Here is a 57671-nt window from a genome sequence, read left to right on the forward strand (position 1 = left end):
GGCAGGGATAGCTTTATAGTCATTTACTAAAATTAAGGCAGGGGCAAACCAATAAGAGGCAGTACTGATTAAGCTAAAAATGATAATAATGATAGAAGAAAACGTAATTGGTGTCAGGTTATCAGCCAATAAGCCTTGAATATAGTAGGTTGGTGCATCATTAAGAGCGGCTTGAGCAACTTCCATCAATAATGAGCCACTGATTAATAGTGCTAAAATAAAGCCTGCTAAGATAATAAGCACACTAATACCATAAGCACCCATGATGCTAAGGTAGCGTTTGTTCTGGAAACCAGAAAATAAATTATCCAGATTTAGCTGACCAGTCTCATATTGCTGATGGGCTATCATCATAAGCCCGGCAACTAATACAGCTGAAATAAACGGGGAGATAATCGGCCCAATAAGTGGGATAAATCCAAGGATAGATGAGATAATTAAGTTAACAAGAAAGTAAATAATTACAGCGCCTACCCACATAAAAAAGCGCTCTTTAACTAAATCCCAGCCAATACCTAACCACTCGGTTGCCCCTGAAGCACCTCTTTGTAGAGGAACTGGCGTAAACACCTCTTCTGGCTCCGTAAGCGATGAACTATTATCTTGTTCCATTTTTTTCTCTGCCTTAAAAATAATTAATTGTTTATAAATATAACTTTTTATAATTCATATCATATCTTTTTATTTTGTAATTAATCAATACTATTAAACTAAAGAATGCTTAAGGATAATCTTAGAAACTTCTAAATGACCATTAGAATGAGTAACAATTTTATATTGTCATAATTAACTGCAATAGTCGTTATTAAAAATATCTTTATTTGAGGTATGGAAAACAATATTTTTTAATTTAGTGGCTGGCGCTTTCTCAAAAGAACATGCCGCAGGGAGGGGAAAACTTGATGGCAGTTTTACATAAAAAAAGCAGTACATTGTGCACTGCTTTTTAAAATGGGGGTGTATAAAAGCTTAATACATCACTTTATGACCATAAGATGCAATAATTGCTTTAACATTTTCCATCGTCTCTTTTGACGGTGGATGAATACCATCGAGTTTATACTCTTCTCCTAAAGCAACCCATTTATGTTTACCTAATTCGTGGTAAGGGAGAAGCTCGACTTTTTCGATATTTTTCATATCTTTTATAAATTCGCCTAAACGATGAGCAGAATCATCATCATCAGACCAACCGGGCACAACTACGTAACGTATCCAGGTTTTTTGGCCTCGTTTAGCTAAATAGCGGGCGAATTCCAGTGTACGTTGGTTAGAAACACCAACCAGTTTTTGGTGAATGTCATCATTCACTTGTTTTAAATCCAGCATGACTAAATCAGTCACGTCCATTAATTCATCGATGACAGGATCATAACGGCGTACAAAACCGTTAGTATCTAAGCAGGTATGGATATTTTCTTTTTTACAAGCACGGAACCAATCACGTACAAATTCTGCTTGTAAGATAGCTTCACCACCAGAAGCTGTAACGCCACCACCAGAGGCATTCATAAAGTGACGATAAGTCACTGCCTCTTTCATTAATTCATCAACTGTGACGATTTGCCCACCATGAGTATCCCATGTGTCACGGTTGTGACAATAGAGGCATCTCATTAGGCATCCTTGGAAGAAAACAATAAAGCGTATTCCGGGACCGTCAACAGTACCGCAGGATTCAAATGAGTGGATACGACCAAGTACGGACATAACAGGGTTACTCCAAAACTGTCTAGATAAAAAGGCCCCAAAGTAGGGGCCTTTATTCTAAGCGATTTTATCTACTTTCTCAGTAAATAAATGCATGAGTTATCAAATTACATTGTTTGAGTGAATGTACGAGTGATAACGTCTTGTTGCTGCTCTTTAGTTAATGAGTTGAAACGGACTGCATAACCAGAAACACGGATAGTTAATTGAGGATATTTCTCAGGATCTTCCATTGCTTCTAACAGCATTTCACGATTCATTACGTTAACATTCAGATGTTGGCCACCTTCGATATCCGCTTCATGATGGAAGTAACCATCCATCAGACCTGCAAGGTTTGCTTTACGAACATCATCATCTTTACCTAACGCGTTAGGTACGATAGAGAAGGTATAAGAAATACCATCTTTCGCGTAAGCAAATGGCAGTTTAGCAACTGAAGTTAATGAAGCAACTGCACCTTTTTGGTCACGGCCATGCATTGGGTTAGCACCTGGTCCGAATGGTGCGCCAGCACGACGACCGTCTGGAGTGTTACCTGTTTTCTTACCATACACAACGTTTGAAGTGATGGTCAGAATTGACTGAGTTGGCACTGCGTTACGGTAAGTGTGCAGTTTCTGAATTTTCTTCATGAAACGTTCAACTAAGTCACAAGCGATATCATCAACACGAGAGTCGTTGTTACCAAATTGTGGGTATTCACCTTCAATGTTGAAGTCTACGGCTAAACCGTTTTCATCACGGATTGGTGATACTTTTGCATATTTGATAGCAGACAGTGAGTCAGCCGCAACAGATAGACCTGCGATACCACAAGCCATAGTACGGTATACATCACGGTCATGAAGTGCCATCAGTGCTGCTTCATAGCTGTATTTATCGTGCATGTAGTGGATAACATTCAGTGCAGTAACATACTGAGTTGCTAACCAATCCATAAATTGATCCATACGGTTCATCACAGTATCAAAGTCTAACACTTCGTCCATGATAGGTGCGTGTTTTGGACCTACTTGGATTTTCAGTTTCTCATCCACACCACCATTGATGGTATACAGTAAGGTTTTAGCTAAGTTTGCACGAGCACCGAAGAACTGCATTTGTTTACCCACAACCATTGGGCTAACACAACATGCAATTGCATAGTCATCACTGTTGAAGTCAGGACGCATTAAGTCATCATTTTCGTACTGGATTGAAGAAGTATCGATTGAGACTTTAGCCGCATATTTTTTGAAATTAATAGGCAGTTGTTCTGACCATAGGATAGTCATGTTTGGTTCTGGTGAAGGACCCATGGTGTACAGGGTATTTAAGAAACGGAAAGTATTCTTAGTTACCAAAGTACGACCATCTAAACCCATACCACCTAATGATTCTGTTGCCCAGATTGGGTCACCAGAGAATAATTCATCATACTCAGGAGTACGTAAGAAACGAACCATACGTAATTTCATGACTAAGTGGTCAATTAATTCCTGAGCTTGTTCTTCAGTCAACAGACCTGCATCGAGATCACGTTGGATATAGATATCTAAGAAAGTAGATACACGACCGAAGGACATTGCTGCGCCGTTTTGAGATTTAACAGCGGCTAAGTAACCGAAGTAAGTCCATTGTACTGCTTCTTTCGCGTTTTGAGCTGGGCGAGAAATATCACAACCATATTTCGCAGCCATTTCTTGGATTTGACCTAATGCAGCGTGCTGCTCTGCGATTTCTTCACGCAGTTGGATAGTCATTTCCAGATCTTCACCTTTTTCCAGTTTTTCTTGTAAAGAGGTGAATTGAGCGAATTTGTCTTTACGTAGGAACTCGATACCGTACAGTGCAACACGACGGTAGTCACCGATGATACGGCCACGACCATAAGCATCTGGCAGACCAGTTAAGATACCTGATTTACGGCATTTTAAGATGTCTGGAGTATAAACATCGAATACACCTTGGTTGTGTGTTTTACGATATTCAGTAAAGATTTTTTTCAGCTCTGGATCTAGCTCACGGTTATAAGCGTGGCAAGAACTTTCAACCATACGGATCCCACCGAATGGGATGATTGCACGTTTTAGAGGTGCATCAGTCTGTAAACCGACGATTTGTTCTAAATCTTTTTCGATATAACCCGCATCGTGTGAAGTGATAGTTGAAGCAACAGAAGTATCAAAATCAACCGGCGCATGAGTGCGGTTTTCAATTTTGATGCCTTCCATAACTTGTTCCCAAAGTGTATCAGTTGCTTTAGTGGAACCTGCTAGGAAAGATTCGTCGCCTTCATATGGAGTATAGTTTTTTTGAATAAAGTCACGAACATTAACATTGTTCTGCCATTCACCTTCAGAAAAACCTTTCCATGCTTCAGCAAATTTTTCATTTAAATCAGACATGATACTTCTACCTTTTTACAATGGAACTTAAGAAATCAGTCATAACTGCACGGATTAATGTTTATCGCCGCGCAGATGCATTAACCAGTATACCAGACCGACTAGGACTGCTCCGCCGATAATATTACCGATAGTGACTGGCAATAAATTATCAACGAGGAAATTTGATACTGTTAGATTTGAAAATTGTTCTGGTGATGCACCTACTGTAGTCCAGAATTCTGCCGGTGCAAAATTCTTAATTACAATACCTAAAGGAATAAGAAACATGTTAGCGATACTGTGCTCAAAGCCACTCGCCACAAACATACCGATAGGTAAAATAAGTGCAAAGAGTTTATCAATTAAAGTTCGACCTGCATAACTCATCCAAACTGCAAGACAAACCATTAAATTAGCTAAAATACCTAAACAAACTGCTTCAATAAAGGTGTGCTCAACTTTATGCTGTGCAGTTTGTAATACATTCAGACCCCATAACCCATTAGCTGCTGCATATTGACCTGCAAACCACATTAAGGCAACAAAGAACAGGGCGCCAATAAAGTTACCAATATAGACATTTATCCAATTAGCGAACATCTTAGCCCAAGAAATACGTCCTGTCGCTTTAGGAATAATGGTGAGTACAGTTGAAGTGAATAAGTCTGCACCACAAACAACCACGAGCATTAAGCCTAAAGAGAAACAAATTCCTCCAACGAGTTTAGCGAGACCAAATGGAACAGATGCGGTGCCTGTAGTCGCTGTAATATAAAAAACAAACGCAATTGAAATAAACATTCCCGCAGTAAAAGCAGATAAGTAAGTTGTTGGGATATGTTTGTTTGCTTTATAACAACATGCATCATCGGCAACTTTTGCCATATCAGCAGGTGATAATAAATTAAAAGGGCTGTCAGCTTTCATACTAACACTCTCTTATATGTTGGAATAATTATAGCACGCAATAATAGTAGCAAAGGGTCTTACTCCTAAAGTTGATATGGATCATAGTCGCTTATGAGAGACGCAATTTTAGTACGTAAAAACCGGCTAAATTAGCTATAATTATTTGATTAATAATAAGAAAAAATTTTTTAAATTTTATCAAAAAATTTTAGCCTGGCTGGATAAACAAAGTAAAAAGTAAATATAACGTATTATTTATTTTTATTAGCGTTAACAGATAAAAATAAAATTTAACGCTCCATTTACTTTTGCGCTAAATATAAACATTACTTTATTTGTGGGTAATCTAATTGATTACGCCAGCCTTAAAACCATTATAAAAATACGGTTTTTAAATTTTTGAGATCTAGGTAAACAATTAGCAATTTAAACTATATTTTTGTGGTTTTTTTAGATTAAAAAGTTAACCTTATCTTTTTACGTCGTATTTAAAACTTAAAATCGTCACTTTTGACATATTTGACACTTTTGTCATTTGACATAATTGTCATGGTGGCAAAATTGTCGTTATATTTTTTATATATAATAAAACACTCTACTTATTAGTAGAGTGTTTTGATTTTAAACAAAGCGATTATTAATCAGTTAAAAATAATTATTTAATAAATAACCTTAAATAAAATAATGTTATTTATTCGATTGACGTTTTGCTTGTTGTAATTTTTCATACGCGGCTAATAAAGATTGATGAACAGGCAAATTCGCTAATGATGGATCTATGGGTTGCAAGCCATAAAAAGGTTGTTTACCTTCAATTGCATTTAATGCAGCTTGCAGTGTTTCCTCGCCATACATACGAGAAAATGCCTCCATATATTGTGCAGGCTCACGCTCATGCTCTTCACGTAGGAGTAAAAGATTATGCAGGCAACGATAATAATTTTGACGCGCTGGTGTAAATAATGATGCGTTGAAATCTTGTGTCCACTCAACCCAAACTAATGCTTGTTCTAAATCGCCACCAGCGAGTGCTAACATTGATTTTAATTCACCTACACGTAAATGACTCCAACCATTATCTTTACCCGGTGCAATACCAATCATTTCTCTGATACGAGTAAAGTCATCTAAGCCATCTTCATCAAATTGGCCAATAAGTGAGAGGTACTCTTCTTTTGTGCCATGACTTGTTGGTAAAGAAAGAATGGTATCACGCCAATGGACACCCATAATGTTATTGGCTAGTTGCAGATCTTCAGCAGGATAAATATCGGATAAGCCAGGGACTAAAATACGGCAAGCATAAACCCCTAAATGGTCATAATCCATAATATACACTTCCGCATCACATTGCTGGCACAGTGACATTAATGTTTGGAATTCTTCTTCGGTTGAACCACTGAAATCCCAATCCACAAATGGATAGTCTGCATCTTTTTTAAACAGATCCCAACTAATTAAACCACTAGAGTCGATAAAGTGGGTTTCAAGATTAGTGTGATCACCGACTTCTTCATCATCAAAACTCGGTGGATTGAAAACATCGAGATCTTTAAGGCTACGGCCTTGCAATAACTCAGTAACAGTACGCTCTAATGCCACACCAAAATCGGGATGAGCACCAAAAGAAGCGAAACAAGTCCCATTTTGTGGGTTAAACAGCACGACGCAAATAACGGGGAATTGTCCCCCTAAAGATGCATCAAAACTAAAAATAGGGAAGCCTTCTTTTTCTAATGTCGTAATAGCTTCAATAACAGCAGGATAACGAGCTAAAACTTCATGGGGGATTTTAGGCAAGCTAATTCTTTCGCTGATAATTCTATTTTTGACATAGCGTTCAAACACTTCAGAAAGCCCTTGCACTCGAGCTTCATTTTGCGTATTTCCTGCTGACATACCATTAGATGCATAAAGATTTGCAATGATATTAACAGGTATATATACAGGTGTTTTATCTGATTGGCGAATAAACGGTAAGGCACAAATACCACGTTCTGAATTACTTGATTGTAAATCAACCAGTTCACTGCCACATAGCTCACCTTCAGGATCGTAAAATTGACGTAAACGTGCATCTAATAAGCCTTCAGGTACAGCATCATCATCTGTCAGTGGAAACCATTTTTCATTTGGGTAATGAACAAACTCACCTTCTGCAATATCAGCACCTAGCCAGAAATCAGAAAAGAAATAATTGGTTGAGAGACGTTCAAAATATTCGCCTAATGCTGAAGCCAATGCTGCTTTTTTAGTAGCACCTTTGCCGTTAGTAAAACATAACGGACAATCTTTATCACGAATATGAACAGACCAAACGTTAGGAACAGGATTTAACCATGAAGCTTCTTCAATGTTAAAACCTAACTGAGTTAATTTTTGCTGAAAGCTAGCGATAGAGTCTTCCAGTGCGGCATCTTTGCCGGGAATAAATGTTTGTGACATGGCAGGTTTCATCAATATTTTACGAGTGATAGTTAGGGGCACATGATACTGAAATCGTCGCTAATGCACTAATTATTTCTCGTGTCGGTTGATTTTAAATAACATTCCTTATCATTAATGCACTAATATATTAGTTCTTTTGATAAATTCGTTCTATTTATCACGGAATTACTGATAATAAATCATCATAATTGGACGCGATTTTATAGACTCATAAGGATTAAAAAATGATAAGAAAAACATTGCTAGCCAGCTTATTAACCGTAATTAGTGGTACCGTTTTTGCTTTACCTAATGTGACAATCCTCGCAACTGGGGGAACCATCGCAGGGGGTGGAGACTCTGCCACTTCTTCAAGCTACACAGCAGGAAAATTAGGCATTGATACATTGATTAATGCCGTACCTGAGGCAAAAAAAGTGGCTAACTTAACAGGCGAGCAAGTGGTTAATATTGGTTCGCAAGATATGAACGACCAAGTGTGGTTAAAACTGGCGAATAAAATTAATACGGATTGTGATAAAACAGACGGCTTTGTGATAACCCATGGTACAGATACGATGGAAGAGACCGCCTATTTTCTTGACTTAACCACAGCATGTAAAAAACCGGTGGTGATGGTAGGGGCAATGCGCCCAGCAACAGCATTAGGTGCTGATGGTCCATTAAACCTCTATAATGCCGTGGTGGTGGCAAGTGATAAAGCATCTGAAAATCGTGGTGTATTAGTTACCATGAATAATTCGGTGATTAGTGGTAAAGATGTTGTCAAAATGAATACGACAGAAGTGCAAGCATTCCAGCCGATTAATGCAGGTGCTCAAGGTTATGTTCATGATGGTAAAGTACACTATTACACTGCTGCAACACCACGCGCTGAGAAAGTTGCCTTTGATGTCAGCAAATTAACCGAATTACCAAAAGTAGGTATTGTTTATAACTATGCTAATGCATCTGATTTACCGGCTAAAGCGTTTATAGATAACCACTTTAAAGGTATTGTTAGTGCAGGTGTCGGCAATGGTAACTTATATTCTGACATCTTAAATACTTTAGCAGATGGTGTAAAAAAAGGTGTTGTTGTGGTTCGTTCAAGTCGTGTTCCGGTTGGATTTACCACACAAAATGGTGAAGTAGATGATGCAAAATATGGCTTTATTGCTTCAGAACGTCTAAATCCACAGAAAGCAAGAGTGTTATTACAGTTATCTTTGACAGAAACACAAGATCCCGCCACGATCCAAGAAAACTTTGAAAAATATTAATTAGATTTTTTGTTTTTTAGTTAAATCAGAAAACCATCCGCTGATAAATAGCAGATGGTTTTCTTTGTTAAATATTATTTAATTTTGCGTAATTTAGTATAAATTTTGATATCTTCTCTATTGTTTTGAATATTATTCATATTTTTATCGCGAGTGTATAATCGTTCAGTGTTGATAACACCATTATTTATCAGCTTGCTATCCTCACTAATATCTAAAGTTAAGTTTTTCATTTGGCTAATAGTATTTTTGGGTATTAACCCTATGTATGTCTCGCTATAGTTATTGTTATTTTTACCAGTATTAAGCCAATATTGCATGCCAATAGTTCCACTTTCCATATTGTGGAAGAAAGACTTATTTTGCAGATCTAAATATCCGCCTCTGGCGAGAATATATCCATGGTTATTAAATGTTGTTTTATTTAGATTAAGTTGTATGGCATTTTTACTACGGTTACTACTTTCTAAACTACCATAATTATAAATAGTAGTATCAGAAGCATTAATAATGATGTTTTTAGAAGAGATTAAACCTTGTTTTTTAGGATCACCATTTTTATCACCTAATATTATCTGATTGGGGAGATTATTTCTTTTTATATGTGAGCGCATGGCGTATTCTTGTTTTAAGATACTTTCACCTTCTTTAATTATTATATCTCTTTTACCTGAATAAATATTTATATCTCCTTTAGAGGATATAAATCCTTTTTCTAACTTAATGTTATTAGATATGATATTAAGTTTATTAAAAGAATGACTAGAACTACGGTCATTTTTGTTACTGAATACAATTTTTCCAATATGATCAATTGATTTTCCACCCCTATATCCTTTATTTATGGGAGCGATAGCTTTTTCTAAGCGGTAGCCGATTAATTCATCATTATTATTGATAACAGGTTTCCCTGTTGTTAACGTTTCTTGTAATGTATTCGAAAAACTACAATTATGGCATTCAATACCATTTGGGTTGGCTATAACAACATGAGCTGCATTGCCAGCTACCGCGATATTCCCCGCTAAGAATGACGTTGCTCCATTAACCACTTCATTAATAATAGTCTCAGCGGCAACCTCTTTATTATTTAAAATAATGCCAGCATCAGTTACATCAAATGTATCATATTTATTATGAGAAATGCCTTTGGGATTTTTTGGTGCTATTAATATTTCTGCTTGTTTAGGATTAATTTCATTAGGTTTAACTATTGTTGAAGAGTCTTGATTAATAGAAATATATTTATAGCTAGTTTGTTCTACGGCCTGGCATATTGATGGTGTGTATATTACGCCAATTATTATTGCATTTCTTAATTTCATATGTTTACCCTTGTATATTATTTAGGGCTAATTTAGCGATATTAAAAACATAAATAAAGATAGTCAGGTTTAAAAGGCGTTTATTTATAAAAAATAAAAAGGCTATTTTTTTAATAGCCTTTTGGGTTATATGTTATTAATTTTTTCTTATATTGGAAACAACGATTTTTGCAGTAATAAATGCAATCAGTGGGGTAATAGAAAATACAATAAATAACCAATGGGCTGCATTTTGTGCGCCAGCAATACCTCCGGGGTTGGTTAATCCTGCCATATTTACAACAGTACCTGAAATGGCAGCACCTACAGCGGTTGAAAATAGCTGAATAGTGGTGATTGACGTCGCCGCTTTTTGCGCTTCTTCCCCTTGAGAAACCTGTAATACACGAGTGAGATAATGAGGCCAAGCCATGCCAATTCCTGCACCTGTAAAAAAGAGGGCTAGACAAATAATAATCACTTGCCCATAAGGTAAAAGAAGATAATTTGAAATTAATAAGCCAAGAACAATTATGGCAGTAAAGTTAATGGCAGGGCCGATACGCATAAGACGCTGAGCAATACCGCTTGGTTGAGATGAAGAGATAATAGCCGAAAAAGACCAACCAGCACCGACTAAAGCAGCTAAATAACCGGAAAGTAACGGAGTAATACCATGGATCATTTGTAAAAAATAGGGCACAAACACTTCTGTCTGAACACTTATTCCTAGCAATGCCATAGTCAGATAAATAGGGGATAGTGGGGCTGAAAAAGAGAATGTTCCTTTAGGAAAAAGCCCATCATGAGATCTCTTATCGATATAAATTAATAATAAGATAAAAATAATTGCTAATAGAAAAGATAAAATATGATATAGCGTAACGTGATACAAGCTACCGATTGAGATAGATAACACTGCTAATATTAATAAGGTAAGTTGTAGGTAGGGAAGTGATGTTTTTTTGTTAGCAATATCAGCACTGTTTTCCTTAGGAAGGATAGTAAACAGTAGAATAGCATAAGGAATGCCTACACAAAGAATAGACCAAAAAGCACCCCGCCAAATATTATATTCTGCAAATATTCCTCCTAATGCGGGACCCAGCAACGTTGATATTCCCCACATACTGGACATTAACGCCATAGCTCGAGACCATAATGGTTGCGGAAACATCACCCTGACCAATGAATAAGCTAAAGCCAGTAACATTCCGCCTCCCGCACCTTGAATAAATCGGCCAACCAACAAGATTGGCATTGAAGGGGCGGTAGCACAGATAATAGAGCCTGCTAAAAAGCAGAGTGTGGCAAATAAGTAGCTATTACGTGGCGCGAGCAAAATTAATAAACGAGAAGTCAACGCTGAAGAGAGAATGGATGCCAAAATAAAAACGGTGGTATTCCATGCATATAAATTAAGCCCACCGATATCACGAACAATAGAAGGTAGGGTGGTAATGGTGATATAGACATTAATAGCATGTAATGCCACTCCCCCTGCTAAAGCGAGTGATTTTAGACTATTTCGTCCTTTAAGTAGCATTCCCCAGCTCGCATCTTCCTTTTTATACTGACTCCCCGACATAAAATACTCCTAACGATTATTTTTGTGTGCTACACATAATACGTAAGTTTACAAAAGTCATTGCGCCAATTAGAGGAGAATGATACAACCGATAGAGGTCGTTTTGTCAAAACATATTCAGATAGGGTGAATTTGAATGAGTCAGGTATATAACTTTAGTGCAGGTCCGGCCATGTTACCGGCAGAAGTTCTTCGTCGTGCAGAATTAGAATTATGCAACTGGCACGGATTAGGGCGTTCTGTTATGGAGATCAGCCACCGCAGTAAAGAATTTTTGGAGGTTGCCCATCAGGCAGAGCAAGATCTACGGGATCTACTCAATGTACCAGAAAATTATAAAATTCTGTTCTGTCATGGTGGCGCTCGTGGTCATTTTGCGGCATTACCGCTTAATTTATTAGGTGAGAAAACCACCGCTGATTATATCGATGGAGGATATTGGGCTAAAAGTGCTGCCGATGAAGCGGAAAAATATTGTTCACCTAATATCATTAAAATAAAAACAGAAATTGACGGTAAAATCGCGGTTAAGCCAATGAAAGAGTGGCAATTAAGTGATAATGCAGCCTATGTGCATTATTGCCCAAATGAGACTATCGATGGGATTGCTATCCACGAAGAGCCGGATTTTGATGATAAAAAAATTGTTATTGCCGACTACTCTTCCGCTATTTTATCTCAGCCACTTGATGTTAGCCGTTTTGGCATGATTTACGCTGGAGCACAAAAAAATATTGGTCCTGCGGGGTTAACACTGGTAATTATTCGCGAAGATTTACTGGGTAAAGCACGTAAAGAAACCCCTTCAGTATTTGATTACACAGTACTGGCTGAAAATGACTCCATGTTTAATACACCGCCGACTTTTGCTTGGTACTTATCAGGCATGGTGTTTAAATGGTTAAAAGAGCAAGGTGGCTTGCAAGAGATAGCAAAACGCAATTATGAGAAAGCGACACTGCTTTATAGTGCGATTGATAACAGTGATTTCTATATTAACCGTATTGCCACAGAAAACCGCTCTTTGATGAACGTACCTTTCCAAATGTCTTCTCCTGCTTTAGATGCGGTTTTCTTAAAAGAAGCTGAAGAGCAAGGATTAGTTGCGCTGAAAGGGCACCGTGTTTCAGGTGGTATGCGTGCATCTATTTATAACGCAATGCCTTTTGCTGGTGTACAAGCATTAGTTGATTTTATGGCTGATTTTGAGCGTCGCCACGCTTAATGGTTACCTTTTCACTGCTGCAAAACCTGCCTTATTGGCAGATTTTCTGATAATTAAAGCACAGAGAGCCAATAACTGTTATCTCTGTGCCAATATGGCAAATAGATAAATATTAATTACGATAATCATACTATTTGACATTATTACACAGCGTCTCTACCTATTTTGACTTATCTAGCGGAGCTTTTACCTGTTTATGGAATCGTTGACATTACAACCCATCGTACATATTGAAGGCACTATCAATTTACCCGGATCAAAAAGTGTCTCTAACCGTGCACTTTTATTGGCAGCTTTAGCCAAGGGAAAAACGCGTTTAACTAATTTATTAGATAGTGATGATATTCGTCATATGCTCAATGCGCTAACCGCCTTAGGGGTACAATATCAATTATCAAATAATAATACGGTATGTGATATTGAAGGGTTAGCAGGTTCTTTTCATCCCCAGCAGCCACTTGAACTCTTTTTAGGCAATGCAGGAACAGCGATGCGCCCATTGGCGGCAGCTTTAAGCCTCGGAGAGCACGATATTGTTCTTACGGGTGAGCCTCGCATGAAAGAGCGTCCTATTGGTCATTTAGTGGATGCGTTACGTCAAGGGGGGGCAAAGATTGATTATCTTGAACAAACGGACTATCCGCCGCTACGTGTTTGTGGGGGATTTTCGGGCGGGAGTGTTGATGTTGATGGCACCGTTTCCAGCCAATTTCTGACCGCATTACTAATGATGGCGCCTTTAGCTCAGCAAGACACCACTATTACCATTAAAGGTGAGTTAGTCTCTAAACCTTATATTGATATCACGTTAGCCTTGATCTCCACTTTTGGTGGAGAAATTGAAAATCAAAACTATCAGCGTTTTATGATTAAAGGTGGTCAACAATATCAATCTCCGGGTAAATATTTGGTTGAAGGCGATGCATCTTCTGCCTCTTATTTTTTGGCGGCAGCCGCCATTAAAGGAGGGGTTGTGCGAGTAACCGGCATTGGTAAAAATAGCTTGCAAGGTGATATCCATTTTGCGTCTGTGCTTGAAAAAATGGGGGCTACAATACGTTGGGGTGACGATTATATAGAGTGTGAACGTGGCAAGTTAAAAGGGATAGATATGGATATGAATACTATTCCTGATGCGGCAATGACAATTGCTACGACAGCGCTTTTTGCTGAGGGTGAAACGACTATCCGTAATATCTATAACTGGCGGGTAAAAGAGACTGACCGTCTATCTGCCATGGCGACAGAATTACGTAAAGTTGGTGCGATGGTTGATGAAGGTCGCGACTACTTAACTGTGATACCGCCTAAACAGTTAACGACGGCTGAAATAAAAACCTATAATGATCACCGGATAGCTATGTGTTTTTCACTTGTGGCATTGTCTAACACGCCGATTACCATTCTTGATCCTGGCTGCACGGCAAAAACATTCCCTGACTATTTTGAAAAACTAGCAAGTATTTCTCATGCAAAAGTTTAATTAAAATAGCATCAATTAAATCGATAGTATTGGCTTTTCTCTAGTACGATACTATCGATTTTCTTAATTTAAGCGTGTTTTTATTCTATAAATAAGTAGATTAATAAAAAATTATCTTTAAAAAGCACTGCTTGTTTTTAACTGCTTGTTTCCTCCTCTAGAGAGTATGCGTATAATGACGCGCAATATATTAATACTGTTTTTCTCTGTTTAGAGCTTATGTTGTAGAACGCCATAGGTTCACGGCAGTAAATATAGAAAAACAGTGCCCATGAAAAGGAGAAACTCATGGCGGTTATCGTCCCTGTAATTACTGTTGATGGGCCTAGCGGAGCAGGTAAAGGAACATTGTGTCAAGCATTAGCAAAAGCCTTTGGTTGGCATTTACTTGATTCCGGTGCTATTTACCGTGTATTAGCATTAGCAGCATTACATCATCATGTGGACATTACATCAGAAGATGCATTAGTGCCTTTAGCGGCGAATTTGGATGTGCGCTTTATTCCTAATGAAAATGGATTAAGTGTTATTCTGGAAGGTGAAGATGTTTCAACCGAAATTCGTACTGAAACCGTTGGCAACACAGCGTCACAAGCAGCAACGTTTCCTCGCGTAAGAGAAGCATTATTACGCCGTCAGCGTGCATTTCGTACTGCACCGGGATTAATTGCTGATGGCCGAGATATGGGCACAATCGTTTTTCCTGATGCGCAAGTAAAAATATTTCTTGATGCCAGTGCGCAAGAGCGTGCACGTCGTCGCATGTTACAGTTGCAGGAGAAAGGCTTTAATGTTAACTTTGAACGCCTTTTATCCGAGATAAAAGAGCGTGATTATCGTGATAGAAATCGCGCAGTAGCGCCTTTGGTTGCGGCAAAAGATGCATTAATTCTCGATTCAACAAGCTTATCTATTGATGAAGTTATTGAAAAATCGTTAGCTTATGCGAAAAAAATCTGCAATTAACAGCGTAATTCGTTTTTATTTCGTTTATACTAGGTAATTATTAAAATCGGGTTGACGTGTTAATGAATACACAATAATGCCCGATGACCTTGTCACAAAGGATGTAACGAGGTATGTGAAACAACCCCATTCGGCCGGATGCTAAATGGACGTTAATTAAATTTACTTGAAGATCATTAACATGACAGAATCTTTTGCTCAACTCTTTGAAGAATCCCTAAAAACAATCGAAACTCGTCCAGGTGCAATCGTTCGTGGCGTTGTTGTTGCTATCGATAAAGACGTTGTTCTGGTTGATGCAGGTCTGAAATCAGAATCTGCGATTCCTGTAGAACAATTCAAAAACGCGCAAGGCGAATTAGAAATCCAAGTGGGTGACGAAATTGACGTTGCTCTGGACGCGGTTGAAGATGGCTTCGGTGAAACCGTTCTGTCTCGTGAGAAAGCTAAACGTCACGAAGCGTGGCTGATGCTGGAAAAAGCTTACGAAGAAAACGAAACTGTTGTTGGTATCATCAACGGTAAAGTTAAAGGTGGTTTCACTGTTGAACTGAACGGCATTCGTGCGTTCTTACCGGGTTCACTGGTAGACGTTCGCCCAGTTCGCGATACAACTCATCTGGAAAACAAAGAGCTTGAGTTCAAAGTCATCAAATTAGACCAAAAACGTAACAACGTTGTTGTGTCTCGTCGTGCGGTTATCGAATCTGAGAACAGCGCAGAACGTGATCAACTGTTAGAAAACCTGCAAGAAGGCATGGAAGTTAAAGGTATCGTTAAGAACCTTACTGACTACGGTGCATTCGTTGATCTGGGCGGTGTTGACGGCTTACTGCACATCACTGATATGGCTTGGAAACGTGTTAAACACCCAAGCGAAATTGTCAATGTTGGCGACGAAATCACTGTTAAAGTCCTGAAATTCGACCGTGAGCGTACTCGCGTATCATTAGGTCTGAAACAACTGGGCGAAGATCCATGGGTAGCTATCGCTAAACGTTATCCAGAAGGTACTAAACTGACTGGTCGTGTAACTAACCTGACTGACTATGGTTGCTTCGTAGAAATCGAAGAAGGCGTTGAAGGTCTGGTACACGTTTCTGAAATGGATTGGACTAACAAAAACATTCACCCATCTAAAGTTGTTAACGTTGGTGATGTTGTTGAAGTTATGGTTCTTGACATCGATGAAGAACGTCGTCGTATTTCACTGGGTCTGAAACAGTGTAAAGCAAATCCATGGCAGCAATTCGCAGAAACTCACAACAAAAACGACCGTGTTGAAGGTAAAATCAAGTCTATCACTGACTTCGGTATCTTCATCGGCTTAGACGGTGGTATTGACGGTCTGGTTCACTTATCTGACATTTCTTGGAATGTTGCAGGTGAAGAAGCTGTTCGTGAGTACAAAAAAGGCGACGAAATCGCTGCAGTAGTACTGCAAGTTGACGCTGAGCGTGAGCGTATCTCTCTGGGCGTTAAACAATTATCAGAAGATCCATTCAATAATTACCTGTCTGCTCACAAAAAAGGTGCTATTGTTTCTGGTAAAGTAACTGCTGTTGATGCTAAAGGCGCAACTGTAGAATTAGCTGACGGCGTTGAAGGTTACCTACGTGCTTCAGAAGCTTCACGTGACCGCGTTGAAGATGCAACTCTGGTTCTGAATGTTGGCGATGCTGTAGAAGCTAAATACACTGGTGTTGACCGTAAAAACCGCGTTATCAACCTGTCTGTTCGTGCTAAAGACGAAGCAGATGAGAAAGACGCTATCGCTTCTGTAAACAACAAAGAAGAAGCTGGTTTTTCAAACAACGCTATGGCTGAAGCTTTCAAAGCAGCTAAAGGCGAATAATTTAAGTTATTAACGGAAGGCAACGAGAGTCGTTGCCTATTTATCGGTAGTCTAGGGAGGTAATATGACCAAGTCTGAGTTAATCGAGAGACTTGCAGGCCTACAATCTCATCTTTCGGCTAAGACGGTTGAAGAAGCTGTAAAAGAAATGCTTGATCATATGGCTGATACTTTGGCTGATGGTGAGCGTATCGAAGTCCGCGGATTCGGCAGTTTTTCTCTACACTACCGTGCGCCGCGTACGGGTCGTAACCCGAAAACTGGTGATAAGGTAGAGCTGGAAGGTAAATACGTTCCACACTTTAAGCCAGGTAAAGAGTTACGTGACCGTGTAAATATTTATACGGAATAATAGTTTCCTATCAAATAGGCATAAAGTTAGTAAACTTTTTCAAAAACGGTGCTTCGGTGCCGTTTTTTATTGGTTATCGGTTGGTATTAAGTTACGTTCTACTATTCTCTATTCACTATTCTCTATTCTCTATTCTCTATTCTCTATATTCTTTATCACTTCTCTATATTCTCTTTATTAGCGATTGTTGTAAGACATTGGGCTTACCTTACGTGATCTTTATCTATTTGGCTTGAGTTAATTTTGATATTTGCCGTTATTCCATCACTTTTTAGAACAACTTCGCAAAAAATAGTGTATGCGCTTAAAACGAAAGTTTTTATTAAAAGAGAGTTCGAAAAAAATACGATTTTAACTATCTTAGATAACAATTTAACAGCATGATATTACAAGGAAAAATTAATTACATGGATGTAAAATATGATTTTATTAGTCAAGATAAAATATATTTATAGAAATAAAATAGCGTTAATAAAATGGCATTATCTATATGCTAAATATATTGCAATGCTAGGGCTAAAACCTCTTAATATAGATTATCTTGCCGTTATCATTATATTAAGTTGCTTACCTTTACTTATTCAACGTGAAACACTGAGTTTATCCCTGAGTTATACACTGATTATCGTAGGGATATTGTTATATTTAATTCCTTTTTCATACTTACGTTTTTTGTTGCTATTACTCTGTTTTTGGTGCTATGCAAACAGTACTGCCTCCTCTTTAATGGTCAAAACCTCTCAACTTGCTGACACCATTGCCACAATAGAAAGCGCAATTCTAGAATATCGTCGCTTGCCGGATAGCAATATAATGATTAAAGTTGCTATTCCTAAACAGCATCTCTTTTCTGCTAAACTCTATGCCAATATATATTGGCGTCATCCGCCTAAAAATGTCGTAGTCGGGCAAACATGGCTGTTTAAAATTCACTTTCGTGCAGTACATGGTTATTTAAATGAGGGAGGATTTGACAGCCAAAAATATGCCGTTTCAGTAAGAGAAACATTGTCAGGAAAAATATTATCAGCCACATTAACGAATTCTCACCTTCCTATTTATACTCAATTTATTCACTATCTTTCATCTTATTGGCAAGCCACAAAAAATAGTGGTGAAATCACAGCATTAGTGTTAGGTGATAAACGAGGTATTTCTGCCGAAAATAAAATACTTTATATGAAAACAGGTATTTCGCACCTTATTGTGATTTCAGGGCTGCATATTGGCCTTGCTGCTCTGTTTGGTTGGCTGATGGCGAGAGGAGTACAATATCTTTTCCCAACGCAATGGATTAACCCACAATTTCCTTTGGTTATTAGTTTAGGTTGTGGTGTTTTTTATGCGGCTTTATCAGGATGGGGGATCCCCGCAACCAGAGCGATAATAGGCCTAACTATTTGGGTTTTACTCCATTGGCGTAGTGGACTTTTTTTACCTTGGCAGTGGGCGATTTGGAGTGCGGCAGTGATTTTATTGCTTGATCCGCTCGCCATATTATCCGCTAGTTTTTGGTTATCCTTTTCTGCGGTATTTGCCATCATTGTTTGGTATTGGCTCTATCCATTAAATAAAAGATTTAGCCAGCAAAAACGTTGGTTTGTTATTAGACTCATTCATTTGCAACTAGGGCTATTGATCATCTTATTACCTTTTCAATACTACTTATTTGGTGGTGGTAATCTTTTTAGTTTGCTTGTTAATTTATGGGCTGTGCCTATTATTTCGTTTATTACCGTACCACTTATTATGTGTGGGCTATTTACTGCCTTTTTACCTGTTCTACAACCTATTATTTGGTCATGGGTTGATCAGTCTATCAATTGGGCATTTTTCTGTGTGCCTTATTTTCTTGCGTATTGGCAACCCTGTGGCGCTGTCCCCTGGTTATTTGCATTAAGCGGTATTATGACTCTTTTAGTTATCAAAATGAGCTGGTGGCGTCATCATGTGATTATTTTGATCACTATTGCTACTTTTTTATATTGTGAACTGTCTTTCTCTAAACGTTATGATTGGCGAATAACCATGTTAGATATTGGACATGGTTTAGCTATTATTATTGAAAAAGAGGGAGAAGCGGTTATCTATGACACAGGGATACGCTGGAAAAGTGGTGGCACTATTGCTAAAAATGTCATTATTCCCTATCTAACGCATCATCGATTACAGCCTGTTGCCATGATAATTAGCCATGATCACCTTGATCATACCGGTGGTATTGACGACTTATTACGTGCTTATCCCAAGTTAACTATCCGTAGTAGCTTTGACAATCCCCAACATTTACCGTGCTTACAAGGGGGAGTATGGCAATGGAAAGACCTTACTTTCAACGCGCTCTGGCCGCTGACATTATCTCGCTCACCTAAAAATAATGATTCTTGTGTAATTTCATTAACGGATGGTAACAGTGTTATTTTATTAACCGGCGATCTGGAAAAAGAGGGGGAAGCGCAACTACTGAGAAGGAAAAAAGCCTATTTAAAAGCGGATATTTTACAAGTTCCTCATCATGGTAGCCAAACATCATCCACATTGGCGTTTATTCAAGCAATATCACCAAAATATGCACTAGTTTCTGCTGCACGTTATAGCCCTTGGCGTTTACCTTCTGATAAAGTACATAACCGTTATAAAAAAGAGGCCATTGATTGGCTAACAACATCGATAAATGGGCAAATTTCTATCGAGTTTAAACACGGAAAGATTGATGTAGTCACCTATAGACGAGATATTTTACCTCGTTGGTATCATCAGTGGTTTGGTGTTTTGACGTTTCCCGAGTAGAATAGCCCGCTATTTATTAAAAGTTTGGTAATATATATGAATGATATAGACCTATCAACGTGGCAAACATTCCGACGCTTATGGCCGATGATTCGGATCTTTAAAGCGGGGTTGTTTGCTGCAGCAGGCGCATTAATCATAAATGCGGGTGTTGATGCATTTATGATCTCTTTATTGAAACCTCTGCTTGATGAAGGCTTCGGTAAAGCAAGTAATGATGTATTAAAATGGATGCCTTTAGCCGTTATTGGCCTGATAGTTCTGCGTGGTATATCTAACTTTATTTCTAGTTACTGCCTTTCTTGGGTATCAGGAAAAGTCGTGATGAATATGCGCCGTCGGCTGTTTTCTCATATTATGGGAATGCCGGTGAGCTTTTTTGATCAGCAATCTACAGGTACGTTATTATCACGTATTACCTATGATTCAGAACAGGTCGCTTCATCTTCATCAGGGGCTTTGATCACTGTTGTCCGTGAAGGGGCTTATATCATCGGCTTATTTGGCTTGATGTTCTACTATAGCTGGCAGTTATCACTTATCTTGATTGTGATCGCACCTATTGTGGCGGTGGTGATCAGAATGGTATCAACACGCTTTAGAACCATCAGTAAGCGTATCCAAAATAGTATGGGGCAGGTGACAACAAGTGCTGAACAAATGCTTAAAGGCCATAAAGAAGTCTTAATTTTTAATGGTCAAGAAGTTGAGAATAAGCGCTTTAATCATGTTAGTAACCATATTCGTCGCCAAGGTATGCGTATGGTGGTGGCATCTTCTATATCAGATCCCATTATCCAGCTTATTGCTTCTTTTGCTTTAGCCTTTGTTTTATATGCAGCCAGTTTTCCTGAGATTATGGATACCCTGACTGCAGGGACAATTACGGTGGTCTTCTCTTCAATGGTCGCTTTAATGCGCCCATTAAAATCATTAACTAACGTTAATGCTCAATTCCAACGAGGCATGGCTGCTTGCCAAACATTATTTGCTATCCTTGATATGGAACAAGAGAAAGATACCGGCACCCTTGAGCTGAAAAAACCAACAGGTGATATTGAGTTCCGTAATGTCACTTTCCAATATATCACCAAAGATACACCTGCTTTGAAAAATCTGTCCTTCACTATTCCTGAAGGGAAAACAGTGGCACTAGTAGGGCGTTCAGGCTCAGGTAAATCTACTATTGCAAACCTCCTCACTCGTTTTTATGACGTTAACGAAGGGGAGATTTTGATCAATGGTCACGATATTCGTGATTACACATTAAGATCACTACGTAATCAGGTTGCGTTAGTTTCACAAAATGTGCATCTGTTTAATGAAACGGTAGCAAACAATATTGTTTATGCTTGTGAAGACCAATATACCCGTGAGGATATCGAGAAAGCGGCTAAAATGGCTCATGCTATGGACTTTATCCAAAAATTAGATAATGGTCTCGATACTGAAATTGGTGAAAATGGCGTGTTGTTATCAGGTGGTCAGCGTCAACGTATTGCCATTGCAAGGGCACTATTGCGTGATGCGCCTATTCTTATTTTAGATGAGGCAACTTCAGCATTAGATACTGAGTCAGAGCGGGCAATTCAAGCCGCACTTGATGAACTGCAAAAAAATAGAACATCATTAGTGATTGCTCACCGTCTATCAACCATTGAAAAAGCAGATGAAATTTTAGTGATTGAAGATGGGGAAATTGTTGAACGTGGTGCTCATCTTGATTTAATTGAGCGAAAAGGCGTTTATGCTCAGCTACACAGGATGCAATTTGGCAAATGATTGAGCGGATTTGGTCTGGTAAATCGTGGTGTTACCTTCTTTTATTGCCTTTTTCATGGCTCTATGGGGCGATCAGCCTTTTTAGGCGTTTTGCCTATAAACAAGGCTGGTTATCCTCATGGAAATCCCCCGTACCTGTTGTTGTGGTAGGTAACTTAACGGCGGGAGGTAATGGTAAAACACCAGTGGTGATTTGGCTTGTTGAGCAATTAAAAGCACAAGGCTTTAAACCTGCGGTTGTTTCTCGTGGTTATGGCGGGAAATCAGACCAATATCCTTTATTATTGTCGCCAGAAACACAGCCGGCCGTTGCAGGAGATGAACCGGTTTTAATTTATCATCGCACTGGCGTACCTGTTGCCGTTGCACCTTCTCGCAGTGATGCAGTCAAAGCGCTATTAGCGCAATATGATCTTGATATTATTATTACTGATGATGGATTACAGCATTATGCCCTACAGCGAGATTATGAAATCGTTGTTATTGATGGACAACGGCGTTTTGGTAATGGCTGGTGGTTGCCCGCAGGGCCGATGAGAGAGCGCGCTCATCGTCTTGATTCTGTTAATGCGGTTATTGTCAATGGTGGTGATTGTCAAGCGAATGAAATAGCGATGAGTTTAGAGGGAGAAATCGCGGTAAATCTAAAGACAGGTGAGAAAAAAGCCATTACTGAGTTGGGTAATGCAGTTGCTATGGCAGGGATTGGTCATCCTCCTCGTTTCTTTAATTCCTTGCAAGATAAAGGGGTTAAGTTAATTGCAACTAAAGCCTTTAATGATCATAGTGAATATACCCTACAAGAGTTACAAATACTGACGCCTCACCAAGAGCCTCTGATTATGACAGAAAAAGACGCAGTTAAATGCCAGCATTTTGCGCAAAACAACTGGTGGTATTTGCCTGTCAGTGCGGTATTGAAAGATCTATCTGTGCTAAATCAAGTCAGCCAATTAGTGACAACGCGAAAAAAACTTGTATATGATCTGAAACAATGATATTTATAATGGAAATCAGGATAGCGTTACATAAAGATTACCTACCCACTAATCGCATACCGCTTTTGTCGTAGTTCAATTTAACTCGCTAATACCCTATCTACTCAAAAGCCTTGTGTGGAGAGTTTTTAGATCTTTATTGTAGAGTTAATATTGTTATGCTGTGGATATTATTTATGCTTGATAGTTAAAATGCTTTCGAATAGAAATTACTTTATCATTTATATCAAGCAAGTTTATTGATAGGTACAGGCAACAATATAGAACATGTCATATATTTGTCATGAATATTTTGTAGTTTAGTGTCTGTTCAATAAATAGTTATCTAATTTAGCTATCACGATTTTGAACATTTATATTGAATAATAAAATGCACTACTTAAATTAATGTGTTCAGAATTTAATGGGGTTTTATATAAGAAGACTTAATAAAAAGTAGAATGCATGTGTATAGAAGATAAAAACTATACAAAGAACAAAAGGAGTTTATCTATCATGACATTACAATTAAGAATGGGTCGCGTAAAATGGTTTGACAATAATAAAGGATATGGTCTTATTGTTGCAAAAGATCTTGAACAAGATATTTACGTCAATAAAAAAGCGATTGCCAATACAAAAAATAAAGCACTAACCGAAGGCCAAGACGTTGAGTTTTCTGTTATCAAAACAGCAGCAGGTCTAGAAGCCGCTGATGTTATCGGGTTCTAAATAGTCGACACCTATAATAAATGGGTGAGACCATGTTTTAACCTATTGATTTAATTAAAATCTATCATTACGTTGATGCAAAAAGGATAAAATAAGACGTTATCACTGATTGCTCAAGGTAATATAAAATGGTTGCCACGTTAATTAGAATGCAATAAAGATAATAAAAAGGTTAAATTATTATCAATAAAAGCGGAATGTAATTCTTTATTAATGATGTTGCAGACAAAACGATAAAAGGCCACATTATTGTGGCTTTTTTGTTGCTTATAGTGAAAAAGAAAATAGTAAATTTATTAATAGAGAAAATATTTAGCGAATAATTACCAAACCCGCGGTGTAGAGTATTAACGCTGATCCTTCCTTATGATATCCTTTTATCCTATAACATGATTAACCCTTGTGAGGGACAAAATGGATCACCGCTTACTCGAAATTATTGCTTGCCCAGTTTGCCATGGCAAACTTATCTTTGATAAAGAAAATTCAGAGCTTATCTGCAAAATTGATCATCTCGCTTATCCTGTTCGTGACAATATTCCGGTTCTACTAGAGAATGAAGCCAGAGAGTTGTCATTAGAAGAGGAAAAATAACCTAATGTTTACGGTCATTATCCCAGGTCGATATGCGTCGACTCGGTTACCCGGTAAGCCACTTGCTGATATTCATGGCAAACCGATGATTGTTCGTGTTATGGAACAAGCAAAGCGTTCAGGTGCTAAACGTGTCATTGTTGCAACTGATAACTTAGATGTGGTTCGCGCTGTTGAACAAGCGGGTGGAGAAGCCTGTATGACCCGTGAAGACCACCATTCAGGTACAGAGCGTTTAGCTGAGGTTATCGAAAAATATCAATTCGCAGATGATGAGATAATCGTTAATGTACAAGGCGATGAACCACTCATTCCACCCGCAATTATTACGCAAGTGGCAGAAAATTTAGCTAATTGTGGTGCAGGTATGGCAACTCTTGCTGTGCCTATCGTCGACTCAAAAGAAGCCTTTAATCCTAACGCTGTAAAAGTGGTTATGGATGCGAAAGGTTTTGCACTGTACTTTTCTCGAGCCACTATTCCTTGGGAAAGAGATCGTTTTAATCTCTCTCATGATGAAATAGGCGAGCATTACTTACGTCATATCGGTATTTACGCTTATCGTGCAGGCTTTATTCGTCGTTATATTACTTGGGAGCCAAGCCCATTGGAGTCTATCGAAATGTTAGAGCAGCTGCGTGTATTGTGGTATGGCGAGAAAATCCATGTAGCAAAAGCGCTTGAAGTACCGGGTGTCGGGGTTGATACTCAAGATGACTTAATTGCCGCGAGAGCCGCTTTTCGGGCACTAAACCAAGAGTTCTAATATTTGCAGTATATTGCAAATTAATGTTTAACGGCACTGGTATTCAGTGCCGTTGTTGTTTTCTACCATCGATAAAAAAGAGGATTGATTATTTTTTTACCTAATGATCTCATTCTTCATACGCTATTTTATGCCATTGTCAGCTTCATTTTTATTCTCAACAACCGCCTCTACACTAGATGGTTCGCTAGGTTTTATGGTTTGCCAAATCGAGCCGATAAATTCATACCATGCTCGCTCACTATGCTGAAAATAATACGCGGAAGGGGTATATTTTTCCCAAGGATGCAGAGGGGTAGTAATGGCTAGCTGATTAGCAGGTGCAACAATAGGGTGCATACCTCTAGCTAAAAAGAAACGTTCTGCCCGCGCTAAATGGTTTGCTGAGGTCACCAATAAAAAAGGTTGTTTACCGATAAGTTTATCCACTTCATACGCTTCTTCTTCGGTATCTTTAGGTTGAGAAAGGGCGATCGTTTTTTCTGCTGGAACACCTAATGATTGTGCAACTTGTGCAGCCACTTCGGCGCTACTTATTTTATTGACGCCGGCACCACCGGTAAAAATTAAGCTGGCATTAGGATAACGATAATAAAGCCTTACGCCTTCAGCAACACGAAATAAGCTATTATTTAGCAGGTTAGCACTAGGTGCCCATTCAGGGTTATAAGTAAAACCGCCCCCTAAAACGACAATGTAGTTAACATCTTGTGGTGAGTTTTCGCGTAATTCATAACGTGCTTGATACGCTTTTTCACTCGGCATCAATAGAGTATCTGCGACAGGTTGCATGCCTAACAGCGTAAGTAACACAATCACGATAGTGAGTACGCTTTTTCCTGTTTTTTGCCAACGAGTAAACCACAGTAAAATAAGCGCAAAAAAAGCAATTATTAATAACAGCGGTAGTGGCATGATTAGGCTACCAAGATATTTTTTGAGCAAAAACAGCATAAATCTTCCTAAGTTGAGTGAAATGTCAGCAACTGAGAGTAAAAATCTAGTGAAAACTAGGGGATTGATAAAGCATTGTGTCAAAATAGCGTATAAGTATAGTTTTTACTAAATGCTAACGAACAGAAATACTCACTAATTTAGAAATTGTAAAACGATAAACGTTTGAGCGTTAATTTTTTCATTAATAAGCGTTATATTTATACTGCGCTTTGCGAATAATCTGATTCATGGCTTATTTTGTGATTGAAAACAGCCAGTATCATCGAACACTGGTAAAATTGTTGTCTTTGTTTACCTTCAGTACAGTGTCTCATATTTTTGAATTTATCAGAATGCAAAGAGCGCAAGTAACAAGTTGTTATCATGAGGCGTTTTAATGTCAGACCGTAATTTTGACGATATTGCTGATAAATTCTCTCGCAATATCTATGGCACAACAAAAGGAAAAATCCGCCAAGCGGTGATTTGGGATGATTTACAACAATTATTAACTCAACTCCCTGATCGTCCGTTGCGTATTTTAGATGCGGGGGGTGGTGAAGGTTATTTTTCCAGACAACTGGCAAAATTAGGGCACCAGATAATTTTATGTGATCTATCACAAGAGATGCTTAACCGCGCACAAGAAGCGGCTATTGATGAAGGTGTTGTCAATCAAATGACGTTTATTTGTTGTGCAGCACAAGAGATAAACCAGCATCTAGATGATGGTGTTGACTTAATTCTATTCCATGCCGTATTAGAGTGGATCACAGATCAGAAAAACGCCATAAATGTACTTACCGATATGCTACTTCCTAATGGTATCCTATCGTTAATGTTTTACAATGCGAATGGCATTGTCATGAGAAATGCTATTTTGGGAAATTTCCATTTGGCAAATCCGGAAATACCACGCAGAAGAAAACGCTCATTATCCCCACAAAATCCGCTACAACCTGAGGATGTTTATCAATGGTTAGCGTCATTTTCAATGACGATTTTAGGAAAAACGGGAGTGCGTGTTTTTCATGACTATTTGCAAAGTCGTCAGTTGCAAAATAAAGATTTTCCAGCGTTGCTTGCCTTAGAGCAACGCTATTGTCGGCAAGAGCCCTATATCAGTCTGGGGCGTTACATTCATGTCATGGCACAAAAGTGTGTAAATTAAGGATGTACTATGAGTGATTTTACCCAGACCGTTCCTGAGTTAGTGTCTTGGGCGAGAAAAAATGATTTCTCTATTTCACTGCCACCGGAAAGGTTAGCTTTTTTGATGGCAGTTGCTGTATTAAACAGCGAACGCCTTGATGGCGAGATGAGTGAAGGGGAGTTGATTGATGCCTTTCGAGAGGTGTGTAAAGGCTTTGATCAACCCGCAGAATCAATACAAGTTCGTGCTAATAATGCCATTAATGATATGGTCAAGCAGCGGCTTTTTAACCGTTTTACCAGTGAACTGGTAGAAGGTAATGCGATATATCGTTTAACGCCATTAGGTATTGGCATCAGTGATTACTACATTCGTCAACGTGAGTTTTCATCACTACGCTTGTCGATGCAGCTGTCAATTGTGGCAAGTGAGTTAGATTCAGCGGCAAGTGCTGCAGAAGAAGGTGGTGATGCATACCATTGGCATCGTAATGTTTTTGCACCATTAAAATATTCGGTGGCTGAGATATTCGATAGCATCGATTTATCTCAACGCATTATGGATGAACAGCAAAATATCGTTAAAGAAGATATTGCTGCACTATTAAACCAAGATTGGCAAGCTGCCATTTCAAACTGTGAACAATTACTATCTGAAACCTCTGGGACATTAAGAGAGTTACAAGACACACTGGAAGCGGCAGGGGACAAATTACAAGCGAATCTATTACGTATTCAAGAAGCGAATATGAGTTCAGGCCATGTCGACCAAATAGATACTTTAGTTTTTGAGTTACAAAGCAAACTTGACCGTATTATTAGTTGGGGACAGCAATCTATCGATTTATGGATAGGTTACGATAGGCATGTGCATAAATTTATTCGCACGGCGATAGATATGGATAAAAACCGTATTTTTTCACGTCGCCTACGCCAATCCGTACAAAACTATTTCGACAGCCCATGGGCATTAACTTATGCTAATGCGGATAGGCTATTTGATATGCGTGATGAAGAGCTTGTGTTGCGAGATGAAGAAGTGACCGGGGAATTGCCTGAAGAGCTGGAATATCAAATGTTCAGTGAAGTAAATGAACAAATTGCTCAATGGGTTGAACAAGAGCTGGCTGCTTATAAATTAGAACAACGAGCGTTAGATCTCAGTTCAGTATTAGTTGAGTATCTTAATCGTTATCCACAACAGAAGCATTTTGATGTGGCACGGATTGTCATTGATCAAGCGGTACGATTAGGTGTCGCGCAAGCTGAACTTGCAGGATTGCCAGCAAAATGGGCAGAAATTAACGAATATGGAGCTAAGGTACAAGCGCATGTCATCGATACATACTGAACAATTTATACCAGCTAAATTAGCACAGGCATTAGCGAATTCACTTTTTCCTGAACTGGATAGTCAGCTACGTGCAGGTCGACATATTGGTATAGACTCACTAGATAACCATGCTTTTTTGATGGACTTTCAAGATGAGTTAACAGATTTTTATGCGCGTTATAATGTCGAATTAATTCGAGCACCTGAAGGCTTTTTTTACTTACGCCCCCGTTCAACGACGCTTATTCCTCGTTCAGTGCTTTCTGAAATGGATATGTTGGTCGGCAAAATTCTTTGTTATCTCTACCTTAGCCCTGAGCGATTAGCTAATCAGGGGATCTTCACTGTACAAGAATTATTTGATGAATTACGTACACTGGCTGATGAAAGCAAATTGTTACGCTTAGTTAATCAACGCTCAACAGGATCGGATTTAGACCTACAAAAACTGCAAGAGAAAATGAGAACGTCACTTAACCGACTACGTCGTTTAGGGATGATTTCGTTTTTACCCAATGATACGCAACGTTTTTCAATTACTGAATCGGTGTTTCGCTTTGGTGCTGATGTGCGTAGTGGTGACTCTCCTCTTGAAGCGCAAATGCGTATGATCCGCGATGGTGAAGCTATGCCACTAGAGCAAGATAGCGAGCCAAGTGATGACGATGAACAGGAAGATGAACAATTAGAGTCCAGTGAAGATGATGATGCAGAGGAAGAAAATAAATGATTGAACGAGGAAAATTTCGCTCATTAACATTGATCAACTGGAATGGGTTTTTTGCTCGTACTTTTGATTTAGATGAATTAGTCACGACTTTATCCGGTGGTAACGGAGCGGGTAAATCCACCACCATGGCGGCTTTTATTACCGCGATGATCCCCGACCTGACTTTACTTCATTTTAGAAATACCACTGAAGCCGGTTCAACCAGTGGCTCTCGTGATAAAGGATTATATGGGAAATTACGCCCGGGAGTTTGTTACGCTGTTTTAGATGTGATTAATTCCCGCCATTTACGAGCTGTCGTTGGCGTACGCTTACAACAAGTTGCCGGACGAGATAAAAAGGTTGATATCAAACCTTTTATGATCCAAGGGCTACCTATTGCTGAAAATCCAACAGAAATTTTGACGCAAGCTGTCGATGGACGCCAAGCACGTGTTCTACCACTTAATGAATTAAAAGAAAAAGTAGAAGCGATAGAAGGCGTTGTTTTTAGACAATTTAACTCGATTACTGATTTCCACTCTGTACTCTTTGATTTAGGGGTTATTCCGAAACGTTTACGCTCAGCAAGCGATCGGGCAAAATTCTATCGTCTTATTGAAGCTTCATTATATGGTGGTATTTCAAGTGCCATCACTCGCTCTTTACGCGACTATTTATTACCTGAAAATAGCGGAGTAAGAAAAGCCTTCCAAGATATGGAAGGGGCATTACGTGAAAACCGCATGACCTTAGAAGCTATTCGGGTCACTCAATCCGATCGTGATCTGTTTAAACATTTAGTCACCGAAGCGACCTCTTATGTTGCAGCGGACTATATGCGTCATGCTAATGAAAGACGAGTACACCTTGATCAGGCTCTATCTTTACGTAAAGAGTTGTGGGATCAGCGTAAAGCGATTAACAATGAAGCTTATCGCTTTATTGAAATGGGCAAAGAGTTAGAAGAGCAACAAGCGTTATCGGCTGATTTGGAAACAGATTATCAAGCCGCCAGTGATAGACTTAATCTTGTACAAAATGCGGTGCGCCAACAAGAAAAAATCGATCGCTATGTTGCGGATGTTGAAGAAATCACATTCCGTTTAGAAGAGCAAAGTGAAGTTGTTGAAGAAGCAACATCAAAAAAAGAAGAGTTGGAAGCGCGAGTTGGATCTGCGGAAGAAGAAGTTGATGAACTGAAAAGTCAATTGGCAGATTATCAACAAGCGTTAGATGTTCAACAAACCCGAGCTATTCAATATCGTCAGGCGGTACAAGCATTAGAGCGTGCGAAAGCACAATGTGGCATTGATGATTTAGATGAAACCAATGCCGAGCTATGGGCTGAACGTATTCAAGCAAAAATTCAATCCATCACGCATTCATTACTTTCTATGGAGCAGAAACTCGGTGTTTCTGATGCGGCCAAAACGCAATTTGATCAAGCCTATAAATTGATCACCTCGATTGTTGGGGAAGTTGAGCGTCAAAATGCGTGGAGTGTGGCTAAAAGCGCATTACGTGAATGGTCATCACATCGCCATCAAGCCGATCGTGTTCACCCTATTCGGATGCAATTAGCTGAATTAGAGCAACGTTTACAGCAAAGAAATAATGCTGAACGTCAACTTGCAGAGTTTAATAAACAGTATGGCAAAAATGTTGAGCCTGATGATCTATTTACTCTACAAGAAGAGCTAGAAGCAAAGATTGAAGAGCTGAGCGATTATGTTAGTGATTCTGGCGAACAGCGTATGCAAATGCGCCAAGAGCTTGATCAACTAAAACAACAAATTGAAAAATTAAGAAAACAAGCGCCAGTTTGGTTTGCTGCACAAGATGCTTTAACGCAACTGTGTGAACAAACGCATCAATCTTTTGAAACAAGCAATCAAGTTACTGAATATATGCAACAGTTACTTGAGAAAGAGCGTGAAGCCACGGTTTTGCGTGATGAAACCGCTGCTCGCAAACAGCAAATTGAAGCTCAAATTGAACGATTAAGTCAGCCTAGTGGGGCTGAAGATGGCCGATTAATTACTTTAGCAGAACGCTTTAACGGGGTTTTATTATCGGAGATTTACGATGATATCACCTTAGATGATGCGCCTTATTTCTCAGCATTATATGGACCTGCGCGCCATGCGATTGTGGTACAAGATCTCAGTGCGATCGAAGAGCAGTTAGCTTCTTTAGAAGATTGCCCGGAAGATCTCTATTTTATTGAAGGTGATCCACAATCCTTTGATGATAGCGTATTTAATGCCCAAGAGATGGAAAAAGCGGTACTTATTAAAAGTTCAGATAGGCAGTGGCGCTATTCACGTTATCCAGAAATTCCATTATTTGGCCGTGCAGCACGAGAAAACCAGCTAGAAATATTATCCCGTCAACGAGATGAGCTGTCAGAGCTATATGCTACACAGGCCTTTGATGTGCAGAAAATTCAACGTGCACACCATGCATTTAGCCAATTTGTTGGGCAACATATTTCAGTGGCATTTGATGCCGATCCTGAAGAAGATATTCGCCAATTAAATCAACGTCGTAATGAATTAGAGCGCGAGTTATCACAATATGAAGAGGGCACTCAGCAACAACGTCAGCATTATGCGCAAGCCAAAGAGTCGCTCAATTTATTAAATAAACTCATTCCTCAAGTCAATTTATTATTGGACGAAACATTAATTGATCGTGTTGAAGAGCTACGTGAAGAGCTTTATAACGCAGAAGAGTCGATGCGTTATTTACAGCGTCATGAGAAAGCATTAACTGCGTTAGAGCCTATAGCCTCGATTTTACAAAGCGATCCACAAGAGCATGATCAATTAACACAAGATTATCAATACGCAAAAGAAGAGCAGCAACGTTATCAACAACAAGCATTTTTGCTGGTGGAAGTGGTTCAGCGTCGTCCACATTTTAGTTATAGCGATGCGGTTGAAATTGTCAGTGAAAATAACGATCTTAATGAAAAATTACGTCGTCGTTTAGAAATGGCTGAAACAGAGCGAGCGACAGCGAGAGAGTTATATCGTCAACAGCAGGCACAATGTGATCAGTTTAATCAAGTACTAGCCTCACTAAAAAGTTCTTTTGATACCAAATCAGAACTATTAAGAGAGCTTGAGCAAGAGATGAAAGAGACTGGCTTGCAAATTGATGCGGGTGCAGAAGCGCGAGCCAAAGAGTTACGTGATCAACGTTATGCTGCGGTGAGTGCTAACCGTACGCGTATTAGCCAACTTGAGCGTGATATTGCGCTTAGTGAAGCTGAACGTGAAAATATGGCGAAGAAAATTCGCAAATTAGAACGTGATTATGGCCAAATGCGTGAGCACGTCGTCAGCGCTAAAGCCAGTTGGTGTGCTGTTATGCGTTTAGTGAAAGAAAATGGTATGGAGCGCCGTTTACATCGTCGTGACTTTGCCTATCTTTCAGCGGATGAGTTACGTTCAATGTCGGATAAGGCGCTAGGTGCGTTACGTCAGGCTGTGGCGGATAATGAATATTTACGGGATGCATTACGTCGCTCTGAAGACGCAAAATACCCTGATCGTAAAGTCCAATTCTTTATTGCGGTTTACCAACATTTAAGAGAACGCATTCGACAAGATATTATCAAAACCGATGATCCGGTTGATGCTATCGAACAGATGGAAATTGAATTAGCTCGCTTAACCGAAGAGCTAACCAGTCGTGAACAAAAACTGGCGATCAGCTCTCGCAGTGTGGCAAATATTATTCGTAAAACTATCCAACGTGAACAAAATCGCATTCGCATGCTAAATCAGGGCTTACAAGCGGTTTCCTTTGGTCAGGTTCGTGGTGTACGGTTAAACGTTAATATTCGTGAAAGCCATCAAATCTTACTGGATGTATTATCGGAAGAAGAAGATAGCCAATATCAAGATCTGTTTAAAAACCAAAACCTAACCTTCTCTGAAGCGATGGCAAAACTGTATCAACGCTTAAATCCACAGGCTGATTTTGGTCAGCGTATGCCACAAACGGTGGGTGAAGAGCTACTTGATTACCGTAACTATCTTGAGATGGAAGTTGAAGTTAATCGTGGGCCAGAAGGTTGGTTAAAAGCAGAAAGTGGTGCGCTATCAACGGGGGAAGCCATTGGTACAGGTATGTCTATCTTAGTGATGGTGGTTCAAAGTTGGGAAGAAGAATCACGACGCTTAAGAGGAAAAGATATTTCGCCTTGTCGTTTGCTCTTCCTTGATGAAGCCGCACGTTTAGATGCGAAATCTATCGCAACCCTGTTTGAACTGTGTGAACGACTTGATATGCAACTTATCATTGCTGCACCAGAAAATATTAGTCCAGAAAAAGGCACAACTTATAAATTAGTGCGTAAAGTCTTTAATGGAAGCGAGCATGTTCATGTGGTCGGATTAAAAGGCTTTGGGCAACAAAGTGAAAAAGATAACATTTTATCCGAAAATATTGCAGATAGTTGATGAAGGATCATGATGAGTAAGTGAACAACCTTAAATATAACTTATTGTTTTCATTATTTTATATTTTGGTTATTCATGAGTGTTAATGGCATTTAGTATTTTTATCACCGTTATTAGTACAAATCAGTGTACAAATTTTATAGCGTGACCCCTCAATAAAAAGGGAAGTACTAAATGCCCCTCATCAATTTATATCGATGTTAAAATAATCAATAAAAGTGGAAACAGAGGATAGCGACAGGTTTGAGTGGAACAAAAACATGTGCTTTAAGTCCCATTGATTATTTACATCCCTCATCGCAGTATTGCTGTATTTCATTGAGTAATCTGCCTACATGGAAGCCATCACATACGGCATGATGCACTTGAATTGCTAGTGGCATCAGAACTTTATCTCCCTGCGTATAATATTTACCTATTGTAAATACAGGGGCAAAGAAATTGTTTATATTCGCCACATTCAAGTTAAAACTGGTGAAACTTACCCAAGGATTTGCTGACACAAAAAACATATTTTCGATAAATTCTTTTGGAAAATAGGCTAGATTGTCACCGTATTGCGCTATATCTTCTGAATAAGTTTTCAAAAATTGATTGATATCTTTGTGGTAATAACTCCATAAAGATGAAAATGTTTCGGTCTGTTCATGAAAGATAGTGTACCCAGGGTTAACACTATCCCATATCACCAATTCCCCGTCTTTCATTGCCATGCGGAATTCTGCATGTTTATTTACCAATCGGCTAATGATGTATATAAATGTCGGATAGAATTTGTACCCATTTTGCTTTACGGTTTTTAATAATGAAGTAATATCCAGTTGAACGGTCTGGCTAAAGGTGCATTGAGCAAAAGACTGAAATGCTTCAAAGTGTTCTTTTCGTCCCCATTGGGATAGATCAACAACAGTATATCCCACGCGCTTTGTGTCCATATTAGCTTTCCTATTTTCTAATCCAAATTTAAATTAATTGTATATTACTTATAAATTATTAAAACAATTTCGAACCTCTATCTGTAGATAAACCCATAACCTATGATAGGTAATAGGTTTTTCTTGGCTAATTTTAAAATGTTTATTTTTTACCAAAAAATGTTTCAAAAATAACAGAGTCATTGATGTGTTCATTTGGGAACGACTTAGATAATAACGGCGCTATCTGCTTTCGTAGATAGTGCTTTCTTTTTTCAAAGTGTTAGATAGATCAAAAAATGAAAGTAAACTAACAAAAGAGTACCAGCCTAAATAAAATAACGTGCGCTATATCTCATTTAAATGTAATTATGATGTTTATTATTATCACCTTCTGTGATTAATATAAAAATTAAAGGAAAGAGAATGCGTAAAGTCACACTTACTCTTAGTGCAATTGCGTTGGCGTTAAGTTTAAATGGCGCAGCAATGGCAAAAGTTCATATGCCAGAAGTTGTTAGCCCAGGGGTTACTGTTACTGAACTTGCACATCAGCAACCAATTAAATGGGTTTCTGTTGCAGAAATTGAAAAAAGCTTAGAAGGCCAAGCACCAATGGCGGTAGGTTTTGATATTGATGACACCGTTCTGTTCTCAAGCCCAGGCTTTTATCGTGGTAAACTGGAATATTCTCCAAACGATTTCAGTTATCTGAAAAACCCAGAATTCTGGGAAAAAATGAACAACGAATGGGATAAATTCAGTATGCCTAAACAAGTCGGTATCGATCTTGTTCAGATGCACTTAAAACGCGGTGATACTGTTTATTTCATTACCGGTCGTACACAGACTAAAACAGAGACTGTGACTAAATATGTTCAAGAAGGTTTAAATATTCCTGCAGACAAAATGCAACCTGTTATTTTTGCCGGTGACCAACCTGGCGCAAATAACAAAGTAAGCTGGATGCGCGATCACAAACTGAAAATTTACTACGGTGATGCAGATGCTGATATCGCAGCAGCTGATGAGCTAAATATCCGTGGGATCCGTATCTTACGTGCTGCTAACTCTTCTTACCAGCCGTTACCTAAAGCGGGACAATTTGGTGAAGAAGTGGTTATCAATTCAGAGTACTAATCTGTCTCTGTGCTGTTGACCTTTATTTGTTAGGCGTAGGAAACTACGCCTTTTTCATTTTGGGTTTCTTTATAGAACAAAATAGAACCATATGATAGATTAAATCTATATACTTTCTATTTGAATATTTATTGTGCACGGCATTGTGAGTATTTAGTATTTATACTCTTATTTAATATAAAAAGTGTATTAAACATCTTTTTATGATGATTTAAATGCCTATTGTTGAAAAGATTTTATAAAACTTTACAAATATTAGTTTATTCCTATAAAACTCTTTGTCTAACTCATCTAATATTTTACGATAGCAAAATAATAACAAGGGATGAGGCACTGAGGACTATGGCGCAACAAGCAATTAAAAGAGCAATAACGTATTCGGTTGTAATAGGCACACTTCTCTCAGGGCATAATGCTATTGCCTCAGAAAGTGAAACGCCACCGCTATTCACATCAGAAACACCTGCATTAGTACCCGCATTCACAGAAGATGTGGCAACACAAGATACATTAAATTCACCATTAGTGAGTAAGCAGGAAGTTAGTACTAAACTACAATCTTGGTTACCAAGCGAATATAAACCACTTTACTTTAAGCAACTCGTGGATGTTTATCAAAGCAATGATTTAGCACTGATTTGGCAAGATGAACAAATTACAAAACAACTAGAACAGCAACTGGCAGAGGTTGCCTTAACTGGAATTCAACCACAATTTGGACGTTGGTTAACGCTATTAGAAACAGCACAATTAACGCCAGAAGCACGAGATATTATTTTATCTGACGCTTTTTTAGGTTATATCAGCTTTGTTGAACAGATTAATCAATCAGGAACAACACTGTTATATCGCGCTGCGATACAAGCATTACCGGCACCGACTGTGCAAGCTGTCGAGCATTTCCAACTCAATCTACAACAAAATACCTTAGGGCGCTTTGTCGTCTCCTTTGCACCCTCACACCCTTACTATCCATTAATGAAAGAGGAAGTGCGCAAACAGCTTCATCAAGAGGTTATTTGGCCCGTCATGGAAGGGAAAAATTCATTAAAGCCAAACCAATCGGCAGAAGAAGTTATTGCATTAAGACAAATATTGCGTAACTTAAATTTACTGCCTCAATTGGCTGAAAATGAGCAAGAAGTAGCAACAACGATTTATGATGAGCCTTTAATTGCTGCTGTAAAATCGTTTCAAGCGGCCCATGGATTAGAAACTGACGGTATTATTGGTAGACAGACGCGTAATTGGTTAAATATGACACCAATACAGCGTGCTGGAATTATGGCATTAAATATACAGCGGTTACGTTTAACCCCACCTATTGGTGACACTGGAATTTGGGTCAATATTCCTGATTACTCCCTCTATTTTTATGCTAATAATCAACTGATTTTAGATTCAAAAGTGATTGTTGGTCGACCAGATAGAAAAACCCCCATTATGAGTAGTGCGCTTAATAATGTTGTGGTTAATCCGCCTTGGAATGTACCTACGAGTATGACGCGTAAAGATATAGTTCCAAAAGGAAAGGCTGATCCTAGTTATTTTAGCCGTAAAGGTTATACGATTTATTCAGGGTGGGGGAATGACGCTTATCCAATCAATCCTTATGATATAGATTGGGAAAACATCTCTGCGGCTAATTTTCCATATCGCATTTGGCAAGCCCCTGGGCCAACTAACTCCCTAGGCCGATATAAATTTAATATGCCAAACTCTGAAGCGATTTATCTGCATGACACACCAAACCACAATTTATTTACTAAAAATATGCGAGCAATTAGTTCAGGTTGTATTCGTGTGAATAAAGCGGCGCAATTAGCGACGATATTATTAGGTGATGCAGGATGGAAACAAGATAGAATTGATGCAGCCTTAAAACGAGGTTCAACACAATATGCACCAATTCCAGAACGTATCCCTGTCTATTTATATTATCAAACAGCTTGGGTAGCAGAAGAAAATGCCCCTCAATATCGAGCAGATATTTATAATTATGACCAAAGCATTAATAATGCAACCTCTTTTTTAGAGAATATTAAGAAATATTTGTAATAGAACAGATGGCTAACAACAATAAAGAGTAAGCATTATGCTTGCTCTTTATTTTTTATAAAAATCAGTAAGATAAAATAATTTTATTCAGTTTTATTAATAAATTTTAAAAAATAGCTATTATTTTTAATCTATTTTTAGAAATAACATTAATATTAATAAAATGTTAATTGCTAACACGGCTATTATTAATAATAAAACATAAACTTTTATAAAATAATATCAATGATATGTTTACAAATCTATACAAACAATAAGCAACAATTCAAGAAAAATATTGTCATAATAAAGGTCTGTTCTTCCTTCTATCATTATTTTGAGTGTAGCTATCATGGATATTGTTGATTCACATCGTCGTAAGTGGTTAGGCCTTGGTATGGCTGCTGTTGGTTTAGGTTTACTTCCCTCACATGCATTTGCATCATTAGCAACTCCCCGACCGAAAATTCTTCGCTTTAATAATTTAAATACTGGTGAAACTATTAAAGCCGAGTTTTTTGATGGTAAACGTTATAATAAACAAGAGCTTGCTAGACTAAATCATCTTTTTAGAGATCACCGTCAAAATAAAGTTAAAACTATCGATCCAGCCTTATTTGATCAAATCTATCTGTTACAGGTGATGTTAAACAACAATAAAGCCGTTGAACTTATTTCGGGTTATCGTTCACTCGCGACTAATAATCATCTACGTCAACACACCAGCGGTGTTGCGAAAAAAAGCTATCATACCCGTGGTCAAGCAATGGATTTCCGTTTAGTAGGTACAGATTTATCTAAAGTACGCCAAGTAGCACTAAGAATGAAAGCGGGAGGAGTGGGTTATTATCCACGAAGTAATTTTGTTCATATCGATACAGGACCCGTGCGCTCATGGTAATCTATGTAATAAATAAATAGATATAGATTAAGAAAGCGCGGAGTAAGCTATGATGTATCACATTATACCTGTGACAAATTATATGCAAAATTGCACCCTTATCTGGTGTGATGATACCAAAGAAGCGGCCATTGTTGATCCCGGTGGTGATGTCGAAACATTAATTGCAGAAATTGAACAACGTCAATTAAAGTTGACTAAAGTGCTATTAACTCATGGTCACTTTGATCACGTAGCAGGAACAGCTCAAATTGTTGAGCATTTTCATGTGCCTGTTTATGGGCCACATAAAGATGATAACTTCCTTATTGAAGATTTAGAACAACAGTGTCGTATGTTTAACTTCCCCAGTGGAAAATCTTTTACGCCTGATCAATGGTTAAATGAAGGGGATACTGTCACTATTGGTAAAACCATTACTTTGTCGGTTTTACATTGTCCGGGCCATACACCTGGCCATATTATTTTTGTTAATCACCAAAATAAACTTATCTCGATGGGAGATGTATTATTTCGTGAAAGTATTGGTCGTACTGATTTCCCTCGTGGTAATCATGCCGATCTGATAGCTTCTATCAAAAATAAAGTATTACCACTAGGTGATGATTATCTATTTATCCCCGGCCATGGCCCTATGTCTAATTTAGGTCATGAGCGTCAATATAATCCTTTCTTACAAGATGAAATGCCCATTTGGTAATTTAAAATAAAGCAAACTCTTTAAGCCCTTTATATTAAAGGGCTTTTTTATAGATGAAAAATTAAAAATGATATCGCTCATCGTCGGTAAAATTAAATATTTTTGCTGATACTATAACCTGATGTTCCTGCACAAATATGGTTCCAAGAGATACTTTCATATCGAATAGTAATATCTTCATAAGGCTGGGCATCTGCATGCGTCAGTGAATTAGGGTAATGTGCCGATATATTGGTAATACTGGCTTTTGTTAGCTTAATGGTATAAAACTTTTCTTGATTGCCGTTTGAACTTGTTCTATAGAATTCTAGCTCGCACTCTAATAATTCATTATTTGTTATTGCAACCCCAAGTAAGGGTGAAGATTTATCTATAGGTTTTGAAATTACCACAGGAGAATGATTTAAATTTTGTGCTCGAGTTAAATCATAATCAAATGAATACACAAATATCTGATCTTCATGTCCGTGCTGATATTTATTGCCTATAGATCCTAAAGTAGAGCACCCTTTAGATATATCACCTTGAGATTTCCCTATTATCTTTAAATATATTGAATTAGCCATTATTTATAACTCCTTTTTGATATTTCTTCATATGATATTATCAACTTTATAAACACTTTTATTATGTGCCATAGTTAATACTACTAATTATTAAATCATTGATTTATAGCCCCTTAGTGGTGAGGGAGATAAATACCAAGTGGTGTTTTTCTGATCATTGAGTGTAACTGACATTTCCAATAACATATTTTCAGATAAACAGAACGGGAAAAAATGGTAAAGATGTGTAGTAAAGACAAAAGCTTCACCTCTATTTTCATATTGTGTTTCGTCAATGAATAGCGATAAAGATAAACAACGATAGGGTTTACCTTTTAAAATATAGTCATATAAATGTGTTTTTAGTTCAACGAGTCCATTTAATAATCGCTCACATTTTCGAGTGATCTGCCTATCAGTATCTCGGTAAAGAATATAATCAGAAATCATATGTTTAATAGTATCTAATGACATTAACATTGAACCATTAGCACTGTAATGAGATAACAATTTCCAAAAATGGTGATTATTTACAATAGGTGGATAACAAGATGATAATAATGTGATATTTCCCGTTTTTACTGCATCAGGCATTTTTTCGCTGTGTTTATTTAATAGACCTAACTCATTTCTTTTATATTGTTCAAAGCCAATATAAACACATGCAAAATGTAAACTAGGCGGTGTGACCATAGGATCACCTTTATTATCAAAGAAATTCAAATAATAAAGTGTATGCCCAGTAATATTTTTCTCCATTGTTAATGAATAGAAAATGGCTTTATGAAATTGGGGCATTAAACGAGAGGCGGCGGTTAATTCTGTCGTAGGATAAAAATGACAGTATATGCCACGCGCTAGCTCATGAGGCTCTAGTGATAACTCAATTTTATCAAGATCGGCCAAATAGTGATGGGTTGGAATAGGGAGTAAATAACTTGATTTATTCTTTTTAAAATCAATTAAAAGTGTATGTTTTGCTTCACTATCAATCGCTGGAGCACAGTTTAAAAAAAAGCTCTGATTACACTCTTCTTGAGTTAAAGGAAGTTGCTGACTGAAATAGATATTCACAACAAACCGCTGCTGTTGTTTCCAATCTAATTGAGTCACTATTTGTGGTATATCTAACTCAATAAAATGGTGAACATGGGGTAAATAAAGACCTTCTAATAAACGTTGTGGCGCAGAAAATGAGTTATTTTTCTGTGGGAAGATTTTATAGTCATTGCCAATTTTGGGTTCAAAAGCATAATTAAGAGGATCGCCTTCATAACGTTCACCGTTATGTACCACCTCAATTTTTTCAAAGTATTGACTAAATGCGAGTAATAAAATGTCTGAGGTGGTTTTATTTTCCCCTAAAAAAACATTAAGTGCATTTGTTTGAGTTAATTCCACATCACCACGATATAATATTTCAAGAGAGATACAAGAGTGGTTTGGATGCTGAGTAATTTTTCTATCCAAAATGCTATAAGGCATGATGGTGAAATTATGGCAGAAACTAAATTGTGCCCCGTTGTCGCCAATCACCAAATGTTTTTCATTAATCTCCATGGGATAGGGGAGAATTTCACTTTGGTCAATTTGGATAATTGTTGTTGATGGTAGCCCTTTAATGGCTTGGGAATTTAGTCGTTGCAGTAGGGGTAATGTGATCTCAGGAAAAGCATCATCAATTTTATCTTGTAAACGAGCAGATAAAAAAGCAAAGCCTTCTAAGAGATAACTTGTTTGTGGATCTTGAGGATCAAGTACGCTCGCTAAATGTGGCGCTTTATCTGCATACTCACTGAACAGTTTTTGTAAGTACTGCTTTTCTTTAATATATTTAATTTCACTCATGATCTAATCCAAAAGATGAATATGAGCCGGGTTTTAAACCTTGTTGTTCAGCTTGTTTTTGTAAATCATAATAACGAGCTAATAACCCATTAATTTTATTATCAATATTATTGAGAGTTGCAGGAGAAATAGGTTGCCCTGTTTCAATTTGTACAGCGAGTTGTCGCAGTTTTTCTTCGATTGGCTCAACTTTATTGTGCTGTTTTTGAATATCATAAATTGCCGTTTTTAGATAAGAGAGTGTAAAACTGCCTCTATTTCGTTCTTGCTGAACTATTTTATTAGAAAGTTGTTGTAATAATGTCGCGGTTTCAGACCAGCTATCATTAATTGGCATATTCTCTAAGCGCGTTTGATAAAGATTTTGCCAATTACGTGTAAAATAAATTTGCTCTGCATCTGTAGGCCAAGCGTTTTTGGCTTTTTCTTGCATCGTATCAATTAGCCGTAAATTAGAAAGAGGAGAACGTTTTTCTAATAATGCTAAATGATACTCGTAGCTATTTAACTGTGGTTTAAACAACCATTTGGCAGCCGCACCTTCAGGTATTGAAGTAATCGCATTCATCTCTTGTTTTAAATAGAGATGTACACCAAATCCGACAGCTAAAAACAGTATGCAACTGAGCACACAGCCCCATATAAAACCTCGGGTCGCACTCATTTTTTTTGCTACTACAGTGAAAGAAGAGGCGGGTTGAGGTGTTTCAATCACAAAAGTGGGGGCTGCTTTGTCTGTTGTTTTCGACGGTTGTTGAATACAGACTAATGGCGGTACGCTAACGGGTTCAGCACTATCTTGTTGCGTCTGTTTTTCTTGCTTTTCAATTTGTTTGGCTAAGTTTTGGAAAAACCACAGTAAGTTTTCAATTTTAGGCAGTTTTTCCCAAGTTGTTTTAGCCAGTTTATCGATTATTAACTGTAACGCGCGCTCTGAACGATAGATTAATCGTAGATCTTTTGCTTGATAGGATTGTTGTCTTAATAAAGCGCTGGCTTTGGTATTAAACCAGTTTAATACCTCTGTACGTTGATTTGGCTTTTCCGGCCACAGGCTATCCCAATAAGTCACAATAACATTTGCTAATAACTCACATCCTTCAGTAAAACCGCTTAAACCATGCTGTTGTAATCTTGCAATGGTATAGTAAGCACCGCTTTGTAGGTCGATACCATGATTTTTAAATAGGGATAAGCAAAGTGACTCAATAAGTGTCCAACTTATTTCTGGTCGAGCAGGGTGGCTCAATTTATTAAATTCGGTTTTCAGGGCAATAAATTCAGGGGTATCAAGTGGAGATCCCCCAATTTTAATCACTAAACTTTCTGATTTCATCGCACTCAACATCCTTTTATTCCCCCACTATAAAGTGGGGGAAATCACATTAATAAAGCGTTTCAGGTAAACGGAATTTTGTGAATAATCCACCGAAGAAAGGATTATTAGATTCATCAACTATAACTCGATAAGTCATATCACCACCGTCGATTGTGAAGCGAATATCGAATGAGTTAGATTTGATATTGATGAGTTTTGCATTATCAACTAATCGCATTTGTGCCCATGGCCCAGAGAAACTGATTGAACGTGGCGATTTATCACCGGAAAGAGGCACTAAAGTCAGTTTACTTTCAATATTGGAACGCATTGAGTTTGGCCATACCAAGTGTGTCACATGGCTGCGACTATGAGCGTAATCAATCAATTGTCCATCAAGATTTAAGATGCTACGACGCTTATTACCACTTAATGACAGTGGCTCAATAGCATATTGTGCTTCTAAATTACCTTGGGCATTAAAGAAGGTTTCTCTAATACGATTGGCTATTTCAATTTGTGCTAATACATCAGCGCGGATCAATGATTGGCTATCACTATCGTTGACTAAGTTATTCTCAACGAATAAACGCAGATTTTGTTGATAGAAGCTATCTAATGTTCCATTTGGTTTGAAGAAACGTTCAAATTCACTTAAAGGAACATCTTGTTTAGCTGCTGGGTTAAATGGATAGCGACCGGCAATATAAGTATTGTATTGTTTGACAACATTTTCATTCCATTCAACTTCCATATAACGAATAGCTTCTTTTTGGACCACATTCCATGCTTGCACTGATAACTCATCGACCCAGCGGTTAAGCGGCTCTGGTAATGTTTTCGCCATTTGTGATAGCTCAAAAATAGCGTCGCGATTATTATCGTTTAAGCGCATCGAAACTGCTTTAAGCGCCGCTTTCCCCGGCACTGGAGAGTTTTGGATCCCCAATAGGTAACGATGTAAGTCATTTAGTTTTTGATTCAGATTCTGTAAATTTTCCCCTTGGTTACTGACTAATATCTCAGTTTGAGGAGTAAATTCGCGATCTAAGCGGGTTAATAAACGGTAAGATGGCTCAGCCATCAGTGTTTTTTGTTCATCAAGTGGTAAATTTTCATCAATAGTTGGAATAACCGTGTTATCACGTAGAACTTGTAATGCTCGGCGTAATGGTTGTTCACCACTAATAATTTGCTCAAGAGCGGTAATTTCATCTTGTATTGAATCAAATTGACGAATTTCTAAATTGCTCATGGCATTACGCCATTGAGCCGTATAGTCACTAAGATATTGTTCACTGATTTGACGCTGAATTTCTTTACGATCACTTTCACTATATTGTGTGTTGGTGGTTAGATTAAGAACCCAAGCATCAAGTAATGTTAGCTCGACCAATTTATCATTTTGGCGGATAAAATAGTTTAATAACCCTGAGCGCGTTAAGAATTGTGGAATTTCTAATTTATCATCATCAATAGCCGTAAAGACCGTATTAAAACTTGGGCCAATTTGATGTTGTAAATTTAAAGGCGCTGAAAGCTCTTGATTAGCCTTTAAGCGTAAGGCTTGATATACACGCTGATAAAGTGACAATACACTTAACTCTGCTTGTGCATTTTTTATAGGTCCAGCAAAAGGCATAAAGGCTTTAGTGGCTGAAACAAATCCTTTTTCACGCTCTTGTTTCCAATCTGTGTGCTCAAGGGCATAGCGCAAATGGGCTTTTAGTTGCAGTTGTTTTTCACGTTGACCAGTGAACAGTTGGCTCCAATAATCAGCCATAAAATCTTCTACCATGCCATTATTACGGCCACTTTTATCTTCTAACATGCGCATAATACGCAATATCTCTAACTTATCTTCACTTCCTTTATCGGCACTGTTAAGTTCATTTAACAACCCAGACATAACCGCAGGTAAAAAGCGATCGGTGAGTAGTTGTAAATAGACTTGTTCAACTTGTGGGCCAACTTTTTGACCTTGGTAAAGACCCATATCAGAAAAGAGCACATTTTTATCACGATGATTACCATAAGCTAAGGTTGCTTCACGTAATGGATTGAGCACCGGTAATTGTAGGCTACCATCAGTATCTTTTTGAGCATTGTTCTCAATAGCACGGAATGCTTTTACCTCATTAAGAACGTTTTCTCCAGCACGATAGTTTTTGTCGTAATAGTGGCTCCAACCATTCCAAATTGCGATTAAGCCGACAAAGCTAACAGCAGTGGTGACTAATAGGCGAGTCCGATGTTTTTTAACCCAATAATGGTTTTCTGCTGCAATATTAGGCTCACTAAATAGCACTTGACTAAATAATTGGGTAGTAAAATAAGGGTGGCTATCATTAATTGGCCATGTAGTAAGAGGTGCTGTCGGTAAATGATATTGTTCGGACGCTGTTTGGCTAAACACATCATCGATTTGACCGATTTGCAATGCAGAAGTTAAATAAACCCCTCTTAAACAGATATTATGTTGCTCATTATTGATGAGCAATGCATCAATTAATGTGCATACAGAATGTTGTAACCCTTCAATTTGGCGCACGAAACTAAATAGATCACTACGCTGGTTACCTTCTGCTCTTTGTAGCATCATTTCTGGTAATGCGCTGTTCATTTGGCCTACCCATTGTGACCAAAAATGATTTAATTCCTTTTTCCAATTACTTTTTGCTTTTTGGTTGAAAGAAACACCTAATACTTCATTACGTTGTTGAACATCTAATGATTGATACATTGAGTCAAAACCACGTAATAGATCTAGCTTGGTTAAGACGATATATAAAGGCAAGCGACTATTAAATGTCATGCGTATTTCTTCAATACGCATTTGTAAATCAGCAAGTAGCTGACTATTTTGCTCCTTACTATTGGTTAATAACGATAGGGTATCGACAGTTAAGACGATGCCATTCATTGGTTGTCTTGGGCGATTAGTTTTGATCCAATTGAGTAAATCGCCCCACAAACGGTGATAAAGTTGAGGTTTATCAGCCTGATTTGCCGGTTGGGTTAATAGATCACCATTAGGGACAAAAAGTACAGCATTGTCGGTTAATAGACATTGAATATTTAATGCAATATTTTGTTCGTTAACAATATTGTCGCTAGGCGCAATATCTAATGGGTTTACCGTATTTTTTAATAAGCTATGCTTTCCACTTTGGTTAGCTCCTAAAACAAAATACCAAGGGCGTAAATAAACCGCTTTAGTATGACCATTTAAGTGACGAATAAATTGTGATTTCCAATAGTTTAAATAACGTTTTTGAAAATCAAGATCTTGTCTTACCGGATCAACTACAGCCAATTCGACATCAAGTTTTAATGCTTCCAATTTTTTAACTCGACGCCATGTTGCTAGACCAATCCAACTCACAACAAGCAATACAATAACGACGGTTGCTAACCAACGTGTGGTGACCTCGCTAAACGGTATGGAATCTTGATAACGAAATGTTGGCCCCCACCACCAGATCCAAATAATGAGCAAAGCGGGAAGTAATGCCAATAAAAATAGCAAAAAGGAGGCAATTTTAGATTTATCAGCAAAAAAGAGTTTTTTTACCGAACTCGTAATGTTTGAAATGGAGAAAACCGGTAATTTCATTATTATTGATCCCTATCCATAGTCATTGTTATTTCTGTCTTTTTGTCTATTTTTTGCATGAGTTGTCGTATTAAGTTGGGTTCCCAATCTGCAAGTGAATAATGTGAGGCAGAGGTATTAAGTTGTTGGTATAACTGTGTAGCCATATAATCCATACCTGACAATTCAAATAGTTGTGCAGACAATAATTGTCCATAAAATCTATCTCTAGGCTCTGATCTGCTAGCAAGGTTTAATTCAATAAGCTTCAGGGCTGCTTCAAGACCTTGTTGTTCATAACATTGCAAGACTTCTTGCTCTAGGATCGCAGTATTTGTATTCGATGGTGGCAATTGACCGTTTTCAGTTTGGTTATATTGCTCTAACCACTGTTGTACACTTTCAGGAAAGAAGGGAGTCATATCCGAAAAGTGCAAGTTAACAAGTTCAGGAAGACGCGCTAAAAAAATACGTAACTCTTCAATAATGCCACTTTCTACTTCCCCATAACCTAATTTAGCTGCTACTTGTGCAGCTAACATATGGCCTTCTAACCAGTAAGGAGAGAGTGAGAGACTCTGTTCAATATTGTTTAATAGCGTAATGGACGCTTGAGTCAGTTGAGCTTTGTAATCCATTACACGGTCAATTGATACGGGGGCTAAAGGCGTTTTACCTTGAGCATTAGCTTGAGGTAAGACCGTAATAGCGTGCCAAATTGCATAACGCCGTATACGATATCCTACTGAACTTTCAGGGGCTTGTTGGCAGATAACATCAGCTACTTGAAGTAATGTTTGTTTCCATTGTCTTTCATCTTGATGGTTAACGTTAATAGTTGGTGTTAAGCTATTTTTTGTCGGTGTTTCTATAGACTCGCTAACCGGCGGAGTCTGTACTTTTTCTTCTTTCTCGGCAGGTGAAGCAACAATAATCGGCGCATCGTTATTTTCAATACGATTATAATCTCTGCTTAAATCATCAATTTGTTCTGCAAGTGCCGGGCTTTGTTCATGCCAAAATTGCGCTAGAAAGGCGAACGAGCCTAGAATATCATCACGCATCGCACTGTTGGCTGCATGACAAAAACTCTCACTCGCTGTTTCAAAACGTTTCAAAACTTGATTGGCTAAACGTGATTTCAATTTCATATTGGTTGGGTAGCAACTTTGCCAATATTGACGATTAAAATCAGTTAGGATCTGTGCTGCCAATACTAATTCTTTTGGCTCTCCAGCATGCTGTAAAGTACGTAATAAATGGACTAAGATCCGAAAATCTTTAGTCTGCGTTTCAAATAGGTGTAAACAGCGACGCTGGATCTCTTTAATATCTAATTGACCATGACTGAGTGAGCCGAACTTTATCATTTCACTGTCAATATATTCCCAGTCGGCATCATTATCATTGACAGCACTACTGACTTGCTGTTCATCAAGCGCTGTCAGTAGCTGTTGTTTCCATGCATAAGAAGTATTGTTCATCATGATTTCTACCAGTGGCAAGCCGCTCTTAAAGGGATTATTTGTTGTGAAATACCTGAAATATTGAAGGTGAGTTTTTCGTTATTAGATAATTTCAATGTCAATCTTTCAGCATTTAACAAGCGTTTAATTTCATCTATGCCCGGTATACCGCGGCTTGATTCCAATACATAACCGTTTTCACGTAAAAACCATTCTGCAGTAAATTGTGTTTTATCCGTTGAAACCATCACACTGCCAGCATCTTGTTTTGTTGGCAGGATAATTTGCATCCGAGTAATGTTATCAATACAGCTCAGCATTAAGATGGGGCGAGGCGGTTGAAAGCCAATCGCTGGAATGGTCATTAATACGGGATAATCACCGGTTTCTGGTACTGAGACGAGAAAACCTGCACTGTTTCCCGTCCGTTTCATTTCATGCTCTGTTGCTTGGCGCCATGTTTTACCCATTTGAGTAACATCAGGCAGTGCATTGGAGGAAGATGTTGAAGAAAGCGCAATTTTGTCATAACAATCTAAACGAATTAGCTGAGATGATTCCAAACGGCATTGAGTTAATTCCTCAATCATTTTCTGATTAAGATTATTTTCGGCCTTTCCCGGTGAAGTGAAGAGTAAAGGGAGTAATGTGCAGAAAAAGATTTTCAATACGTTCATTTTATACTCCGTATTTCTTCAATTTATATATTAACGCTCGTTTAGAAATACTAAGCTGTTCTGCCATGGCGTTAATATCTCCTTTCAATTCTTGCTGTTTATCTAATAAAATTTCTTTTTCATAATTTTCTATAGCAACTTCTAAATCATTAACTCCTTTGATTTGTATGGTAGGAAGTGCAATAGTCGCTACAGATGCGGTTAATTTATCTAACGTTTCATTAAGCGTGGTTTCTTTTTCCCTTTGTAATTGATTGATATATTGCAAGTAAGAGATTTTTTGTTGCATATTTGATAATTCAAAAAGATGCTTTAATTGATGATTAAATAGTTCACAATAAATAGGGAAAATACCTTGCTCGATATTTTCTAGCTCTTCAGCTTGCCCTAAAAGAATAATCGTGCCACATGCTTTATGGTTAACATCATAGATAGGCAAACTATACAATCCGGTGTTCACCGGAAGCTGTGAAATAAAACCGCGCATAGCAGCATTATTAATATAACTACCTTGTTGTAAGTTTTGCCAAAATACAGGTTCACCCTTAAATAGCAGTTGAATTAAAGGGTGATCTGCATCGGTAATATCGGTATCTAAAAAATGGCTTTGCACTTGAAGCGTTAAGTCGATATTCCAACTTTCCAATTTATTTTCAGCTTTATTCATTAACGAAATAATTAACCCACTCAGTGAGCTACGAAAAAAGCTATATTTTAGAAATTGAACAGCTAGCGTCTCTACATCATGACATTCTAGTAGTGCAAGCGCATTTTTTAGTCTCGCTTTCATTGCTTAATTAACCTCCGCAATAAACTCATCATTTTCAGTCGCTAAGCGGATATGAGAGATAGCTTCATTACGTGCACTATATTGTAGAAGTAATAAAGAAAGAGGCGGCAATAACGCACCATCAATAATAGATTCCAAAATACGCGCACCATTTTCAGCACGAGAAGCTCTGCGTAAAATTTCCGTAGCAACACTCTCTTCTACATTGATTTCTGCGTTGAAACGCTGTTTTAACAGGTTAATAAGACGAGCTAATTTGCCATCAACAATTTGTCGTAAAACCTCTGCAGGCAACGGTAAATAAGGGATCACTTCCATTCGAGCAAGTAATGCTGGTTTAAAGAAAGTTGTTAATTCAGGGTAGAGTGCATCTTCTAGTTCGTCCGGTTTATCCGCGTAAGCAGTAATGACATGGTCACCTAAATTAGAGGTGAGGAAAAATGCGATATTTTTACAATCAATGACTCGTCCTTCTCCATCGGCTATCTCTCCTTTATCAAAAGCTTGATAAAATAGATTTAGCACATCAGGATGCGCTTTCTCTACTTCGTCGAGTAAAACAACTGAGTAAGGTCTTTTACGAATAGCTTCTGTTAAGATCCCTCCTTCACCATATCCCACATAACCGGGAGGTGAACCAATAAGGCGAGAAACAGTATGTTTTTCTTGAAACTCAGACATATTAATAGTCGTGAGATATTGTGTGCCACCGAACATTAATTGGGCAATTTGGATAACCGTTTCTGTTTTACCCACGCCACTAGGACCTGCTAATAAGAATGCCCCCAGCGGTCGACTCGGTCGACGTAAATCAGCCCGCGCTGTAAGTAAATGTTTGTGTAAACATTGAATGGCTAATGATTGGCCTTTGATACTCTCTTCCAAGTAGGTCGGTAACTCAGTGACAATTGATAATGCATCTTGTGATAATCGATTTAATGGTACGCCTGTCCATTCAGCAATTACCGCCGCAATTTGTTTTTTATCGACGTGAGGTGAAACCAGTAAATGCGTGTCGTGTAACTGAGCAAGTTGTTTATCTAATTGTTGTAACTGTTGCTTTAATTCTTCAGATGAGCAGGGGGGCTGTGTTGCTATTTTTTCATCATTATCTTCAGCATTATCTTCAGCATCTTCTGCTTCACTATAAGTTCTTATATCACTTACCTCTTCATTATTTGCAACATCATTTGCGACATCGTCATTAGTCGCTTCGGTAGCATTATTAAGTAATGTTGCTCGTAACGTAATAATTTGAGATACAAGCTCTTTTTGTTGCTCCCATGCTTGCTGTAAATCAGTTGCTTGTTGTTCAATAGCACTTGCTTGTGAGGCTAACGTTTCAAGACGCTCAGAATGATCATCTAAACCTAAATAGTGTTCTCTTTGTAATACATCCATTTCCATATTGATTTGATGGAGTTCTGTTTTCAAAGAGGATAATGCCTTTGGTGGCGAAGATAGATTAATCGCGGCTCTTGCACAGGCTGTATCTAATACATCAATGGCTTTGTCTGGTAATTGACGTCCAGAGATATAACGTTCACTTAATTCAGCACTGGCTCGTAGTGCTTCATCATCAATAAAGACATGGTGGGATTTTTCATAGATACTACGTAAGCCACGCATAATGATAATGGCTTCTGCAGATGATGGCTCTTTGACTTGCACTAATTGGAAACGGCGCGCTAACGCGGCATCTTTTTCAAAATATTTTTTGTATTCGCTCCAAGTCGTTGCTGCGATAGTTCGTAGTTCTCCACGCGCCAAAGCCGGTTTTAATAAATTAGAAACATCTAAGCCACCTTGCTGGTTACCTGCACCAATGAGGGTGTGTGCTTCATCAATAAATAGAATGATAGGGTGAGGAGATTGAGTGACTTCTTGCATAATGCCTTTAAAGCGTTTTTCAAATTCGCCTTTGACTGCAGCACCTGCTTGTAATGCGCCTAAATCAAGAGTAAGAAGTTCACAACCCCTTAATTTATCAGGAATATCTCCGGCAATAATACGTAGTGCTAGTCCTTCAATTAACGCACTTTTACCCACACCGGGCTCTCCGACTACTACAGGATTGTTTTTACGGCGACGGCACAGAATATCAATCATTAAGTCGATTTCATTATCGCGACATAAGACCGGATCTAACTCACCATTTCGCGCTTGTTCAGTCATGTTATGAGTAAATTTCGCTAACAATGAATCAGCAGCAAGGTTACCTTTTTCTGATACTGTTTTTTCGTCAAAAGGCGATTCAGCAGAGCCTTCAGTCCATTGATCAAAATTGAGTTTTAATTGGTCGCGGTTAATCTGCGCAAGCATATCGGCAACAGGTTTCGCAAGATAACGCAAAGGCATTTGTAATAAAGTTAAAAACAATGCACCAGAGCGAAGTTCACTGTGATTTAGTTCAGTTGACGCTAATAGCCAGCTATCTTTCATCCATTCAACTAATAAGGGTGAAAAACTAGGATAACTTTGTGTAATAACTTGATGTGGCGGAATGTCGATATCTAATAACTCTGATAACGCATTAATATCTAATGCGCTTTTTTGACTGATCATACGAATGTCAGTTAATGGCGTTTCTATCAGTTTTTGTAGAAACTGAGCAATCGTAATTTCAGGTTGCTGGTGGCTTACACAGTAAGCGGCTGCACTTTCTAAGGCATGCTTAGCTATTGGGTGTAATCGATTAACGAGAGTAGAGAGATCAATTTGGATCATAATGCGTCCTAGCCAAGTAAAGTATTAAGTTGTTCCACAATACTGAGTGTTTGATAATTCAGTCTGGATGAATAAATGCTATAAATAATCAACGCGAATACCGCTGTACCTATGAGAATATAGCGAGCCCCTAAACGCTTACCTAAACGATAACGGCTTTGTTGGTTATCACCTTTTTCAAATAGAACTATTGGCTTAGCGTTACCTCTTAGCTGTTGGATCTGTTTTTGTAAGCGTCTTAATAAATGATTAAATTCATCATTTTGTCCCGCAGAGACTTTGTAGCGCCCGCGGTATCCTAGGCATAAACAAAGGTAGATAAATTCAATCAGATCGAGGTAACGTTTAGGTTCACCTAATAATCTTTCAATTAAGACAAAGACTTTTTCACCACCCCATGATTCATTATGAAAATGAACCAGTAATGATTGTTTTACCCAACCATTATCTTGATCCCAGCCTAATCCAAGGGCGGTTTCATCAATAAAAGTACATAGCACATAACGAAATGAAACAATGGCACCTGGCTCGTAACCTTGGATCTGTAATTGTTGCTCAATAGAGGTAATATCCATGACAACTTGTTGGTACAGCTTTTCTGAAAGTGGGGTTTCAGACATCGCTTTCATGCGCAATACCATGCCTAATAAAGGTGTAGCAGCATCTATCATTGGATTGATGTTGTTTCCTCTTAGCGGCAGTTGGTAATTTTTCTTTGTAATGCGCTCTTCATCATCATGATTCAGTAAAATATCATCAGTCATAGAGTGCTCCATCTCTTATTGCCCATAACTGAATATCGAGATCGGGGAAGTTTCCTGAAACGTGGAATGCGATGTTGCCATCCTGCTGGATCCCTTTCCATTCATTGCCTTGTTGATCAAAATGGAAATAGTTATATCCCGAGTGATAAGGTAATTGTCTTGGTGCAGCCGAAAGTGGTGATAAAGGAACACCCGGTATTTGCACACTAACCAAGCTGCGAATGTTATTGATTGTTGTCACCTTAGTTTGTTGTGGGAATTGGCGACGTAGTTGCTCTTGCGGCATTTGTGATTTCACCGCAATAATAAATTCAGCACGTTGTAGCAGTTGTTTGTCATGAATGGTTGCTACACGAATACCATGCTCTTGAACTTGTAGCGGGATTGGGATCGCTCTTGGTGTTAAGACAACACTGAGTGCTTCGCGGATACTGGCTATTAATGGAATATAACTTTCTGTTAATTTAGCATGTTGATATTTGGCAATATTTTCAGGTAAACGTGAAGTATTCGTGAATGTTTGTAGTTCACCACAAAGCTCTAATAAATCTCGAAATAGTTTTTCAGGATGGATCACCGGCTCTTGAGCATAATGCGAATAGAGTGGATAAGTGCGATTAAGCACTTGTAACATCATAAATTCTGCCACATCCGCAACACCTTGCTGACCTGGGGCACCAATGCGAGAGGCAATTTGTTTTCCTCTTTCATATAGCGTTCCTTCAAGCTCGGTGAGAAATTGGCTCAATAATGTTGAGGCACGGATATTTAATAGGCTGGGAATATAATCATTATCTAGCGTTAAATTACCATTAGCATTACGCTCTCTAATACGACAGATAGGTAAAGCAACATAGGCATCTAAACCATGTTTACCTTGTTTGAGTATTGGTGTGAGCTGTGCAACATGAATAGCACTGATATCACCATTTTCAGTATGTAAATCACGAATATTTTCGGTGCTTTCGCTGTAGCGAGAAAGTAAACGACTACCGTTATGTTCAGTGGAAATTTCACTGACATTCTCGTTCATTAAAGGAAAAGCCAGATAAATAATACTGCTGTCACTATCAGTAATATTCGTTATATCAATAGGCTGTGGTAGTAAATCTTGGTTTGGTATAGAGAAAATGGTGCCGTCTGGCATAACACCAGAAGCTTCTTTAATACCAATACGACCTAAAGCATATAAATCGTCACTCAATTTTAAGGTACTAAATCCCCAAAAGTGTGAAAAAAAGTTATTTAAAATACTCACCGTCATATAATCTTGATGACGTTGTTGTTGCTGAAAATGTTGAGGTTTGATAAATAGCCCTTCACGCCAGATCACTCTATTTTTAGTTGACATATTAATCATCCTCTTCTTGTCTAAATTCGATTTCATTTTCCCTAATGTGCACTAATAGGAAGTAGTGGCGTCCTTTACCACGCGCTTTGACTATTTTCTTCCATTCTGCTTTATCAGGATCTGAGTAATAGGCAATAATGCCAATGTAACGGTTAGATGGGTCTAACGTCATAGTAGGGAAGGGTTTATATTGGCCAGGTAAAATGGTGTAGTCTTGATGGTCAATATAATTTTTCTTTAGAACTTTCTCTAAGTCACCCTCTTTTGCATCTATCTGATCATGATCAACAGAGCCAAATACTGAATCTTCATTAAGATAAACAACTTGGATATTTATCGGCGCAGCTTCACCTTCCTGATTAGGATTAATATAGGGCTCCGCAAGGATGGTTAATGCAACGGTAGAGGGCTGATCTTTCGGTTGCCCAACAGGAGTTGAGGGATCTAATAAGATTTTCCCCATTTTACCCGCGGCTTCAAAAGGTTTACTACATCCACTCAATATTAAAAAAGAGCTAAATAACAGTAATATTGAGAAAGTTCTAAGCTGCATATTAAGCTTCCTCTATTCCTTTTCTCAGCGCTCTGTCATAAGCATGGCTGTATACTTCATAGAATAATTTTTCAAAACCCTGTTGCCGAGATGAAGAGAGTTCTTTGTAATAGTTGTTGTACATTTCCCAAGCCCAGCCATCATTCATTGGTGTGTTATCTGAAGCTCGTCGATACTGAGAAAAGCGGTTTAATAAATGTTCAGGAGAGAATGCTGCCAACATGGTTGATAGTGCGGTTGAAATAGCTTCTTGATTCGCTTGATAATGCAATTGGATGTTGTGCAAGCTTTCTGTTACTGCCGCTGGTGCTGAAAGATGTACAGGGCTACGTTCATCGGTAAACATCAACTTCATTGTCTCTTCATAGCCACTATTAAGACGTAAAGGATTATCTTCAATTGGGCGTAATTGCTTATCTTGTAAGCTTTCTTGTTGTTGTTGCAAAATCAGTAAACCTTCAATAGCCGCTTTGACGGTTTTACCCAGTTCAACAAGAAAATCATTAGCATGCTGTGTATTTGTTAAATTAAGGTGGATACCTAATCCCTTCATCAGAGGGTTAACTGCCACATGATCGACATCGGTCATATGTTCGTTTTCATTAGGTGTGATTTTAGGTAAATCAATAAATTCTTGGACCATAGTATTCTCTTGATTATCTGATGTCGGAAAGGCAGATGAATACGAGTGGGGGTCACTCAATAAAGGATCGTCTGAAGTAGCTTGTGTGTTTTTAGAAATTAAGCTTAGATTTTCGTTTTCTAAAGCCTGTAGTGGGTCTGTTGTTAATGCACCCTGAACGGTTGGTACAAACGGAGGCTCTTTCCGCTCATTTTTGACTGTTGTATCAACATCAAATAATGAATCTAGCGGATTATGATCTTTTGCGATAATAGACTGAGGCGTCATCGCCATCATATTTTGTACCGGCTCTCCGGTAAGACTAATATTGGTGGCAATAACTAATTTACCCACTTTTATCTGATCACCTTGGGTCAGTCTAACGGCATCAAGATGCAATGGAATAATCGCATTATTAATGTAAACAGGACCTGAATTTACTTTTAAGCAAAAGTGTTGATCTTTCCAAAACACCGTACATTGCCGATCGGCAATAGCACCTTCATTATCTTGGATTTTCCAGTCACATTGATTGCCACTACCAATCTGTCCGCCACTTTGAGTTAAAGTCGCATTTGGCAGATAACCACTTTCTAGCTGTTCACTATTTTTGATGCTAAAAGAAATTGTTGGCTGATATTTATCCATCTCTTTATTCCAATACCGTAATGGTGACATCCGGTTTCTTTGCGGGTTGACCTAAAAAGCTTTGCCAGCCTAATTGGTTGTGTTGTTGGTGACCCAAACGGAACCCTTCGGCTTGCTTTTCAGCAATGCTAAGACGTAAATCCCAAGCTAATTGCTCATGAAAAATGTAAGAAACAAAGGCAACTAATGGTGCGAAATCACTGCCGTTAGGTAAAAAACGCATATAGCGTTCTAAACTTAATTCACTGATTTCGATGGTGCATTTTCCATTGCAGTCATATATGTGTGAGCCCAGACTAAAATTTTCCCCTAATAACATTCGTGGGCGAGATTTTTGTCCGGATTGATGAGAAATCGTACCTAACTTGTTTTGTTGTGATTCAGGAATAGGAACACGGCGTGTCTCCCAACCAATTACTTTTACATTTTCTAAGTCGAAACAGTGAGATATAAGACTACTAATCACATCAGAAGAGCGACTTGGACTCGCCAAAAGACCAGCATAAGCGAGCATTTTGCTATGGTTGATTTTGATCCGACCGCGATTAGCTCCATTACCTAATCCAACGAGAGAAAACATATATTGTGAAAATGAATCCTGTCCTTCATTTTCAAAGCAAATGTAGTAACGATATTTGCGCCAGATCCGATAAAGTAACGCTATCAGACGATGATTGAAGATATCGAGAAAAGCGGAGATACCTTCTATCTGTTGTGCATCTTCCCAAGCAAACTCATCCAGATAATAGCCTGGTAGGGGGGACTGACTTCCTTGTAAGCCCAAAAAAGCGACTTCTAATTCATATTGTTCGACATTATTTTTTTCAATGGAAATAACATCTCGCGTCGGAAATGCAATATTTGAATAAGATTTAAAGCGAAGAATACCGCTGTCATCCTCCATCGAGTTGACATCTTGATGAATTATTTTATTTAACAATTCAACGAGTTGATAAAAATTATACTCTGTTACCGATGAGCCAGCTTGTTCCAGCCAACGATCGATTACTTCAGTATGTGCTGGTTGATTTGTGCTGGCCATCGATAAACTTCCTTATTATCAAGGTTAATAACTTCCAACTCATGAAACATATTAATGCTGGTATATAAGGTGAAAAATTGAGCGATAACGGTACAAAATAGGAATAAACTTCCTTCCGAAAGAAACGCATTTTGATGAACAACTAACGTTGTCTTCAGACCACGAACAGGAAGCCCTTTGTAGATATGCTCAATATGCTCTGAATGTAAATCAACTAATGCATCTAGGCGTTTTTGTGATTGCCTTGCAACCTGTGTGTTATAAACAGACGGTAAATCATAGAGTTGTAATATTTTTTTTAATGAATCAAGAT

43 protein-coding genes (1 of these 43 running past the window's edge) are annotated in these 57671 nt (G+C 38.2%); 20 read left to right on the forward strand and 23 right to left on the reverse strand.

Annotation, left to right across the window (positions count from 1 at the left end; all coding sequences use genetic code 11):
* The 5 genes from AACQ49_RS17130 to ycaO all read right to left on the reverse strand — a co-directional run.
* Nucleotides 1-612, reverse strand: a 612-nt coding sequence (locus AACQ49_RS17130; protein ID WP_161779186.1) for a hypothetical protein, incomplete at its 3' end; no start/stop codon positions are given.
* 357 nt (nucleotides 613-969) lie between these two features.
* On the reverse strand, nucleotides 970-1710 hold the full coding sequence (pflA, locus tag AACQ49_RS17135) for a pyruvate formate lyase 1-activating protein (protein WP_004244575.1): 741 nt from the start codon (nucleotides 1708-1710) through the stop codon (nucleotides 970-972).
* Between the two features lie 107 nt (nucleotides 1711-1817).
* Nucleotides 1818-4100: a formate C-acetyltransferase gene (gene pflB, locus AACQ49_RS17140; protein ID WP_004244576.1), complete on the reverse strand. Its 2283-nt coding sequence runs from the start codon at nucleotides 4098-4100 to the stop codon at nucleotides 1818-1820.
* A 54-nt stretch (nucleotides 4101-4154) separates the two neighbouring features.
* Nucleotides 4155-5009, reverse strand: coding sequence for a formate transporter FocA (gene focA, locus AACQ49_RS17145; RefSeq protein ID WP_004244577.1), 855 nt, complete (start codon nucleotides 5007-5009; stop codon nucleotides 4155-4157).
* A gap of 669 nt (nucleotides 5010-5678) precedes the next feature.
* A complete protein-coding gene (gene ycaO, locus AACQ49_RS17150; RefSeq protein ID WP_161779187.1) occupies nucleotides 5679-7436 on the reverse strand; it encodes a 30S ribosomal protein S12 methylthiotransferase accessory factor YcaO in 1758 nt (585 codons plus the stop codon).
* Nucleotides 7437-7663: 227 nt separating this feature from the next.
* On the opposite strand from ycaO, the gene ansB reads away from it, so the two are divergent.
* Nucleotides 7664-8701: an L-asparaginase 2 gene (gene ansB, locus AACQ49_RS17155; RefSeq protein WP_004244579.1), complete on the forward strand. Its 1038-nt coding sequence runs from the start codon at nucleotides 7664-7666 to the stop codon at nucleotides 8699-8701.
* A 74-nt stretch (nucleotides 8702-8775) separates the two neighbouring features.
* On the opposite strand, the gene AACQ49_RS17160 is transcribed toward ansB, so the two are convergent.
* Both AACQ49_RS17160 and AACQ49_RS17165 read right to left on the reverse strand, forming a co-directional pair.
* On the reverse strand, nucleotides 8776-10026 hold the full coding sequence (locus AACQ49_RS17160) for a two-partner secretion domain-containing protein (protein WP_161779188.1): 1251 nt from the start codon (nucleotides 10024-10026) through the stop codon (nucleotides 8776-8778).
* A gap of 136 nt (nucleotides 10027-10162) precedes the next feature.
* A complete protein-coding gene (locus AACQ49_RS17165) occupies nucleotides 10163-11593 on the reverse strand; it encodes an MFS transporter (RefSeq protein ID WP_135091570.1) in 1431 nt (476 codons plus the stop codon).
* 136 nt (nucleotides 11594-11729) lie between these two features.
* Between AACQ49_RS17165 and serC the strand changes: the two genes are divergently transcribed.
* The 11 genes from serC (at nucleotide 11730) to kdsB (ending at nucleotide 25115) form a co-directional block, all read left to right on the forward strand.
* Complete coding sequence (gene serC / locus AACQ49_RS17170; RefSeq protein ID WP_004244582.1) at nucleotides 11730-12818, forward strand: 3-phosphoserine/phosphohydroxythreonine transaminase; 1089 nt, start codon at nucleotides 11730-11732, stop codon at nucleotides 12816-12818.
* Between the two features lie 196 nt (nucleotides 12819-13014).
* Nucleotides 13015-14301, forward strand: a complete 1287-nt coding sequence (gene aroA / locus AACQ49_RS17175; protein WP_004252010.1) for a 3-phosphoshikimate 1-carboxyvinyltransferase — start codon at nucleotides 13015-13017, stop codon at nucleotides 14299-14301.
* Between the two features lie 288 nt (nucleotides 14302-14589).
* Nucleotides 14590-15267, forward strand: a complete 678-nt coding sequence (gene cmk, locus AACQ49_RS17180; RefSeq protein WP_004244585.1) for a (d)CMP kinase — start codon at nucleotides 14590-14592, stop codon at nucleotides 15265-15267.
* Between the two features lie 181 nt (nucleotides 15268-15448).
* Nucleotides 15449-17122 (forward strand): 30S ribosomal protein S1, encoded by a 1674-nt coding sequence (gene rpsA, locus AACQ49_RS17185; RefSeq protein WP_004244586.1) that lies wholly within the window; start codon nucleotides 15449-15451, stop codon nucleotides 17120-17122.
* Nucleotides 17123-17186: 64 nt separating this feature from the next.
* The gene (ihfB, locus tag AACQ49_RS17190) at nucleotides 17187-17474 is read left to right on the forward strand and encodes an integration host factor subunit beta (protein ID WP_004244587.1); all 288 of its coding nucleotides are present in this window, start codon (nucleotides 17187-17189) and stop codon (nucleotides 17472-17474) included.
* A 420-nt stretch (nucleotides 17475-17894) separates the two neighbouring features.
* Nucleotides 17895-20264 carry a DNA internalization-related competence protein ComEC/Rec2 gene (locus AACQ49_RS17195; protein ID WP_049212419.1) on the forward strand — a complete coding sequence of 790 codons (2370 nt, stop codon included), beginning with the start codon at nucleotides 17895-17897 and terminating at the stop codon, nucleotides 20262-20264.
* Nucleotides 20265-20300: 36 nt separating this feature from the next.
* Nucleotides 20301-22046 carry a lipid A ABC transporter ATP-binding protein/permease MsbA gene (gene msbA, locus AACQ49_RS17200; RefSeq protein ID WP_004244589.1) on the forward strand — a complete coding sequence of 582 codons (1746 nt, stop codon included), beginning with the start codon at nucleotides 20301-20303 and terminating at the stop codon, nucleotides 22044-22046.
* Nucleotides 22043-23044 carry a tetraacyldisaccharide 4'-kinase gene (gene lpxK / locus AACQ49_RS17205; RefSeq protein WP_004244590.1) on the forward strand — a complete coding sequence of 334 codons (1002 nt, stop codon included), beginning with the start codon at nucleotides 22043-22045 and terminating at the stop codon, nucleotides 23042-23044. The genes msbA and lpxK overlap by 4 nt, the downstream gene beginning before the upstream one ends.
* 495 nt (nucleotides 23045-23539) lie before the next feature.
* The gene (locus AACQ49_RS17210; RefSeq protein ID WP_004247631.1) at nucleotides 23540-23755 is read left to right on the forward strand and encodes a cold-shock protein; all 216 of its coding nucleotides are present in this window, start codon (nucleotides 23540-23542) and stop codon (nucleotides 23753-23755) included.
* Nucleotides 23756-24169: 414 nt separating this feature from the next.
* Complete coding sequence (locus tag AACQ49_RS17215; protein WP_004244593.1) at nucleotides 24170-24349, forward strand: Trm112 family protein; 180 nt, start codon at nucleotides 24170-24172, stop codon at nucleotides 24347-24349.
* Nucleotides 24350-24353: 4 nt separating this feature from the next.
* Nucleotides 24354-25115: a 3-deoxy-manno-octulosonate cytidylyltransferase gene (gene kdsB, locus AACQ49_RS17220; protein ID WP_004244594.1), complete on the forward strand. Its 762-nt coding sequence runs from the start codon at nucleotides 24354-24356 to the stop codon at nucleotides 25113-25115.
* Between the two features lie 123 nt (nucleotides 25116-25238).
* On the opposite strand, the gene elyC is transcribed toward kdsB, so the two are convergent.
* On the reverse strand, nucleotides 25239-26069 hold the full coding sequence (gene elyC, locus AACQ49_RS17225) for an envelope biogenesis factor ElyC (RefSeq protein WP_017827043.1): 831 nt from the start codon (nucleotides 26067-26069) through the stop codon (nucleotides 25239-25241).
* Nucleotides 26070-26448: 379 nt separating this feature from the next.
* Here elyC and cmoM point away from each other — a divergent pair, with 379 nt between their 5' ends.
* The 4 genes from cmoM to mukB are packed head-to-tail and all read left to right on the forward strand — an operon-like array spanning nucleotide 26449 to nucleotide 33720.
* Nucleotides 26449-27222, forward strand: coding sequence for a tRNA uridine 5-oxyacetic acid(34) methyltransferase CmoM (cmoM, locus tag AACQ49_RS17230; RefSeq protein WP_004244596.1), 774 nt, complete (start codon nucleotides 26449-26451; stop codon nucleotides 27220-27222).
* Nucleotides 27223-27231: 9 nt separating this feature from the next.
* Nucleotides 27232-28554, forward strand: a complete 1323-nt coding sequence (mukF, locus tag AACQ49_RS17235) for a chromosome partition protein MukF (protein WP_004244597.1) — start codon at nucleotides 27232-27234, stop codon at nucleotides 28552-28554.
* Entirely contained in the window at nucleotides 28535-29266 is a 732-nt protein-coding gene (gene mukE / locus AACQ49_RS17240) for a chromosome partition protein MukE (protein ID WP_004247634.1), read from the forward strand. The genes mukF and mukE overlap by 20 nt, the downstream gene beginning before the upstream one ends.
* Nucleotides 29263-33720, forward strand: a complete 4458-nt coding sequence (gene mukB / locus AACQ49_RS17245) for a chromosome partition protein MukB (RefSeq protein ID WP_161779189.1) — start codon at nucleotides 29263-29265, stop codon at nucleotides 33718-33720. Before mukE ends, mukB begins: the two co-directional genes overlap by 4 nt.
* Nucleotides 33721-34001: 281 nt before the next feature.
* Here the strand turns inward: mukB and catA are convergent, their stop codons facing one another.
* Nucleotides 34002-34655: a type A chloramphenicol O-acetyltransferase gene (gene catA, locus AACQ49_RS17250; protein WP_004247636.1), complete on the reverse strand. Its 654-nt coding sequence runs from the start codon at nucleotides 34653-34655 to the stop codon at nucleotides 34002-34004.
* Nucleotides 34656-35060: 405 nt separating this feature from the next.
* Between catA and aphA the strand changes: the two genes are divergently transcribed.
* The 4 genes from aphA to AACQ49_RS17270 all read left to right on the forward strand — a co-directional run bounded on the left by aphA (nucleotide 35061) and on the right by AACQ49_RS17270 (nucleotide 39412).
* Nucleotides 35061-35774 (forward strand): acid phosphatase AphA, encoded by a 714-nt coding sequence (gene aphA, locus AACQ49_RS17255; protein WP_004247637.1) that lies wholly within the window; start codon nucleotides 35061-35063, stop codon nucleotides 35772-35774.
* A gap of 342 nt (nucleotides 35775-36116) precedes the next feature.
* Nucleotides 36117-37832, forward strand: a complete 1716-nt coding sequence (gene ldtD, locus AACQ49_RS17260) for a L,D-transpeptidase (protein ID WP_161779190.1) — start codon at nucleotides 36117-36119, stop codon at nucleotides 37830-37832.
* A gap of 331 nt (nucleotides 37833-38163) precedes the next feature.
* On the forward strand, nucleotides 38164-38712 hold the full coding sequence (locus AACQ49_RS17265) for a YcbK family protein (protein WP_004244605.1): 549 nt from the start codon (nucleotides 38164-38166) through the stop codon (nucleotides 38710-38712).
* Nucleotides 38713-38761: 49 nt separating this feature from the next.
* Nucleotides 38762-39412 (forward strand): MBL fold metallo-hydrolase, encoded by a 651-nt coding sequence (locus tag AACQ49_RS17270; RefSeq protein WP_004247640.1) that lies wholly within the window; start codon nucleotides 38762-38764, stop codon nucleotides 39410-39412.
* Nucleotides 39413-39504: 92 nt separating this feature from the next.
* Here AACQ49_RS17270 and AACQ49_RS17275 read toward each other — a convergent pair whose 3' ends face one another.
* The 14 genes from AACQ49_RS17275 to tssF form a co-directional block, all read right to left on the reverse strand.
* Nucleotides 39505-39978, reverse strand: coding sequence for an Hcp family type VI secretion system effector (locus tag AACQ49_RS17275; RefSeq protein WP_004244607.1), 474 nt, complete (start codon nucleotides 39976-39978; stop codon nucleotides 39505-39507).
* A 90-nt stretch (nucleotides 39979-40068) separates the two neighbouring features.
* The gene (locus tag AACQ49_RS17280; RefSeq protein WP_004244608.1) at nucleotides 40069-41805 is read right to left on the reverse strand and encodes a type VI secretion system baseplate subunit TssF; all 1737 of its coding nucleotides are present in this window, start codon (nucleotides 41803-41805) and stop codon (nucleotides 40069-40071) included.
* Nucleotides 41798-43141, reverse strand: coding sequence for a VasL domain-containing protein (locus AACQ49_RS17285; RefSeq protein WP_223307218.1), 1344 nt, complete (start codon nucleotides 43139-43141; stop codon nucleotides 41798-41800). Before AACQ49_RS17285 ends, AACQ49_RS17280 begins: the two co-directional genes overlap by 8 nt.
* A 49-nt stretch (nucleotides 43142-43190) precedes the next feature.
* A complete protein-coding gene (tssM, locus tag AACQ49_RS17290) occupies nucleotides 43191-46739 on the reverse strand; it encodes a type VI secretion system membrane subunit TssM (protein ID WP_004244610.1) in 3549 nt (1182 codons plus the stop codon).
* Nucleotides 46740-46741: 2 nt separating this feature from the next.
* Nucleotides 46742-48205 carry a type VI secretion system protein TssA gene (gene tssA / locus AACQ49_RS17295; RefSeq protein ID WP_004244611.1) on the reverse strand — a complete coding sequence of 488 codons (1464 nt, stop codon included), beginning with the start codon at nucleotides 48203-48205 and terminating at the stop codon, nucleotides 46742-46744.
* A gap of 5 nt (nucleotides 48206-48210) precedes the next feature.
* A complete protein-coding gene (gene vasI / locus AACQ49_RS17300; protein ID WP_004244612.1) occupies nucleotides 48211-48861 on the reverse strand; it encodes a type VI secretion system-associated protein VasI in 651 nt (216 codons plus the stop codon).
* Between the two features lies 1 nt (nucleotide 48862).
* Complete coding sequence (locus AACQ49_RS17305; protein WP_004244614.1) at nucleotides 48863-49651, reverse strand: helix-turn-helix domain-containing protein; 789 nt, start codon at nucleotides 49649-49651, stop codon at nucleotides 48863-48865.
* 3 nt (nucleotides 49652-49654) lie between these two features.
* Nucleotides 49655-52378: a type VI secretion system ATPase TssH gene (tssH, locus tag AACQ49_RS17310; protein WP_161779191.1), complete on the reverse strand. Its 2724-nt coding sequence runs from the start codon at nucleotides 52376-52378 to the stop codon at nucleotides 49655-49657.
* An 8-nt stretch (nucleotides 52379-52386) separates the two neighbouring features.
* Nucleotides 52387-53142, reverse strand: a complete 756-nt coding sequence (icmH, locus tag AACQ49_RS17315; protein ID WP_004244617.1) for a type IVB secretion system protein IcmH/DotU — start codon at nucleotides 53140-53142, stop codon at nucleotides 52387-52389.
* Nucleotides 53135-54493: a type VI secretion system baseplate subunit TssK gene (gene tssK, locus AACQ49_RS17320; RefSeq protein WP_004247647.1), complete on the reverse strand. Its 1359-nt coding sequence runs from the start codon at nucleotides 54491-54493 to the stop codon at nucleotides 53135-53137. Before tssK ends, icmH begins: the two co-directional genes overlap by 8 nt.
* A gap of 1 nt (nucleotide 54494) precedes the next feature.
* Nucleotides 54495-55046 (reverse strand): type VI secretion system lipoprotein TssJ, encoded by a 552-nt coding sequence (gene tssJ / locus AACQ49_RS17325; RefSeq protein WP_004244619.1) that lies wholly within the window; start codon nucleotides 55044-55046, stop codon nucleotides 54495-54497.
* Between the two features lies 1 nt (nucleotide 55047).
* Nucleotides 55048-56316 (reverse strand): type VI secretion system-associated FHA domain protein TagH, encoded by a 1269-nt coding sequence (gene tagH / locus AACQ49_RS17330; RefSeq protein WP_004247648.1) that lies wholly within the window; start codon nucleotides 56314-56316, stop codon nucleotides 55048-55050.
* 4 nt (nucleotides 56317-56320) lie between these two features.
* Nucleotides 56321-57358, reverse strand: coding sequence for a type VI secretion system baseplate subunit TssG (tssG, locus tag AACQ49_RS17335; protein WP_004244621.1), 1038 nt, complete (start codon nucleotides 57356-57358; stop codon nucleotides 56321-56323).
* On the reverse strand, nucleotides 57322-57671 hold the 3' end of the coding sequence (gene tssF / locus AACQ49_RS17340; protein WP_017628432.1) for a type VI secretion system baseplate subunit TssF. 1426 nt of this gene lie beyond the right edge of the window; the window shows 350 of its 1776 coding nt (coding positions 1427-1776); its start codon lies off the right edge, out of view — the gene reads right to left on this strand; its stop codon occupies nucleotides 57322-57324. Before tssF ends, tssG begins: the two co-directional genes overlap by 37 nt.

The organism is Proteus sp. G2675, from assembly GCF_963886535.1.
GTDB lineage: Bacteria > Pseudomonadota > Gammaproteobacteria > Enterobacterales > Enterobacteriaceae > Proteus > Proteus mirabilis.

Bases quoted from the DNA above. Each gene is read 5' to 3' on its own strand.
- ansB (WP_004244579.1), top strand. From the start codon at position 7,664: ATGATAAGAAAAACATTGCTAGCCAGCTTATTAACCGTAATTAGTGGT.
- focA (WP_004244577.1), bottom strand. From the start codon at position 5,009: ATGAAAGCTGACAGCCCTTTTAATTTATTATCACCTGCTGATATGGCA.
- tssH (WP_161779191.1), bottom strand. From the start codon at position 52,378: ATGATCCAAATTGATCTCTCTACTCTCGTTAATCGATTACACCCAATA.
- AACQ49_RS17275 (WP_004244607.1), bottom strand. From the start codon at position 39,978: ATGGCTAATTCAATATATTTAAAGATAATAGGGAAATCTCAAGGTGAT.
- serC (WP_004244582.1), top strand. From the start codon at position 11,730: ATGAGTCAGGTATATAACTTTAGTGCAGGTCCGGCCATGTTACCGGCA.
- tssK (WP_004247647.1), bottom strand. From the start codon at position 54,493: ATGTCAACTAAAAATAGAGTGATCTGGCGTGAAGGGCTATTTATCAAA.
- AACQ49_RS17270 (WP_004247640.1), top strand. From the start codon at position 38,762: ATGATGTATCACATTATACCTGTGACAAATTATATGCAAAATTGCACC.
- AACQ49_RS17210 (WP_004247631.1), top strand. From the start codon at position 23,540: ATGACATTACAATTAAGAATGGGTCGCGTAAAATGGTTTGACAATAAT.
- AACQ49_RS17305 (WP_004244614.1), bottom strand. From the start codon at position 49,651: ATGAAAGCGAGACTAAAAAATGCGCTTGCACTACTAGAATGTCATGAT.
- vasI (WP_004244612.1), bottom strand. From the start codon at position 48,861: ATGAACGTATTGAAAATCTTTTTCTGCACATTACTCCCTTTACTCTTC.
- pflA (WP_004244575.1), bottom strand. From the start codon at position 1,710: ATGTCCGTACTTGGTCGTATCCACTCATTTGAATCCTGCGGTACTGTT.
- tssG (WP_004244621.1), bottom strand. From the start codon at position 57,358: ATGGCCAGCACAAATCAACCAGCACATACTGAAGTAATCGATCGTTGG.
- kdsB (WP_004244594.1), top strand. From the start codon at position 24,354: ATGTTTACGGTCATTATCCCAGGTCGATATGCGTCGACTCGGTTACCC.
- ycaO (WP_161779187.1), bottom strand. From the start codon at position 7,436: ATGTCACAAACATTTATTCCCGGCAAAGATGCCGCACTGGAAGACTCT.
- aphA (WP_004247637.1), top strand. From the start codon at position 35,061: ATGCGTAAAGTCACACTTACTCTTAGTGCAATTGCGTTGGCGTTAAGT.
- tssA (WP_004244611.1), bottom strand. From the start codon at position 48,205: ATGATGAACAATACTTCTTATGCATGGAAACAACAGCTACTGACAGCG.
- aroA (WP_004252010.1), top strand. From the start codon at position 13,015: ATGGAATCGTTGACATTACAACCCATCGTACATATTGAAGGCACTATC.
- AACQ49_RS17265 (WP_004244605.1), top strand. From the start codon at position 38,164: ATGGATATTGTTGATTCACATCGTCGTAAGTGGTTAGGCCTTGGTATG.
- cmk (WP_004244585.1), top strand. From the start codon at position 14,590: ATGGCGGTTATCGTCCCTGTAATTACTGTTGATGGGCCTAGCGGAGCA.
- AACQ49_RS17215 (WP_004244593.1), top strand. From the start codon at position 24,170: ATGGATCACCGCTTACTCGAAATTATTGCTTGCCCAGTTTGCCATGGC.
- elyC (WP_017827043.1), bottom strand. From the start codon at position 26,069: ATGCTGTTTTTGCTCAAAAAATATCTTGGTAGCCTAATCATGCCACTA.
- ihfB (WP_004244587.1), top strand. From the start codon at position 17,187: ATGACCAAGTCTGAGTTAATCGAGAGACTTGCAGGCCTACAATCTCAT.
- rpsA (WP_004244586.1), top strand. From the start codon at position 15,449: ATGACAGAATCTTTTGCTCAACTCTTTGAAGAATCCCTAAAAACAATC.
- mukB (WP_161779189.1), top strand. From the start codon at position 29,263: ATGATTGAACGAGGAAAATTTCGCTCATTAACATTGATCAACTGGAAT.
- catA (WP_004247636.1), bottom strand. From the start codon at position 34,655: ATGGACACAAAGCGCGTGGGATATACTGTTGTTGATCTATCCCAATGG.
- tagH (WP_004247648.1), bottom strand. From the start codon at position 56,316: ATGGATAAATATCAGCCAACAATTTCTTTTAGCATCAAAAATAGTGAA.
- tssM (WP_004244610.1), bottom strand. From the start codon at position 46,739: ATGAAATTACCGGTTTTCTCCATTTCAAACATTACGAGTTCGGTAAAA.
- tssJ (WP_004244619.1), bottom strand. From the start codon at position 55,046: ATGCAGCTTAGAACTTTCTCAATATTACTGTTATTTAGCTCTTTTTTA.
- AACQ49_RS17165 (WP_135091570.1), bottom strand. From the start codon at position 11,593: ATGTCGGGGAGTCAGTATAAAAAGGAAGATGCGAGCTGGGGAATGCTA.
- msbA (WP_004244589.1), top strand. From the start codon at position 20,301: ATGAATGATATAGACCTATCAACGTGGCAAACATTCCGACGCTTATGG.
- AACQ49_RS17195 (WP_049212419.1), top strand. From the start codon at position 17,895: ATGATTTTATTAGTCAAGATAAAATATATTTATAGAAATAAAATAGCG.
- cmoM (WP_004244596.1), top strand. From the start codon at position 26,449: ATGTCAGACCGTAATTTTGACGATATTGCTGATAAATTCTCTCGCAAT.
- ldtD (WP_161779190.1), top strand. From the start codon at position 36,117: ATGGCGCAACAAGCAATTAAAAGAGCAATAACGTATTCGGTTGTAATA.
- icmH (WP_004244617.1), bottom strand. From the start codon at position 53,142: ATGACTGATGATATTTTACTGAATCATGATGATGAAGAGCGCATTACA.
- AACQ49_RS17160 (WP_161779188.1), bottom strand. From the start codon at position 10,026: ATGAAATTAAGAAATGCAATAATAATTGGCGTAATATACACACCATCA.
- lpxK (WP_004244590.1), top strand. From the start codon at position 22,043: ATGATTGAGCGGATTTGGTCTGGTAAATCGTGGTGTTACCTTCTTTTA.
- mukF (WP_004244597.1), top strand. From the start codon at position 27,232: ATGAGTGATTTTACCCAGACCGTTCCTGAGTTAGTGTCTTGGGCGAGA.
- pflB (WP_004244576.1), bottom strand. From the start codon at position 4,100: ATGTCTGATTTAAATGAAAAATTTGCTGAAGCATGGAAAGGTTTTTCT.
- AACQ49_RS17285 (WP_223307218.1), bottom strand. From the start codon at position 43,141: ATGAAATCAGAAAGTTTAGTGATTAAAATTGGGGGATCTCCACTTGAT.
- mukE (WP_004247634.1), top strand. From the start codon at position 28,535: ATGTCATCGATACATACTGAACAATTTATACCAGCTAAATTAGCACAG.
- AACQ49_RS17280 (WP_004244608.1), bottom strand. From the start codon at position 41,805: ATGAGTGAAATTAAATATATTAAAGAAAAGCAGTACTTACAAAAACTG.